The organism is Lentzea alba, assembly GCF_011067745.1.
Taxonomy (GTDB): domain Bacteria; phylum Actinomycetota; class Actinomycetes; order Mycobacteriales; family Pseudonocardiaceae; genus Lentzea; species Lentzea alba.
The window spans coordinates 115,343-173,013 of record NZ_JAAMPJ010000009.1; the positions used below are offsets into that span (position 1 = coordinate 115,343).

Genomic DNA, 57,671 nt, shown 5'->3' on the forward strand with positions numbered 1-57,671 from the left:
TGGACGCGCTCGCCAGACGGTGCGGCGTGAGCCGGTACTCGGTGCTGCTGGTGGCGCAGGCGATCGTGCTCGGCCGGTTCTCCGGAAGTGTCCGGGTGCCGGTCGCCGTTCCGCTGCACGGCCGGACTTCCGGTACCTACCGCGCCGTCGGCTACCACGTGTCGACCGTGGCGTTGCCGGTCGACCTGGGAGGCACCGTGCAGGAGGCCGTCGCGGAGACCGCGCGACGGTTGCGCGGTGCGCTCGCGCATCAGGCCGCCGGCTACCCGGAACTGGTGGCGAGGGGCGGTTCCGCGGTTCCGGTGCCGTCCGCCGCGCTGGTGCTCCAGCAGGACACTCCCGGTGCTCCCAAAGGACTTGCCGCCGCGTTGCTCGGCCACGGCACGGCTCGGATCGGTGCTGTCGGTGTGACGGCCACGGTCGCGCCGCCGTCGATCGGCCCGTTCGGACTCGCCACCCTGTTGGTGGCACACGGCAACACGCTCACCGGCCGGGTCGAGGCCGACCTGGCGGCGCACCCGGCGTGGCTCGCCGACCGGTTCGCGGACGCGTTCGCCGCCGCGGTCGACGCGATGACCGCCGACCCCTCCGCCGCGGTGGCGGAGCTGACGCTGACCGGTCCGGCCGGCCCGCGGTTCGGCGTCTCCCCTTTGCCGCCCAACACTTCCGGCGCTCTGCACGAACTCGTCCTGCGCGCGGCCGCACGTCATCCCGGCCGGATCGCGGTGCGGTCCCAGGACGGAAACCTCGGTTACGCCGAACTCGCCGCCAGGTCGGCCGCGGTGGCGGTGCGGTTGAAGGCCGCGGGAGTGCGGCCGGGTGACAGGGTCGCCGTGCTGCTGCCCCGCCGGCGCGACCTGATCGCCGTGCTGCTGGGCATCCTGCGGTACGGCTCCGCGTACGTCCCGCTCGACCCGTCCAGCCCACCGGCCAGGCTCGCCGAGATCGTGATGGACGCAGGCTGCGCGGCGGTCGCGGTGACCGGGCAGACCGCGGGTCAGCTGCGCGGCACCGGCATTCCCGCCCTCGTCGTGGACGAGCTGGGCGAGGCGGAGCACGAGGTTCCGCCCACCGGCCGGGACCAGGCGGCGTACGTCCTGTTCACCTCGGGGTCGACCGGGCGGCCCAAGGGCGTGGTGATCCCCCACGGTGCTGCCGCGAACCTCGTGCACTGGGCCGGCGAGGAGTTCACCGCGCCCGAGCTCGCCCGCGTGCTGGCGGTCACCCCGATCACGTTCGACCTGTCGATCTTCGAGATCTTCGTGCCGCTCGCCCATGGCGGCAGTGTGCGGTTGCTCGACGGCGTGCTCGACCTGGTCGACATCACCGACGAGCCCACGTTGCTGAACACCGTGCCGTCCGCGGTGGCGAGCCTGCTGGACAACGACGCCCTGCCGCGGAGCCTGCGCGTCGTGAACATGGCGGGCGAGCCGTTGCCCGCCGAGCTCGTGCGCACCGTGAAGCAACGGCTGCCGCACGCCCGCGTGCTCAACCTGTACGGCCCCAGCGAGACCACGACGTACTCGGCGTTCGCGGAGCTGGACGAGACCACCACCGATCCGGTCCCGATCGGCCGCCCGGTCGGCGGGACGAGCCTGCACGTCGTCGACGGCGACCTGCGCCCGGTCCCGGTCGGCGCGATCGGTGAGCTGCTGATCGGCGGTGCCGGGGTGGCGACCGGGTACGCGGGCAGGTCAGGGCTCACCGGCGCGCGGTTCCTCGCCGCGGCCGGCGGGCAGCGGGTCTACCGGACCGGCGACCTGGTCCGGTGGCGCCCGGACGGGCAGCTCGACTTCCTCGGCCGCAGTGACCACCAGGTCAAGGTGCGCGGGTTCCGCATCGAGCTCGGTGACGTCGAGCACGCGCTGCGCCGGGTGACCGACCTGCGTGACGTCGTGGTCGACGCGGCCGGCGAGACCCAGGACCGCAGACTGGTCGCGCACCTCGTGCCCGCCGGTCCGGTCGAGGGTGCGCAGGCGGACTGGCTGCAGGGCGTGCGGCACCGGTTGATGGCCGAACTGCCCGGATACATGGTGCCCGCGGAGTTCGCCGTGCACACCGAGCTGCCGCGCAACCGGCACGGCAAGGTCGACCGGCACGCCCTGCGGGTGGCACCGACCACCACACTCGCACGCGGCGAGCGGGTCGGTCCCCGCACCCCGACCGAACGCAGGGTGGCGCGACTGTGGACCGTCCTGCTCGGTGAGTCCGAGGTCGGTGTCACCGACGACTTCCTGGAGCTGGGCGGCCATTCGCTGATGCTGGCGAGGCTCGCGGGACTGCTGGCCGACGAGTTCGCGGTGCGCGTCGTGCTGGCCGAGCTGTGGGAGAGCAGAACCGTGGCCGCGCAGGCGGAACTCGTCGAGCGACTGGCTGAGCTCCCCGCCGTCGCCGCCGGTCCGCGCCGCGTCGACCGCGCGCGCTTCACCGCAGAGCCCTGATACGAGCCCTGATTCGAGCAACGAGGAGCATCGCCGATGCTGCGGTTCCCCGCTTCCCCCGGCCAGGAACGACTGTGGTTCCTCGGCCAGATCGCCCCGGCGTCCACCGCCGCCTACACCCTCGCACTGCGGATCGAGCTCGACGGGGTGCTCAACGTCGTGGCGCTGCAGTCCGCGCTCAACGCGGTCGTCACGCGGCACGAGGTGCTGCGGACCGGCCTGCACGGCGCGGACGACGGTGTGGTGCAACAGGTCTCGCCCGGCCTGACCGTGGCACTGCGGCTGATCGACGTCAGCCGCGAGGCGCGGCCGCTGCTCGAAGCCGACCGCGTCAGCGCGCAGGAGGTGCGGCGTGGCTGGGACCTGACGCAGCCGCCGCTGATGCGCGCGGTGCTCGTCAGGACCGCGCAGGAGCAGCACGTGCTGGTCATGAGCGTGCACCACGCAGTGTGCGACGGGCTGTCGTTGCTGCTGTTGCTGGAGGAGATCTTCGACGGCTACCAGCGGATCACCGACGGGCGCCAGCTCCGGCGTGACCCTGACGAGCTCCAGTTCGCGGACTACGTGCTGTGGCAACGAGATCAGGACCGCACGGAGCTGCGGGCGCAGTGGGCACAACGCCTGCGCGGGGCCCCGATGGTGCTCGAACTGCCGACCGACGCCCGCCGCCCGCCCCGCCAGTCGTTCACGGGCGCACGGCACGACGTCGTGATCGACGCCGACCTGGCCGACCGGGTGCGGGTGTACGCGGCCCGCCACGGCGTGTCGGCCTCCTCCGTGGTGCTCACAGCCTTTCTGGTGGTGCTCAACAGGTGCAGCGGCGCCGACGACCTGCTCGTCGGCCTGCCCGTCGCGAACCGCGACCAGCCGGAACTCGCCGGCGTCATCGGGTACCTGGCGAACCTCTGCGTGTTCCGCGGCGACCTGCGCCAGCCGGCGACGCTCGGTGAGCTGGTCGGCCGCGTACACGCGGACCTGGTGGAGACGGTGAAGCACAGCGGCCTTCCGCTCGGCGAGCTGATGGACGCCGTCGCACCACCGCGTCTGGTCGACCGCAATCCGCTGTTCCAGGTCATGTTCGGCTTCCAGCAGGACGTGCGGCGCTCGCTGCGCCTGCCGGGTCTCGACGTGCGGATGCGGGAGCTGCACAACGGCACCGCGAAGGTCGACCTCTCGCTGTTCCTGTTCGAGGAACGGGCCGGCGCGATCACCGGTTTCCTGGAGTACTCGACGCCGGCGTTCGAGGCGGCGGGTGCCCGGCAGATCGCCACCATGCTCGTCCAGGTGCTGCGGTTCACCCTCGACGCGCCGGGCCTCGACGTCAGCACGTTCGAGCTCTCGTCCAGCGGCCTGCTGCCGCTGCCCGGTGACGGCGGTCCGGCGCCTGCCGATCAGCACCCGGTGGCGACGCGGATCAAGCACCTCGCCGCCCGGACGCCTGATGCTCCCGCGGTGCTCGACGACACCGGAACCGCGCTGGACTACGCGACGCTCGACGCCCGTGCCACCGCCGCGGCCGCACTGTTGCAACGCAACGGTGTCCAGCCGGGCGACCACGTGGTGGTGCTGCTGGAGCGGACGGTGGCCGCGGTGGTCGCCGCGCTCGCGTGCTGGCAGGCCGGAGCGGTGTTCGTGCCGCTCGACCCGTCCGGTCCCGCCGAGCGCCACGCGGATGTCGTCGACCGCGTCCGACCGGCGCTCACGATCGGTGTCGACCTCTCCGCCGCCGAGTTGCTGGCGGCCGAACCCGCCTCTCCGGTGACGGTGCTGCGCGGTGCGGACTCCGTGGCGTACCTGATGTTCACGTCCGGTTCGACCGGAAGGCCCAAGGGCGTCGGCGTCACCCACCGCAACCTCGCGGTGTTCCTGTCCGCGTTGACCGACCTCGTCGGCCTGCGGCCAGGAGACCGGTTGCTGGCGCTGACGACGTTCGCGTTCGACATCTCCCTGCTGGAGCTCTTCGGCCCGTTGGCCGTCGGCGCGACCACCGTGATCGCGGGCGAGGAGGTGCAGCGCGACCCCCTGGTGCTCGCGGCCCGGCTGGACGACTCGATCACGATCGCCCAGGCGACACCGGTGACCTGGCGCCTCGCGCTGGACGCGGGCTGGCGGCCGCGCAGGTCGTTGCGCGTGCTGTGCGGCGGCGAGGCGATGCCGTCCGATCTCGCCGATGTGCTGTCCACGGAGGACAACCGGGTCTGGAACCTGTACGGCCCCACGGAGACCACGATCTGGTCGTGCGCCGCCGAGGTCACGGCCGGGCGGCCGGTGACGATCGGACGGCCGATCGCGGGCACCAGCGTCGCCGTGCTGGACCGCAACCTCGTGCCCGTTCCTGTCGGCACCGTGGGCGAACTGGTCATCGGCGGCGCCGGTGTCTCCACCGGCTACCTCGGCGACGCGGCCACCACCGCGCGGCGGTTCCTGCCCGATCCGGACCGGCCCGGCGAGCGCATGTACCGCACCGGCGACGTCGTGCGGTGGCGGACGGACGGCTCGCTGGAGTACATCGGCCGCTGCGACGAGCAGGTGAAGGTCCGCGGGCACCGCATCGAGCTGGGCGAGGTCGAGTCGGTGCTGCGCCGTGCGGAGGGAGTGCGCGACGCCGCCGCCGTCGTGCTGGGCGACGGCCCGACCGCACGCATCGCGGCCTACCTGGTCGCCGAATCCACAGTGGACGGATCGTGGGCGGGTGCCGTGCGCCGGCTGGCGAGCGCGTCGCTGCCCGCCGGTGCCGTGCCCGCCGAGTACCACGTGGTCGACGAGATTCCGCTGACCCCCAACAGGAAGGTCGACCGGCGCGCGCTGGCCCTGGTGAACAGCTCGCTGGCAGAGCCCGGCGACCACGTGCCGCCGCGCACCGCGGTCGAACGGGAGATCGCCGAGATCTGCGCCAAGCTCCTCGGCCGCGCCGATGTCGGCGTCACCGACAACATCTTCCTCATCGGCGGTCACTCGCTGCTGGTGGCCCAGCTGGTGCTGCGCGTCGAGCAGGAGCTCGGCGTGCGCGTGCCGATCGTGGAGATCTTCGTGGAACCGACGGTCGCCCGGATCGCCGCGACCGTGGCGCAGCTGCGGGGAGATCGTTCGCAGGCCGGTCTCGTGGACGACGAGCCGGGCTGGCAGTTCGAGGCGATCGACGTGACGCAGTCCTGACCTCCCCCACCCGCTCCCGACACCGAGGAGAAGCATGTCCGTCGCAGACGCCCCGACCTCGTTCCGCCGCCTGCTCCTCGCCGCCATGAACCAGCACGGCGCACTGCGGGCCGTGCCGCTGTCGGCGGCCCAGCGCAGGACGTGGATGCTGACCCGGATGTCCGGTTCCTACCGGCCGATCGTGGTCGGGCGCTACCGGGTGTCCGCCGCGGTGGCGCCGACCGACGTCCAGCTCCGGCTCGGCGCGCTGACCGCGGAGCACGAGTCGTTGCGCAGCGTTTTCGTCGAGCTGGGCGGCAAACCGGCGTGCCTGGTGCTGCCGTTGACGGACGTGCACGTGCGGGTGCTCGACGCTCCCGGCGATGCCGAGGTACGCGCGCTGGCCACCGCACCGTTCGCCACCCGGACCGGTCCGCTCGTGCGGGCGATCCTGATCCGGTTGCCGGACGGGCACACGGATCTGGTGTTGTCCGGCCACCGGCTGGTCGTGGACGCCACCGCGCTCGACCTGATCGCCACCGCGCTGCTCTGCGGGCCGCAGACACCCGCAGCCAACGGGACGCGGGCGCTCGCGATCGAGCAGGACCCCGATGCCGGGATGCAGCGGAAAGCACTGCGGCTGGGCGGACTGCTGGGCAGGCCGGCGGCGACCGAGGTGCGCGGGTACTGGCCGCGGCCACCGGTGCGCGGGCATCAGACCGAGTCCGTTCGGCTGTCGTGGCCCACCGCCGCGTTCGAGGAACTGACCGAGGCAGAGGCGCGTGCCCGGATCACCGCCGCGTGGCTCGCGTTGCTGCACCGCAGGCACGGCGGTGGCGCGGCCGCCGCGGGTGTGCATCTGGCGCGCAGGGACGACCGGCGGTCGATCGGGCCGTTGGACGACATGCGGGTGGTGCGGTGCGACATCGGGGACGCGACGACGTCCGGCGACCTGAGGGCCGCCGCGACGGGCGTGCTCGACGGTGACAGCGTGCCGTTCGCGCACCTGCTGGAGGTGTGCCCACCGCAGCGGGACGTCAGCCGCACGCCGTACGTGCAGACGTCGCTGCGGGTGCTGGACGCTCGCCTGCCACTGGCCAGGACCGCGGGGAGCCGGGTGTGCCGGGTGCCCAGCGAGGTTCCCGTCACCGAGCACGACCTCGAGCTCGTGGTGTTCCTGACCGGCGACGGTCTGCAGGTGCAGGCGGACTACGACAGCGACGTCCTCGACGGCGAGACCGTGCTGGATCTGGTGCGGTGTTTGCAGACGCTCGTCGAGGCCGACGACGACACCCCCGTCGGGCTGATCGACCTGGGCGGCGACGCCACCAGCGGAACCGGGGTGCGCACCGGCGTGCCGGAAGGATCACTGCCGGGAGCGATCCAGTCCGTTGTGGACACTTCACCGGACTCCGTCGCGCTGCGAGCGGGCCGGGTGGAGCTGACGTACGAGCAGCTGTGGCGGCGAGCGGGCCTCGTCGCGGGCGCCCTGCTGCGCCACGGTGTCCGGCCGGGCGATCGGGTGGCCGTGTGGTTGCCCCGCGGCCCGGAGGCCGTCGTGGCGCTGCTCGGCACGTGGCGAGCGGGTGCGGTGTACGTGCCGCTCGACGTGCACCACCCGGCAGAACGAATCCGGTGGCAACTCGAGGACTGCGGCGCGACCGTCGTCATCGCGGAACCGCACCGGCGCGCCGAGGTCACCACGACCGTGCTCGCGCTGGCCGACGTGGACCAGTCCGACGCCGAGGCCGAGCTGCCGGCACCGGCCGGAGACCACCCCGCCTACCTGATCTACACCTCCGGCAGCACCGGACGCCCGAAGGGAGTCGTGGTCCGCCACGGCAGCGTGCTCAACAACGTGGCCTGGCGTCAGCGCCGCTGGCCGCTCGCGCCGGCCGACCGCGTGCTGCACAACCACCCGTTCAGCTTCGACCCGTCGATCTGGGCGGTGTGCTGGTCACTGGTGAGCGGGGCGTGCATCGTGCTCGCGGGCAGCCACGAGCTGGACGATCCCGCCGCACTGCTGAAGTGCCTGTCCGGCAACGGGGTCACCGTCGTGGGCGGAGTGCCGTCGCTGCTGACGGCGCTCGTGCAGCACCCGCTCGCGGAGGTGTGCACCAAGGTCCGCCTGGTGCTCAGCGGCGGCGAGGCGCTCACCGACGCGCTGGTGAACCTGGTGCACGAGACCTGGTCCGCGACCGTGGTGAACCTGTACGGCCCGACCGAGGCGACGATCGACTCGCTGGGGTACGAGCTGCCGGCCCGGATCGGCGCGCGGGACACGCGGCCCGCACCGATCGGGCACCCGGTCGACAACACGGAGGTCCGGGTCGTCGACGCCGAGCTGCGGCCGCTGCCCGTCGGGGTACCCGGCGAGATCGTCGTCTCCGGCGCCGGGCTCGCCATCGGGTACCACGACCGGCCGGGCCTCACCGCGACGAGGTTCCTGCCCGACCCGTTCGGCACCGCGGGTTCCCGGCTCTACCGCACGGGAGACCTGGGCCGGTGGCTACCCGGCGGTGCCGTCCAGTTCCTCGGCCGTGCCGACCACCAGGTCAAGATTCGGGGCCACCGGGTGGAACTGGCCGAGGTCGAGTCGGTGCTGCGCGGATGCGCCGGGGTCGACGAGGCCGTGGTGCTCGCGCTGGACGCCTCCACCGAGGCCGCCCGGCTGGTGGCGGTCGTCGTGCCGGAACACCGAGCTCCGGACGAGCTGCGCGCGGAACTCTCGCGGAAACTGCCCGACTACCTCGTGCCGGATCGCGTCCAGCCGTTGCGCGAGCTGCCGTTGACCGGCAACGGCAAGATCGACCGGACAGCGCTGGAGGACCTGTTCGCCACCGCGGAGGCCGTCGACGAGGTGCGCACCGAACCGATCTCCGAACTGGAGCGGTCGGTCGCGGAGGCGTTCGCCCAGGTGCTGAAGCGCGCCCGCGTCGGCGTGCACGAGGACTTCTTCGTGCTCGGTGGCACCTCGATCATGCTCGCGAAGCTCGCGACCCTGCTGTCGACGCGGCACGACGTGGAGATCCCGCTGCACGAGTTCTTCGCGGTCCCGACGGCGGCCGCGGTCGCCGAGACCATCGAGCTCTACCGCGCGGAAGGACTCGCGGTCGTGCTCGGCAGGCAGCACGCGGCCACCCTGGAAGCGGACGCCACGCTGCCCGAGACGGTCCGGCCGGACGGGCTGCCGAAGGCCGACTGGGCGAACCCGCGCCGGGTGCTGCTCACCGGTGCCACCGGGTATCTCGGTCTGCACCTGCTGGAAGAGCTGCTGCGGCGCACCGACGCCGAGGTCGTCTGCCTCTGCCGCGGCGACGATCCCGAGCACGCGCTGCGGCGCATCCGGGAAGGCCTGGCGCTGTACGAGATCGAGGCCGAGTCCGAGCTGCACCGGGTCACCTGCGTGATCGGCGATCTCGGCGCGCCCCGGCTCGGCCTCACCGACGAGCAGTGGGACGACCTCGCCCGCACTACCGACGTGATCTACCACAACGGCGCGCTGGTCAACTTCGTCTACCCGTACTCGGCGCTGAAGGAACCGAACGTCGGTGGCACGCAACGGGTCCTGGAACTCGCCTGCACCACCCGGCTCAAGGCGGTCCACCACGTGTCGACGATCGACACGCTGCTGGCGACGCACACCCCGCGGCCGTTCATCGAGAACGACACCCCGCTGCGGTCCGCGGTCGGCGTGCCGGCCGGGTACACGGGCAGCAAGTGGGTGGCGGAGAAGGTCGTCGACGTGGCACGCCGGCGCGGCATCCCGGTGACGATCTTCCGGCCCGGCCTGATCCTCGGCCACACCCGCACCGGCGCCACCCAGACGATCGACTACCTCCTGGTGGCACTGCGCGGTTTCCTGCCCATGCACATCGTGCCGGACTACCCGCGGATCTTCGACATCGTGCCGGTGGACTACGTCGCGTCCGCGATCGTGCACATCTCCCGGCGGCCGGACGCGCTCGGCGGGTTCTTCCACCTGTTCAACCCGGATCCGGTGCCGCTGCGCACGTTCTGCGACTGGATCGCCGACTACGGCTACGACTTCGACGTCGTGCCGTTCGAGGAAGGCCGCCGCCGCGCGCTCCAGGTCGAGCCGGGTCACCCGCTCTACCCGCTGGTGCCGCTGATCCGCGACGCCGAGGTCGAACCGCACCGCGCGCTCGACCCCCGGTTCATGGACGAGCTGCAACCGGCCAACGAGTGCGCACGCACGCTCGAACTGTTGCAGGGCAGCGGGATCACCTGTCCGCCCACGTCACTCGCCGACGCCCACGCGGTGCTGGACTACCTGGTGCGCGTCGGCTTTCTGCCCCGACCGGAGGGAGTCCGATGATCCGCAGGAGGTCGCTGCTCGTGGCGAGCGCGACGACGGCGGCCGCGCTGACGACAGGTGGCTGGTCGCGCGGCCCGGACTGGGAGGCGTTGCGCCGGAGCCTCGCCGGTGACGTGGTGCTGCCGGGCGATCAGGACTACGACGTGGTGAGGTCTTTGCCGCTCAAGCAGTTCGACCACGTTCGCCCCCGCGGGCTGGTGCTGTGCGAGACGCCGGAGGACGTCGTCGAGTCACTGCGTTTCGCCCGCCGGTACGGGCTGCACGCGGTTCCGCGCAGTGGCGGCCACAGCTTCGGCGGCTACTCCACGACGCCCGGCGTGGTCATCGACGTGTCCCGGTTGAACGAGGTCGCGCTGCGCGGCGGCGTGGCCTCGGTCGGCGCGGGTGCCCAGCTGGTCGACGTGCACGACAAACTCAGCGCCCACAACACCTCGGTCGCCACCGGCTGGTGCCCGACCGTCGGCATGGGCGGTCTCACGCTGGGCGGCGGGCTGGGACTGGAAACCCGCAAGTACGGCGTCACCAGCGATCGCCTGCGCGCCGCGGAGATCGTGCTGGCCTCCGGTGAACGCCTGTGGTGCGACCAGGGCAACCACCGGGACCTCTTCTGGGCGCTGCGCGGTGGAGGCGGCGGCAACTTCGGCATCGTCACGAAGTTCGAGTTCGACCCTGTGCCGGCGGCCGAGACGACGAGCTACACGCTGACCTGGCCGTGGCGAGCAGCCGCCGCGGTGTTCGACGCGTGGCAGCGCTGGGCGCCGTTCGCACCGGACGAGCTGTCCGCGGTGCTGAGCTTCACCACCAACGACGCGGCGCCGGGCACCGAGCACACCGTCGTGGTCACCGGCAGCTGGCTCGGCGCGGCGCACGAGGTGGAGGAACTGCTGTCCACGCTCGTCGCGCGAGTGGGCGTGAGTCCGGCGACGCACTCCCTGGTCACCCTGCCGCACCGGCAGAGCATGATGCGCTGGTTCGGCTGCGAGAACCTGACCGTCCAGCAGTGCCACCGCGAAGGACCGTGGCCGGGCGGCACGATCCCGCGGTACGCGTTCGCCGCGGCGCGCGGCAACTTCTTCTCGCGGTTGCTGCCGGACCACGCCATCCGGCGCGTGCTGGCCGCGGTCGACGCGCAACGCGTGCGGGGGCATTCGCGCAGCATGGACATCCAGGCGCTCGGCGGCGCCTGCAACCGGGTCTCCCCGCACGCGACCGCGTTCCTGCACCGCGACAGCCTGTTCTACGCCGGATTCTCCGTCGTGATCGACCCGAACGTCACGGAGGAGGGCAGGCGGGCCGCGTACTCGTGGGCCGACGCCGCCTGGCGCACCGCCCGGCCGTACGCCAACGGGCACGTCTACCAGAACTACATCGACTCACGACTGCACAACTGGCAGCACGCCTACTACGGCACCAACTACCCCAGGCTGTCGGCGGTCAAGCGGCGGTACGACCCGAGCGGGTTCTTCCGGTTCGCGCAAAGCATCCGCTGACGAACGCCGAGGGCCCGTCCATGCGGCGGACGGGCCCTCGTACCGTTCGATCACTGGTTGGACGCACGCGCCATGTCGTTGTTCTCCACGGTCAGGACATAACCGCGCCCCCAGGCGGTCTGGATGACGAGCCCGAGAGGGGCGATCCGGCGGCGGATCCTCATGATGTGCAGGTCCAGAGCGTTCCTGCTGGCCGCACCCGGTTGGATCGACAGCCGGTCGCGCAACGTCTCGCGCGGCACCAGCACACCGAAGTTGAGCGTGAGCAGTTCGAGCAGATCGGCCTCCGTCGGAGAGACGGCCGCCGACTGTGCCCCGTAGTGGATTATCCCGCCGCGATCCACGCGCGGCGAGCAGTGGTCAACCGTCTTCGCCCGGAGCGCCTGCATCCGTGCGATCAGGTCGCTGTGCGTGATAGGCGCACGTATCCAGTCTTCCCTGATGTCCGTGCAGATCGGTGCCTGTGCCCCTCCTTCGACCACGAGCAGCCGCAACACCCCTAATTCGTGGTACTTCTCCCTCTTTTCGAATTCCGCAGGCCAGCGGACGAGCTTGACATCTTGTTCACCCTCCAGTAAGGCCACTGCTCCCCCCAGAAAGAAGATTCTTGTTCTTCCTTCAACTACTTCCTTCTCCAGCGTCCGCATCGGCGAGGACTCGATATTCTGGAAGCGCATTCGACGGTACCAAGACACAAACCACCGACTCAACGCGCCAACGGGTTACCGCACAGAAGGATCAGATCGTTCGGTAACAGAGGCTTAGAACTTTTTGATCACGACGTTTAGAGGGTGATCCACTTTCAGGGCTCAAAGTCGGCTCAGGTCGACGCTCTGCCGGATGTTGCCGCTGACCTCCGGCGGAGGGATCCGCGCACCCGCCGGAGCGAGCACGACGGGCAAACCGTTGCCGGGCACCAGCGACACCCTCATCACCCGGTCGACCGCCGTGCCGGGCACCAGGGTCGGCCGGAACCGCTGGAGCAGCACGGCCAGCACGACCTTCATCTCCAGCATCGCGAAGTGCCGGCCGACGCAGTTGTGCGCGCCGGCACCGAACGGCAGGTACTCGTAGGCCGACGGGCTCGGCCCCTCCCAGCGGCTCGGGTCGAACCGCAGCGGCCGGGGGAACCGCTCCGGGTCGCGATGCGTGACGTACGGGCTGAGGAAGACCATCGTCTTCTCCGGCAGCGCCACGCCGCCCAGCTCGGTCTCCCCGGCCGTGTAGCGCAGCAGCATCGGCGCGGGCGGCAGCAGCCGCATCGTCTCCTTGAGCACGGCGTCGAGCAGCGGCAGCCGGTCGAGCGCCGCCTCGTCGGGCGCCGCACCGCCGAGCACGGACAGCTCGTCACGCAGGTCCGCGAGCACCTGCGGGTGCTGGTCGAGCAGGAAGAGAGCCCAGGTCAGCGTGGCCGTGCTGCTGTCGTGGCAGAACGCCGTGTAGGCCTCGCTGACCAGCTCGTCGTCGCTGAGCGCCGCACCGTCGTCGTCCCGCGCGGCGATCATGGTCGACAGCATGTCGGTCCGGTCGTGCGCGGTCGGCCTGCGCTCCGCGATCAGCCCGCGCAGCACCGTCTCGATCTCCTCGCACGTGCGCAGCGCCGTGCGCATCGTCGTGCCCGGCAGGTCGAACGGGAACATCAGGGTCATCGGGGACGCGGCGACCGCGAGCAGCCTGCCGATCAGCCCCTGCAGCCGGTCGACCTCGTCGGGTGCCTCGATGTCGAACACGCTGCGCATAGCGATCAGCAGGACGATCCTGGCCAGCCGCTGGTCGATCGGCAGCGTGTCGCCCACGCGCAACGACCCGAGCTCGCGCTCGACGACCTCCTGCACCGCCCGCCGGTGCGAGAGCACCCGGCGCGGGGTGAACGTCGGCTGCATCAGCCTGCGGTGCCGCCGGTGCCGGTCGCCGTTGAGCCGCAGCAACCCGTTGGTGAGCAGGTGGAACGAGCTGCCCTCCGGGATCTTGACCTCGCGGAACGCGTCGGCGACGAACACGTCCGGCTCGGTGAACACCGCGCGTTGAGGTTCCGCGCCGAACGCGAACACGTGCCGCGGCCGTGCGGGCTGCCAGGTGCTCACCTCGCCGTAGGTCCGGTACTGCCGCATGAAGTACTCGGCGGGATCGCGCAACATGCGCAGGCCACGCGCTCTCCAGCCCCCCGCCAGATGCGGCCCCGGACCCGGTAAGCGCAGATCGGTGCGCGTGTCGCCGGACGTCTTCATCGCATCCTCCCCTGATCGCGTGGATATGCGATGTTACGAGCGGGCCGAGTCCCCTCCAGCTTTCCCGGACAGTCTCCTAAAAGGAACGAACGGCCGATCCTTTGCCCATTCCGCCGATTTCCCTTCAGTCCTTGGAAAGACCCGCCACGATTGCGCCGCGCGGTTCGTAATGTCACGGCCAGTCGAGCCGAACACCTCTGGAGAGGGCGATGACCGCTTACCTGACGCATGTCGCCGATGTCCCCTTTCCGCTCGGCCGCCCTGAGAACCTTCCCACGCGTCGCGCCGAGCTCGTGCGGTACCGCGGGATTGCGGCGGCCGGGTCCGCCGCGCTGAACCACGAAAGCGCCGAGGAGCTGCTGGAATCCGTTCGCGCGACCCGGTCGAGGCTGGCCGTGCCGGTCGGTGCCGAGATCTCCGGCGACCCCGCCGAGTCGGAGGCCAACCGGGACAACGACCTCGCGTTCGGGATCGTGCGCACCGACGGAGACGCGGGCGCACTGCTGGTGAACGCGGCGCTGGCGGCCCTCGCCGGGGTGCTCGACCTGGCGGTGCGGCGGGGCGTCGGCGTCCCGCACTCGTCGTGGACCGACCTCGTCGCGGGCTTCCGCACGTTGTTCGACTGGTTCGCCGGCGTGGAGCGCGGCGCCGCGAACGTCCCGCCGGTGACGACCAGGCAGGCACCGGAACCGCTGGACGCGTTGCGCCGCTGGGTGCGCGGCCACCACGTGTTCATGGTGTTCGCCGAGGCCTGCGCCGTCGCACACGCCTGCGTGCGGACGTGCGCGGAGGACGACGACCTGGAGGGTGCGAGGACCGCGGCGACGGCCGCGACCAGGCTGATGATCGCGTCCAGGGCGGCGTTGCAGTTCGCCGGTGACGTCGACCAGCTGGAGTACCGCGAGGAGATCCGGCCGACGCTGATGCCCCCGATCGCACCGCCCAAGATGAGCGGCCTGCACTGGCGCGACCACGAGGCGCTGGTGGACCAGATGGCGGCGGCACGCGACGGCTGGGCGTGGCTCGCCGCACGTGATCCCCAGCCGCTGCACGACTTCCGGGTCGCGCTCGACGAGACCTACCTGGCGCACCAGGGGGTGTGCGAGCACTTCGTCGGACCGGACTCGCCGAGCCTGCTGGCCACCGCGCGGTCGTCGCGGCCCGCCGTCGGAGTGCTGCGCCAGTTCCAGACGCTGCGCGCGGAACTGCTGCCGGAGGAGGCGCGGTGACCGAGTTCTCCGTCGAGCGTGCTTTCGAGCACCTGCACGGCATCGCCACCGAACCCCACCCCGCCGGCTCCGCGGCGAACGACCGCGTCCGCGGGTACCTCGTCGAGCAGCTGACCGAGCTGGGCCTGGAGGTGCAGGTCCAGGACAGCGTGGGCGTCGGGGTCAGCACACCCACGCCGTACGGGCCGAGGTACCTGGGTGCCGGCCGCGTGCAGAACATCGTCGCCAGGCTGGCGGGCAGCGAACCCGGCCGTGCCATCGCGTTGATGTCGCACTACGACTCCGTGGCGCAGGGGCCCGGCGCCAACGACGCGGGCGTGCCGGTGTGCGCGATCCTCGAATCCGTCCGGGTGCTGAGCGAGCGCACCCGGCGGCGCGACCTGGTCGTCGTCTTCACCGACGGCGAGGAATGCGGACTCCTCGGCGCGCGGGCGTTCTTCGCCGAACACCCGCTGGCGAGCACGATCGACGTGGTGCTGAACCTCGAAGCACGCGGCGATCGCGGACCGTTGCTGATGTTCGAGACGACACCGGGCAACGGGCCGGTGATCAAGGCGCTGTCCAGGGCGAACCGGCCGGTGGTGACGAGCTCGCTCTTCTACGAGGTCTACCGGCGGCTGCCGAACGCGACGGACTTCTCCGTCAGCAAGGAACACGGCGTGCCGGGGCTGAACTTCGCGCACATCGGCGGGTTCGTGCACTACCACGGTCCGCTCGACGACATCGCGTCCGTCGACCGCCGGGTCCTGCGGGAACACGGAGAGCTGGTGCTGGGGCTGGTCCGCGAGCTCGACGGCGTGGCGGCACGGCAACTGCTCGGCGGTGACGACGTCTTCTTCTCCCTGTTCGGCAAGGTCGTGCGGTACCCCGTGACGGCGGCTGTGCCACTGGCCGTCGCCGCGGGAACAGCCTGGCTCGCCGTCACTTCCGGACGGCGTGCGGGCCTGCTGAAGGGACTCGGCGCGCTGGCGGGCAGGCTGGCCGCCGGTGGCGCCGGGGCGACCGCTCTCGCGTGGGCGCTCGGCAGGCTCAGCCCGGAGTTCCGCCGCAGCGGCGACTTCTACCGGTCGGACGACGTGTTCGGCGCGTTGGTCGCGTTCTCGGCGGCGGGCAGTCTGCTCGGCGGGGATCCCGGCCGGCGGGTGCTGGCGGCGAGTGCGCCACTGGCGCTGGCCTCCGGTGTGGTGGCGGCGAAACTCGCGGGTGGCAGCTACCTCACCGTCTGGCCGTTGCTCGGCGCCACCGCCTCGATCGCCACGTCCGGGAGCAGCTCCGCCGTCGTGCGCCGACTCGGTGGTGCCGCGTCGGCCGTGTCCGGTGCGGTGCTGCTGGGACCGTTGTCCCGCCTGCTGTTCCAGGGCCTCACACCGCGGATGTCCGGCACGTCGGCGGTGGTGCTGCAGCTGCTCGGCGAACTGGCCGCGCCCGCGGCCGGCGCGTTGCCGGCGAAAGCCAGGAAACGGCTGGCGATCGGTGCCGCGCTGACCGGTGCGGCTTTCGTGGCACGGGCGGCACTGGCTCGGCGCGGTGAACGCCAGCCGGAGCCGGAAACGTTGAGCTACCTGCTCGACGCGGACACCGGCACGGCGCGGTGGCTCAGCAGCGATGCCGGGCCGACGTCGTGGACCAGGCGGGTGCTCGGCGAACGACCGGAGCGCGGCACGCTGCCCGCGTACTTCCCCGGCTGGACCAGGGAGTTCCTGCACGCATCCGCTCCCGTGCTCGACCTGCCCGCCCCGCAGGTGCGGGTGTTGTCCGAGGAGGTCGTCGACGAGACGCGCGGCATCCGCCGGGTCAGTCTGGAGGTCAGGTCCCGGCGCGGGGCCCGGCAGATGTCGATCTCCGCACCGGATGGCGGCGTGCACCGCTGGGCCGTCGACGGCCGTGCCGTCACCGCGGAGCAGGCCGGCGTCGGTCGGCACGGGCAGGTGTGGGAGCTGTGGCTGCACGCGCTGCCGGACAAGGGTTTCCGGCTCGACCTCGATCTCCCGGCCCAGCCGGTGCCGGTCCGTGTCGCGGACCGCTCGGACGGACTGACCGGTGAGCTGCAGGACCGGCTGCGCGACGGCGGGCCGGAACCCGCCGGCCGCGGCTGGGCGCCCGCTTTGGACGTGGACTCATGGGGGAACGCGACCTTCACCCTCCTCCGGCTGGAGCTGTGACGGTGCGCGCCGCGTGAAGAGAAGGGACTGAGGTGTTGACAACTTTCGTCGGCGACGACGACTCCGTGCCGTGTCAGGTCGTGATCAACAAGGCTGGCCAGTACTCGATCTGGCCGCCGCAGCGACCTGTACCGGACGGCTGGGAACCCGTCGGCTTCGAGGGAAGCCGCGGCGACTGCATCGCCTACATCGACGAGGTGTGGGCCGACCCCACCGCGATCGCAGCCAGCGGCACGTGAACGCGCGCGCCATCCACCAGAACGCGACACCCGCCAAGACAAGGAGAACCGTGCGATGACGTCGACGGTCGACCGCCCCACCACCACCGCCGCCCCTCAGCTGCCGCTCGACATGGACGGGCTGACGTGGATCCTCTTCGGACACGCGGCGTTCCAGTACCTCAACGCCGCGTCCGAGCTCAACCTGTTCGAGACACTGCGCGACCGCGAGCTGACCAGCGACGAGATCCGGGCCGAACTCGGGCTCGCCCAGCGCGCGAACGACGTGCTGCTGCTCGGCTGCACCTCGCTCGGCCTGCTCAGCAAGTCCGACGGCCGCTACCGGTTGTCCGGCGTGCTGGCCGAGCTGATCACCACGGACGACTGGCAGCGGTTCAAGGACACCGTCGCCTTCGAGCAGTACGTCGTCTACGAGGGTCAGCTGGACTTCACCGAGTCGTTGCGCGCCAACACGAACGTCGGCCTGCGCCGGGTGCGCGGCAGCGGCCGCGACCTGTACCACAGGTTCGCCGAGAACCCGCACATGGAGCAGGTCTTCTACCGGTACATGAAGTCGTGGTCCGAGCTCGCGAACCGGCACCTCGTGGCGGAGCTCGACCTGAGCGGCACCACGAAGCTGCTCGACTGCGGTGGCGGTGACGCCGTGAACGCGATCGAGCTGGCGGCGGCGAACCCCGAGCTGCACGTCACGGTGTTCGAGATCCCGGCGTCCAAGGCGATCGCGGAGAAGAAGATCGCCGAGGCGGGACTGAGCGACCGCGTGTCGGTGCTCGACGGCGACATGTTCGCCGACCCGTTCCCGGAAGGCTTCGAGTGCGTGCTCTTCGCGCACCAGTTCGTGATCTGGACACCCGAGGAGAACACGGCCCTGCTGCGCAAGGCGTACGACGTGCTGCCGGAGGGCGGCCGGGTCGTGATCTTCAACTCGATGTCGAACGACGAGGGTGACGGCCCCGTGATGGCGGCACTGGACAGCGTCTACTTCGCGTCCATCCCGTCGGAGGGCGGCATGATCTATCCCTGGTCGACGCACGAGAAGTCCTTGCGCGACGCGGGGTTCCGCTCCGTGCAACGCATCGACTGCGCCGGCTGGACTCCGCACGGAATCATCATCGGCACCAAGTGATCCCGTGCGCCCGGTCCGTCCGCACCTCACTCCCCCCGGCGGACGGACCGGGTTTCCACTTCGCCTGAGCTTGGGAGCGACCATGCTGCCGAACGACGTCCGCCCGCACGCCACCCGCATCCGCGAACTGCTCTACGGGCATCTGGTGTCCAGGGCGATCTGCGTCGTCGCCCAGCTCGGTGTGCCGGACGTGCTCGCCGCGAAACCCCTGCCGGTCGAGGAGATCGCCACACGCGTAGGCGCCCATGCGCCGTCGTTGCGCCGCCTGGTGCGCTCACTCACCTGCTTCGGCATCTTCACCGAACCCGAGCCCGGCCTGGTGGCGCTGACCCCGCTGGGCGCGACGTTGCGCGACGACGTGCCGGCCACAGCGCGCCCGACCGCGTTGCTGCTGGCCGGCGAGATCGGCGCCACCTGGGCCGAACTGGCCGACACGATCCGCACCGGTGAACCCTCGTTCGACCTGATCCACGGCGGCTCGCTGTTCGACTACCTGGAGCGCAAGCCCGAGGTGCGCACCACGTTCGACCGCTCGCAGGCAGAGGGGCTCGCGCTGGAGCTGGACGAACTGATCAGCCGCGTGGACTTCACCACCCCGAAGTCCATAGTGGACGTCGGCGGCTCGGACGGCGCGATGTTGCTGCGCCTGCTCGAAGACGCCGCCCCCCAGGCCCGCGGCACGGTGTTCGACCTGCCGGGCACCGCCGCACTGGCCTGGCAGCGCATCGCCGAACACGGCCTGTCCGAACGCTGCGAGGTGCGGTCCGGCGACTTCTTCGAGTTCGTTCCGGACGACGGCGATCTCTACCTCGTCTCACACATCCTGCACGACTGGAACGACACCGACGCCGTGCGGCTGCTGCGGACCTGCCGCGCCCACATGCCTTCCACCGCCCAGCTGATGGTCGTCGACCTGCTCCTCGACGGCGGCCAGACCCCCGCGCTGATGGACCTGTACATGCTGTCGCTGTTCGGCGGCGACGGCGGCCGTGAACGCACGGCCGAGGAGTTCCTGCACCTGCTGGAGCGGGCCGGGTTCACCGGCGCGGTCGTCCGCAGGTTGCCCAGCGGGATGGGCGTCATCACCGCGAGCCCGGCCGGCTCCCCGTGACGGTGTGCAGTGAACCGTCGCGGAGCTCTCCGGCCGCGGTCATCCGTGTGCTGTGCCGACTGCCGTGAGCGGCAGCCGCAGCCGCAGCTGGAAGCCACCGTCGGGCATGGGTCCGGTGTGGAGTTTCCCGCCCAGCAGTGTGGCGCGCTCCTGCAGTCCGACGAGCCCGTGCTGCGCGCTGGGCAGGGCGAGGTTCGGCCGGGTGGGCCGGGTGTTGGTGACGGTGACGGTGAGGTCGGTGTCGTCGTGGCTGATCTCGATGCTCGCGCTGGCGCCGGGGGCGTGCTTGCGCACGTTGGTGAGCGCTTCCTGGATGGTGCGGTAGATGGCCCGTTGCACGGGTGGTTCGAGCCCTTCCGGCGCGGTGCCGACCAGCCGGGCGTCGATCGCGCTGTTGCCGATCAGGCGTTCGAGATCGGTCAGCGTCGGCTGCGGGGTGAGCTCGGTCGCCGGGGTGCCCGAGGCGCGCAGCAGGTTGACCATGTGGCGCAGCTCGTCGAGCGTGTTCACCGACAGCTGGCGCACGTTCCCGGCTGCCTGCTTGGCGTTCGGGTCCCGGGTGCTGACCATGAGCGCACTTGCCTGCACCGCGATCAGGCTCACCTGGTGGGAGACGACGTCGTGCATTTCGCGGGCGAGCTGGTTGCGTTCGCGAGCGAGGATCGCCTCGGCGTCGAGTCTGCGCTCGTGCTCCCGTGCTTCCTTGACCTCTTCCAGCCGCAGGGCCAGCTCGCGCCGGGACTGCAGGAACTGGCCGAGGAGGATCGGCGCGAGCGCGGTCATCGTGGAGTAGATGACGCCGAGCAGCGTGTGGAAATCCCAGATCGACGGGGCGAACTCCGACATCGGGAAGACGAAGCCGGCCGCGGCGAGGAGCCCGCACCCCGCGAGCAGCCGCGAGTCGCGATAGCGGCTGGAGACCACGTAGAGCGCGACGATCGCCGGAACTATCGTGCCGGGGAACAGCACCGCCGGCAGGGTCGCCAGGAAGGCCGGCAGCGGCCGGCGCTCGCGCAGCAGGAGGGCGAGCACGGCGATCGCGATCGTGACGAGCCCGTGCGGTTCGTCCTCGGCGATCGTGGTCAGCACTCCCTCCGCCACGACGACCGCGAGCACCGCGGCGTCGACGAACCGGCTGGACGGACGGGAGCTCATACCGGCTCCCCGCTGCCGTCGAGCAGACCGGCCCGCTGCGCGACGAGGGCCGCCTGCACCCTGCTGCCCACGCGGAGTTTGGTGAGGATGGCGCTTACATGGTCCTTCACGGTGCCGACGCTGACGTGGATCCGGGCGCCGATGTCGGTGTTGGACAGCCCCTCGGCGATCAGCACGAGCACCGTGCGTTCGCGTTCGGTCAGCAGCTCGACCTGCTCGGTGGCTGCCGAGCCCGCGCCGGAACCGAGGTAGCCGTCGACGACCGTGCGGGTGACCTTGGGTGAGAGCACCACACCGCCGCTGACGAGTGTGCGCACCATCTGCGCGAGTTGCTCGGGTCCGGTGTCCTTGAGGATGAACCCGCCCGCACCCGACCGCAGGGCCATGGCGATGTACTCGTCCGAGTCGAACGTCGTCAGCATCGCCACGACCGGCGGCGGCTTGAGACCCCGCAGCTGACGCAGGATCGTCAGGCCGTCCACGTCCGGCATCCGGATGTCCAGCAGCACGAGGTCGGGCTTGTGCAGACTGATCTCGCGCACCGCCTGCGCTCCAGTGGGCGTCGCCACGACCTCGATGTCTCCAGCCGCCTGGAGGATGAGGCGGAAACCGGTCCGCACGAGCTCCTCGTCGTCCACGACGACCACCCGGATCATGTCACGCTCCTTTGTGGATCCTGCACGCGTGCAGTCTCGCCGAGACCGGCACGGCGGCGCCATCCGGGAACCGGCGGGTCGGGCCTGGCCGACCGGCAGGTTCTGACCAGCCGGTCGGCCGGGGCTCAGCGGATGTGCTTCGCCGGCTTGGTGGCAAGGTTGAGCAGGTACTCCAGCGGTCCCTTGCGGAAGAAGCGGGACCAGATGAAGGCGAACACCATGGCGCCGAAGATGAACATGAGCACCGGCGTCCAGGACGTCTGGGACTCGGACCCGGCGGTCACACCGGTCGCGGACGCACCGGAGGCTCCGGACATCTGCGACGACAGCAGGAAGTGTCCGACGTAGGCGGTCAGGGACATGGTGCCCACGGCGATGATCGGTGCGGCCAGGCGCTGCAGCAGCGGCAGGCGATCGATGGCCATCATCGCGAGCACGATCACGGTGATCGCGACGCCGATGCAGCCGATGACGTCGAACGGCATTCCGCTGTGCGGTCCCGAGGTCAGCAGTGACCAGGCCGATCCGGTGGTGCCGGATGGCGGTGCCATGCCACCGATGGCGTCGGACTGTGCCAGGTCACCGGCGGGACCGAAGTCCTTCGGTCCCTTGCCCGTACCCGAGCCGCCGGGGCCCCTGACGCTCTGCATCTCCGCGGCTTCCCGGACGCCGTCGATCAGCTGTGCCAGCAGCCAGGAGGTGCCGTAGGCGAACACGGCGAGAGCGGGACCGAACACGGCCAGCCGCTTCCGCACGATGCCGGAGGACACGTCCAGCCGGCCCAGCGCCATGCCGGCGACGATGAACGCCATCCAGGGAATCGCGGGATAGAAGCCGGTGAGCACGAGGTCCAGCAGTCCCGCGCCGCCGAGTTGGGCGAGCGGGTCGTAGGCCTTCACGGCAGCCCCGACGGGCTCGGTGATCAGGGACTTGAGGCCGAAGGCCAGCAGCGGCCCGACAACGGCGATCCCGGCCGCGATGATCGCGAGCGTCCTCGCGCTCAGCCGCAGCAATGGCATGGCCAGCAGGAAGAAGAGCCCGTAGGAAGCGAGGATCACCACGTCGCCGTAGAACGTGATCATCACGGTGCCCAGGACGAGCAGGACCACGGCCCTGATCGCGATCCGGGCCTTCGCCTGCCGCCCGGCCACACCGGTCTTCGGCTCGAGGCGGCCGGCGATCAGCATCAGCGAGAACCCGGCGAGCGTGGCGAACAGGGCCGACGAACGGCCCTCCGTCAGGTGCCGCACCCAGGCGCCGATGCCGCTCGCGTTGGTCGCCGAGGGGCCGAGGTGCACGACGTACATGCCGAACACGGCCAGCGCGCGGGCCAGGTCCACGCCGACCAAGCGCCCCAGCGACGGGCCGGGCTCCGCCGGCGCGGCGGGCTCTGTCGGCGTTCGGGCTCCGGGAGGCGATGTCTCCGGCGCAGCTGAGGTGTCCTGCGGTGGTGGCATCTGTGTCATGCAACAACTTTGGCGGTGCGGTGGGTGGCGGGGCCATCCGTCAGGTCGGGGTGCCGACCCCGCCACCCGGCCGGACGTTTCCGGCCGATCGGCTCGGTCCACTGTGGCCGTTCAGGAGCGGCCGAGCATCCTGGCGGCGAGGCGGAAACCCTGTCGTGGGGTGACGTGAGGCAGGTAGGCACGGCTGACCGCGTTCGCGATGCGGGGCAGCGCGGCCGCGTCCGGACAGGCCATGTACATCGGCCGGTAGACCGGCTGGAACTTCGCCTTGAACGCGAACAGCGAGCGAAACCCGTAGACCGGTTCCATCACCTGTCCGGTGACGTCCAGCACCCGCTGCAGCAGCCGAGGACGTTCACCCCGGTCCAGCCGGGCCAGCGGTGCGCCGGACAGACTCAGGAACCGGGCGCCCTCGTTCTTCAGTTCCAGTGCGGCCGAGGCGATCAGGAACTCCATCGTGCCGCGGAAACCGTTGGCACGGCGGCGCATGAAGTCGAGGGTGTAGCCGATGACCGCGCCGTCGGAGTACACCGGCAGCCAGCTCGTGACGCCGTGCACGGTGCGGTCGGCGTCGATCGCGAGCAGGCACCGCACGCCGTCACCGGTGAGCTCCTCGAGGCCGCCGAGCGTGAAGCCCATCTCGGGCAGACCCTTGTCCGCCACCCATTCCGAGGAGATCGACCGGATCTGGTCGGTGATCGCGAACGGCGCGTCGGCGTAGGTGCACCACTCGGCGGTGATGCCTTCCTTGGCCGCCTTGTTCAACGCGGTGCGCACGTCCTGCCACTTCTTGCCAGCGCGAGCACACCGGCGACCGTTGCGGTGACGGGGATCGGCCCGTTGATCAGCGACAGGTCCATGGAAGTGGTCTGCCTTCTCAGCAGGGAGGTGCGTGAGAGGCGTCCCGAGGGGAAATGACGCCTGTCACGCGGGTCTCGTCGAGCGGCTGAGTCATCCCTCGTCGTCGCCGAAGAACTCGTCGGCCATGCTGCTGATCGCCATGCCGCCGAGCACGCCGCCCGCGGCACCGGCCGCACCGGCGGCGAGCATGCCGCCCATGCCCGCCCCGCGCCGTTGACCGTGCTGGTCGTGGTCGTCGTGGTCGAAGCCGCGGCGACCGTACCCGGGCTGACCGCCGTACCCGGGCTGTCCGCCGTAGCCCGCCTGTCCGCTGAAGGCGGGGTTGTGGCCGTTCTGGCCGCCGAACGCCGGGTTGTGAGCGGCACCGCCGAACGCGGGGTTCGGCTGGCCGCGTTCGGCGACCTGCGCGAGCCAGCCGCTGATGGCCGCGGCCCAGTCGGTGACCTGCGCCTCCTGGTGGGAGAGCCGAAGGTGGCCGGACGTGTCACCGCCCGACGAGAACCCGCCGCGGCGCCGGTCGGCCTCCAGGATCACGTGCAGCTCGTGCGCGGTGGCCACGAAGGTCAGCTCGACCTGGTTGACCCTGCCCGCGAACCGGGCCGGCGGGAAGAACTCGAGCTCCTGGTAGAAGCCCAGCTCGTGCGGCACACCGGGCAGGCGGCCGGCCTCGACGTCGGCGCCGCGGAACGAGAACCCGAGCTGACCGAACGCGTCCAGGACCTTGTTCTGCGAGGGCAGCGGTCCGACCAGCACCGGGTCGAGGTCGCCCTTGTCGGGGGCGCCCGCGACGAGCAGCTCGGTGCGCACGCCCACGCTCAGCCCCGGCAGGGCGGCACCGCCGACCGCGGTGATCGGCGTCTCCCACGGCACCGGCAGCTGGAACGGGATCGAGACCAGCTGCCCCGCGGGCACCCGCAGCCCCTGCTGCACGACCATCCGGAAGAACTCCGCGACGTCGCCGTGCTCGTCATCGCCGCCGAAACCGCCGAAACCGCGGAAACCGCCGCGCTCGGTCTCGACCTGGGTGACGAGGGACAGCACGACCTGGCCGATCTCGGCGTCCGAGCCGCCGCCCTGGATGCGGACCTGTCCGGTGATGGTCTGGCCGGGCACGGCGTGCGGCGAGTCGAGCACGGTGTCGACGGACGGCCCACCGATGCCGAAGGCGCTCAGCATCCGATTGAACATGACGAAGTCTCCTCTTTGGACGGATGAAATCAGTTCTGGTGCAACGTTGTTCAGGCGTTGGAGAGTCGTGTGCCCGCACGACCCCGCCGGTCGGCCGGGCAGGCGGAGTGGCACCGGGGCAGGTTGCGCGGTGGGCGTCGTCGAGGGGGTGGGGCGACGCCCACCGCGCGGGCTCGGGTTCGGCTGGACGTGCGTCAGCGGCTCAACGAAGTCGTTCGAGAAGACACTCTCTTTTCGCTGCAACGTCTTCCCGGAATGCCATGACACAAGTGTCGCGGATTTCGGCTAGGTGTCCCAGCTGCCGGGCGTCTGGAGCGACCCCGCCACCCGGCTGGAGCTGACTCCGCCGGGTGACCGGGTTCCACAAAGGACCTCGACGGCGCACGGGGAAAGTCGGGTGTGCCGAGCACCCGAACCATGTGACCCTGGCGACGTGCTGCTGAAATTGACGGGGTCGAGTTGTTCGGGCAAGTCCACGCTCGCCTTTGCCGTGGCCGACCGGCTCCGGGACGTCGTCGTCCACGACTTCGACGAGGTCGGTGTGCCGCGGGACCCCGACCACCATTGGCGCCACCGCATGACCGAGCTGTGGGTGCGCCGCGCACTCGAGTACCAGGAACGCGGACTGGACCTGTTGCTGACCGGACAATCCCCACTGGGTGAGGTCCTGGCGGTCCCCTCCGCACCGAAGGTGGACGGGATCGCGCTCTGTCTGGTCGACGTAGCCGACGAGATCCGTCGCGCCCGGCTCGCCTACCGCGACTCCGGCCGGTGGGACGCCTCGGCGGTCGACGCCTTCCTCGGCTGGGCCGCCTGGCATCGCGGACATGCCCGAGATCCTCGGCACCGCCCCGAGGCCATCACCAACGGCAGCGCCCCGGACATGGTCTGGCACCGCTGGATCGACTGGACCGCCGACGATCCCCGGTGGAGCACCCACACCCTCGACACCACCGACGAGCCCATCTCCCGGTCTGTCGACAAGATCGAACAGTGGGTGGTCGAACAGCGCGCCGCACACCGATCCGGCCGGCTTCCCCTGACACTCGGCTGGGTCGGTCGAACACACTCCGGATGACGCCGGCTTCAGCCCACAGCGCACGGCCGGCTTTGTGAAAGCTTGCGTTTCATCGATCCGCTGATGGCGCGTGTTCAGGTGGGACAACCGCGGGATTGGGGGCAGCGAGATGACGGTGGAGATCGTTGTGCACCTCAGCGGTCACCACGCCGGCGCCGTCGGCCACTACCAGCACGCCCTCGAGCTCCTCCGCGACCTCGGCCACAGCTACCACACCGCCGACACCCTCGACAGGCTCGGCCAGTCGCTCGCCACCCTCGGTCGGCACGAGCAGGCGCGGGAGGCGTTGCGGGAAGCACTGGGGCTGTACCGGGCACAGCAGCGGGTGGAGGAGATGACCCGCGCCCAGGAACAGCTCGACGCTCTCGGATGAGACCGCCAACTGCTGTTTTACTATGCCACTAGTAAACCAGCAAAGGGGCTGCCGTGTTCGTCTTCCGGCTCGACACCCACTCCGGCGTGCCGCCGTACCTGCAACTCGTCCAGCAGGCCCGCCAGGCGGTGCTGCTGGGCTTTCTCCAACCCGGCGACCGTCTCCCGCTCATCCGCGAGGTGGTCGAGGAGCTGGCGATCAATCCGAACACCGTCGCCAAGGCCTACCGGCAGATGGAGCAGGAGAACCTGGTCACCGGCCGGCCCGGCCAGGGCACGTTCGTCAACGAACAGCAGTCGGCCGTGATGTCGGCAGCGACGTACACGTCGCTGCGCCGCGGCCTGGTGACCTGGTTGCGCCGCGCCTACGAGGCCGGCCTCGACGAGCAGGCGGTCGACGCGCTTTTCGCTTCCGTCCACCAGCAGACGAGGAACGAGGGCGTGGCGTGACAGCGACGGAGTTCGCGCTGCGCACCGACGGCGTGGGCAAGCGGTACCGGAAGGGCTGGGCGCTGCGCGACTGCACCCTGGCCCTGCCGGCGGGCGGCGTGATCGCCCTGGTCGGACCGAACGGCGCGGGAAAGACCACACTGCTGCGCCTGGTCGTCGGGTTGCTGGCACCGAGCACCGGCACGGTGGAGGTCCTCGGCCACGACGTCACCGCCAGCACCCCGCACACCCTGTCCCGGATCGGGTTCCTGGCCCAGGACCACCCGCTGTACAAGCGCTTCACCGTCGCCGAGATGCTCCGCTTCGGCCGGGCCTGCAACCTGCGGTTCGACCAGGGGCTGGCCGAGCGCCGGCTGGCGAAGCTGGACATCCCGCTCGACCGCAGGGCCGGCACGCTCTCCGGCGGGCAGCAGGCCCAGGTCGCGCTGGCGCTGGCCCTGGCGAAGCGGCCGGACCTGCTCGTCCTCGACGAGCCGGTGGCGAGCCTCGACCCGCTGGCCCGGCACGAGTTCCTGCAGGTCCTCATGGGCGCGGTGGCCGAAGGCGGGGTGACCGTCCTGTTCTCCTCCCACGTCGTGCACGAGCTGGAGCGCGTCTGCGACCACCTGGTCGTGCTCAACCGCGGCCGGGTCACGCTCACCGGTGACATCGACACCCTCCTCACCGAGCACCGGCTGCTCGTCGGCCCGCGCACGGCCACCGACCTCGACCGGGCCGGCACCGTCGTGGAGGCCGTCCACAGCGACCGGCACACGACCCTGCTGGTACGCGACGGCGCGATCCCCACCGCGCCGGGGTGGCAGGCCCAGCCGATCTCGTTGGAGGATCTGGTGCTGGCGTACCTGCGCCGGCCGTCCGAGCCGGGCGCCGCGGTCACGTCGGAGGTGGCGGCATGGCGTGGTTGATCTGGCGCCAGCACCGGACCGAGGTCTGCGTCCTGGGTTTGCTCGTCGGCCTGTTCGGCATCGCCCTGCTCGTGCTCGGGACGCAGGCCCACGACCTGTTCCCCGGCGGTCCCGCCCGGTGTGCGGGAGCGGCCGGTGCCGACGAGGCCTGCACGGCCTCCTTCCGACGGCTCGACGAGCAGTACGGGTTCGTCGAGAACCTCCTGGCGGCCTTCTACCTGGTCCCCGTCGTCATCGGCGCGTTCCTCGGTGCGCCGCTGCTCGCGCGTGAACTGGAGGACGGCACCTGGCAGCTCGCCTGGACGCAGGCCGTGCCGCGGATGCGCTGGCTGGCGGTCAAGCTCGCGGCACTGGCCGGCGTCACCGTCGCGCTCACCGGGATCTTCACCGCGGTGCTCACCTGGTTCCGTCAGCCGTTCGACGCGTGGGAAGGGCGGTTCCAGTACGACGCCTTCGACCTGGAGGGACTTGTTCCGGTGGCGTACGCGCTGTTCGCGTTCGGCGTCGCCACCGCCGCGGGGGCGATCCTGCGGCGCAGCCTGCCCGCGTTCGGCGTCGCGTTCGGGGCGTTCCTCGCCGCCCGGATGCTGGTGGCGCTGCTGGCCCGTCCCGCGTACGCCACGCCGCTCACCACCACGGAGCCGATCTCCGTCGGCGGCGCCAAGGACCGGTCCGTGGCCGGCTTCGCTGACTGGACGATCGAACACGGCTACGCGGATGCCACCGGCCGCAGACTGAGCGCGACCGAGTACTACGACCTGGAGGACGCCGCCGACCGGGCCGGCACCAACCTCAACCAGTTCCTGCACGCGCGGGGCATCCAGCAGTTCGGGGTCTACCACCCGGCCGACCGGTTCTGGACGTTCCAGTTCATCGAGGCGGCCCTGTTCGTCGCCGTCGCGGCGGTCCTGATCGGTGTGGTCGTGTGGCGGGTACGGCGCCGCCTGATCTAATGGCCGGGGTCGACTAATTCGACGATTCACGACTGAATTCGACGACCGAATTCGAACGGGCTTCAGATCTCACCGCCTGTGCGCTAGGCTAATTCTGGGAGCGCTCCCAGACCGTTGGAGCAGCGGCTTCCGCCTGCCGGTATCCACTGCACAGGTCAGAGCTTGCAATTCGGCCAACAATTTCCGCGACATGACTCCGAAACCGTTTCCGGGCGAATTCCCCACCAGCGCGGCGGCGGACTGGACATCACGTGCACAAGGGAGTGCTGATGTTGGGAAGAGCCAGGAAACGAGGCACCGCGCTCGCCGCTCTGGGCGTCACCGTGGCCACGGCGTGCACAGTCCTGACCGCAGCGGCGGGTCTGCCGACCGGTGAGGCGAACGCGGCGGCCGCGTTCGCGTGCAAGGTCGACTACTCGGCCAACGACTGGGGCAGTGGTTTCGGCGCCAACGTGACCATCTCCAACCTCAGCGGGTCGGCGGCCAGCGGCTGGACGCTGACGTACTCGTACGCCGGAAACCAGACCCTGCAACAGGGCTGGAGTGGCGTGTGGTCCCAGTCCGGCAAGCAGATCACGGTGACCAACGCCAGCTGGAACGCCACCATCCCCGCGGGCGGCAGCGTGAGCGCGGGGGCGAACTTCTCCTACAGCGGCAGCAACGCCAAGCCAGCGGACTTCGCGGTCAACGGCGCCACCTGCACCGGCACCAACCCGCCGACGACCACGACGACGACCACCACGACGGGCAACCCGCCGGTCGGTGGTCCGGCGCCGGCGCTGCGCGTCTCCGGGAACAAACTCGTCACCGCCGCCGGGGAGACCTACCGGCTGCTCGGCGTCAACCGCGCCAGCGGCGAGTTCGCCTGCGTGCAGGGCAAGGGCATGTGGGACAGCGGCCCGGTGGACAAGGCGTCGGTGGACGCGATGAAGGCCTGGAACATCCGCGCGGTGCGCATCCCGCTGAACGAGGACTGCTGGCTCGGCCTGTCCGGCTCGCCCAGCGGCGCCGCCTACCAGCAGGCGGTCAAGGACTACGTGAACGTTCTGGTGGCGGGGGGCGTCAACCCGATCCTGGACCTGCATTGGACGCACGGGCAGTACACCGGCAACATCTCGGCCTGCTCGGACGTGAACGCGACCTGTCAGAAGCCGATGCCGAGCATGCAGCACACGCCGACGTTCTGGACGCAGGTGGCCACCGCGTTCAAGGGCAACAACGCAGTCGTCTTCGACCTGTTCAACGAGCCCTGGCCGGACGCGTCCAACAACTGGTCGGACATGGCGGCGGCGTGGCGGTGCCTGCGCGACGGCGGCACGTGCACCGGTATCGAGTACCAGGTGGCGGGCATGCAGGACCTGCTCGACGCGGTCCGCGCGACCGGAGCCACGAACGTGGTGATGACCGGCGGACTGACGTGGACCAACGACCTCAGCCAGTGGCTGGCCTACAAACCCAACGACCCGACCGGCAACCTGATGGCGTCGTGGCACTCCTACAACTTCAACGGCTGCGTGACGGTGTCGTGCTGGGACAGCCAGATCGGCGCGGTCGCCGCGCAGGTGCCGGTGCACGCCGGTGAGATCGGCCAGGACACCTGTGCCCACGACTACATCGACCAGGTGATGACCTGGCTCGACTCGCGCCGGCTCGGCTACACCGCCTGGACCTGGAACCCGTGGGGTTGCAGCGGCGGCAACGTGTTGATCGAGGACTACAACGGCACGCCGACCAAGACCTTCGGCGAGGGCTTCCGCGCCCACCTGCTCACCGTCACACCGTAACCATTCGGAGGCACAGCTGCCGACAGCGCGAGTGGTTCTGCCAGGCGGGACTCCGGCGTACGCTTGACGCCGGAGTTCGTCGGCTGCCCGTCTCTTCTGGTGTGGAGCTGCAGGTGCGACATCGCCGAGCATGAGAGACCTGTGCTGCCGGGTACTCGGTCACGGTCGCGTGAGGGCGGTCTGCCCGCCGAGGTCACCACTTTCGTGGACCGCAAACACGAAGTCGCTGAGGCCAGGCGGCTGTTGGGGGCCGCCCGGTTGCTGACCCTGACCGGGCTGGGCGGGATCGGCAAGAGCCGGCTGGCGGTGCGGGTCGCGGCTGGAGTGCGGCGGGCGTTCACCGACGGGGTGTGGCTGGTCGAACTGGCCGCCCTCGCGGACGGGACGCTGCTGGAGCAGACGGTCGCCGACACCGTTGGCCTGCAGGACCAGTCCGCACGCTCACCGCTGGCGGCCGTGGTGAGCTACCTGCGCGACAAGCGGTTGCTGCTGGTGCTGGACAACTGCGAGCACCTGGCAGACCGATGTGCCGCGATGGCGGCCACCCTGCTCTCGGCGGCGCCAGGACTGCGGATCCTGGCCACCAGCCGGCAGGCCCTGGGCACGGCGGGTGAGCAACTGCTGGAGGTGCCACCGCTGCCTGTACCGGGTTCTGCACGCCCGCCACGTCCGCAGGAGCCGCACGGGCATGCGGCCGTTCGCCTGTTCGTGGAGCGCGCAAGGCTTGTGCTGCCCGGTTTCGAGGCCACCGAGGACAACCACGCCGTGCTGGCCGGGATCTGCCGGCGGCTCGACGGGTTGCCGTTGGCCATCGAACTGGCCGCGGCACGGCTGCGGGCGCTGACGCCCGAGCAGATCCTGCAGCGGCTGGACGACCGGTTTCGGCTGCTGCGGGCGGACTCCTGGACGGGACCAGCCCGCCATCAGACCCTGCGGGCCGTGGTCGACTGGAGCTACGAGCTGTGCTCGCCGGCGGAACAGATGGCCTGGGCCAGGATGTCGGTGTTCGCCGGCGGGTTCGACCTGGACGCGGCGGAAGCGGTCTGCGCGGGGGACGGCATCGGCCGTGACGCGATGCTCGATCTCGTGGCCGGTCTGCTGGACAAGTCGATCCTGATCCGCGAGGACCACGGTCCCACGGCCCGGTACCGGATGCTGGACACCATCGCCCACTACGGACGGGAGGTTCTCCAGGAGTCCGGGATGGCGGCGGTGTTGCGCAGGCGGCACCGGGACCACTACCTCGATCTCGCCGAGCGCGGCGACGCCGAGTGGTTCGGCCCCACGCAGCTGCAGGTCGTCGCCCGCACCCGGCCCGAGCACGCCAACCTGCGCCTAGCTCTGGAGTTCTGCCTCAGCACGCCCGGCGAGTCCCAGGCAGGGCTGCGACTGGCCGCCGCCCTGTACTTCTACTGGTACTGCGGTTTTCTGGCTGAGGGACGTCATTGGCTGAACCGAGCACTGGCACAGGACACCGAGCCGACCCGGACACGAGCCACCGCCTTGCGGATCAACTGCTACCTCGCCATGGCGCAAGGAGACCTCACCGCGGGCGCGGCGATGGTGCGGGAGTACCGGGACTGGGCGCAGTCACAAGGCGACGAAACGGCTTTGGCCTACGCCTTGCACATCCAGGCGGGCATCGCGCAGTTCAACGACGACCTCCAGCGCGGCCTCGCGTTGTCGGAGGACGCCGTGTCGCGGTTCGCCGCCCTGGGCGAGCTGACCTCCATCGTGATCATGGCGTGTGCCAACCAGGTGGTGCCGGCCGTGTTCGGAGGAGGCGACCTGACCCGCGCTGTTGCCCGCACGGAGCACGCCCGCGCGCTCTGCGAAGAGCACGGCGAGCAATGGGCACGTGCCCACACGCTCATCGCGCTGTCCCTCGCCGCGTGGAAGCAGGGAGAGATGGCACGGGCGAGAACGTACGCGCAGGAGGGCCTTCGGGTCATGCACGCCTTTGAAGACATCTTCGGCACGGCGACCTTGGTCGAACGGCTGGCCTGGATCGCCGCGGCAGCAGGTGAGAGCGAGCGGGCAGCAGTGCTGCTCGGCGCGGCCGGCACCCTGTGGCCCCTGGTCGGCGCACAGCCCATGTGCGGGTCCAAGCCCCACCTAGCCGTGCACGACGACTGCGAGCGGCAGATCCGCCATTCCCTCGGCGATCACGACTTTCAGATCGCGTTCGGCCGTGGCGCCGCCTTGGACGCCGGCCAGGCCGTCGCCTACGCGCTGGGAGAAGAGGAGGAGCCGGCTGTCCGCACTTCGGCCGGTTCCGGGAGAACACCGTTGACCCGCAGGGAACAGCAGGTCGCGGAACTGATCGCGCAGGGGTTGTCCAACAAGGAGATCGCCGCCCGGCTGGTGATCTCCCAGCGCACCGCCGAAGGCCATGTGGAACGCATTCTGGCCAAGCTCGGGTTCTCCTCACGCACGCAGCTCGCCACCTGGATCGTCCGGCGGGAGAAGGACCAAACCACTTTAGACAATCTGTGAGCTTCGCTGCGGCCTGCGGCTTCGCCATGCGCCCCAGCGCGGATCACAGCGAGGTCAGCAAGCGCTTGGTCTCGACTGCGCGTGGTCAGCGTTTGGCGAACTGCGCTTTGCCGGGCTGGTCGACGCGCTCGCGGATCGCGATACCCGTGTCGGTGAGGGTCTGCCCGTAGATGTCCGTGATCCGGATGTCGGCCCCGCAGCCGGCGCCCGACTGCGAGACGAAGTAGTTGTACTCCAACCTCGGCAGCGCCATCCAGCCGGACGCGGCACGGACCTCCAGTTTCGCGACCGGGTTGCGGTGGTTGCGCACCTGGATCCCGCACCACCACTGCGACGATCCCTCCTTGTAGCGGTAACTCACCGGACCGCTGACGTCCGGGCTGAGGAGCCGCCAGGAGATCGGCACCCGCCCGGCCACGGGGTTCGCGATCTTGGCGAACGCGGCCTGGCTCAGGTCCACATCGCCCTGCGCGCACTCCGGGCACCGGTCGACGATCTTCACGGTGACCTCGCCGAGCGGCCCGGTGACGCGGAGATACGCGCCGCACATCGCGGAGTTGCCGTAGTCCGTGTGGTTCAGCGCCGCGATGCCCGTGTCACTGGTGGCGTCGTAGGAACAGTTGCCGACACCCGTTGCGCCGTAGAACGTTCCTTCTCCGCGGTAGGTGACGCCCGGTACGACAGCCGCGTTCGCCGGCGTGACCGTGAGCACCAGACAGCAGATCATCATCAACGCCATGACCGACGGTCGCCGCATGACCTCGATGGTCCCAGCCGCACGGCGGAACGCAGCCACCGAACAGTCCAACCCATCACTGTCCACATCGGACGGTGTCGATCTGCACAAAGGACGTTGAGCAGCGGGATTCGATCCGTTCGACAACGCTGGTGTCGAACTGGGCCTCCGCCCCGGAACTCGTGCGCCGCGGCGGAGGCCGTCGTGCTCGTCAACTCGTCGTGCTGACGATCCGATCGTCACCGGCGAGCGGGCTGCCGCGCCCGTCACGGTTCGACGTCGAGAACCACAGCGTGCCGTCCGGCGCCGAAGCGACCGCGCGCAACCGGCCGTAGGTGCCGGAGAACAACGCCTGCGGCTGGCCGACGCCGCCGTTGGCGTTGACCGGGATCTTCCACAGTCGCTGGCCGCGCAGCGCCGCCATGTAGAGATTGCCCTGGTGGAAGGCCAAGCCGCTGGGCGAAGCCGTTGCGGTGGACCACGTCAGCAGCGGGTCGACGAACCGGGGGTTGTTGCACGCACCTTCGCAGGTCGGCCAGCCGTAGTTGCCGCCAGGCTGAATGCGGTTCAGCTCGTCGAGCCGGTTCTGCCCGAGCTCGGCGGCGTACATCCGCCCCTGGGCGTCCCAGGCCAGGCCCTGCACGTTGCGGTGGCCCAGGCTGTAGACCAGTGACGAGGTCGGGTTGCCCGGTGCGGGCCTGCCGTCCATCGTCATGCGCAGGACCTTGCCGCCCAATGAGCTCGGGTTCTGCGCGTTGGCGGTGTTGCCCGCGTCGCCGGTGCCCGCGTAGAGCAGTCCGTCCGGGCCGAACGACAACCCGCCGCCGTTGTGGATCGACTGGCCGCGCGGGATGCTGGTCACGATCGGCGCAGGTGTCTCGCCGATGCGGAACCTGGCGATTCGATTGTCCGAAGTGGACGTGTAGTAGACGAAAACGTACCGGTCGGTGGCGTAGTTCGGCGAGACGGCGATGCCCAGCAGGCCACCCTCGCCCTGCGCCGAGACACCAGGGATGCGAGCGACCTCGCGGGTCGTCCCGTTGCTGATGGACAGCACGCGGGCCGAGTTGCGTTCGGTCACCAACGCCGAGCGATCCGGCAGGAAAGCGATGTCCCACGGTACGACCAGGTTCGTCGCCACGTCACGCTCGACAGCGGCGGCGGTCCCCGGTGTCAGCGACAGCCCCATGGCCGCAGCCGCTCCGAGCAGCAGAACTCGATGGAATCTCATGCATGCCTCCATGACCTCGTTGACGCGATGTCGGCGGCGGCGGCAGCAGCGCGAGACCTCGATTCCATGTAAGCACGGTGAGAGCGTGTCCAACACCGTCAGCCGTAGGATCCCGGCCGGAGTGTCGCAGTGGTGCGTTGGCGCTAATCGCGTTGGTGTTGGGTCGCGGCAACATGGCTCGGTACATCTGGCGGTGCGCGGGCGGGTCGGGCAGTGGCTGTGCGGCTGAGGCGGCGCAGGACTGCAGGAGGTAGCCGGTGCCGAGGCGCTGGTGCGACGGCAGGCTGAGCGTGAGGTCGCCGGAGAACTCTGCGGCCCCGTCTCCGTCCGCCACACCGGCAGCGGGCTCGTACCGACGGCCCATCTGGGCTGATCATCCGCGTTGTCGGCGGGCACGCGAGACAGCCCAGTGGCGCAGGCGCTCGGTGATCTCGGCTTCGTAGCCGTTTTGGGTGGGCTGGTAATAGGTCTCGCGGTCCATGCCACCGGGGAAGTAGTCGGCGCCGGAGAAACCGTCGGCGGTGTCGGGGTCGTACTGGTAGTCCTTGCCGTAGCCGAGGTCCTTCATCAGCCGGGTCGGGGCGTTGAGGATGTGGGCGGGCGGCATGAGCGAGCCGGTGCGTCGGGCGGCGCGATGTGCCGCGTCGAAACCGCGGTAGACGGCGATGGATTTCGGGGCGGTGGCGAGATAGACGACTGCCTGGGCGATCGCCAACTCTCCCTCGGGGGAGCCGAGTCGCTCGTAGACGTCCCAGGCGGCGAGCGTCTGCTGGACGGCGTGCGGGTCGGCCATGCCGATGTCCTCGGTTGCGAAGCGGACCAGTCTTCGGGCCACGTACAGCGGGTCCTCGCCGCCGTCGAGCATGCGGGCGAGCCAGTACAGGGCCGCGTCCGGGTCCGAGCCGCGCATCGACTTGTGCAGCGCGGAGATCAGGTTGTAGTGGCTTTCCTGCGCCTTGTCGTACAGCGGGGCGCGCTGCTGGATGTGGTGGGCGAGCGCGGTGGTGTCCAGGGGTGTCTGGGTATCCGGGAGGGCCTGGAGCTGTTCGGCCATGTTCAGGAGGTAGCGGCCGTCGCCGTCGGCCATGGCGATCAGTGCTCGGCGGGCGTCGTCGTCCAGGGGCAGGCGGTGGCCGGTGAGCTGCTCGGCGCGGGTGAGCAGTGTGGACAGCGCGGCTTCGTCGAGGCGTTTGAGCACGAGGACCTGGGTGCGGGACAGGAGGGCGCCGTTGAGTTCGAAGCTCGGGTTCTCGGTGGTGGCGCCGATCAGGACGATCGTGCCGTCCTCGACGTAGGGGAGGAAGCTGTCCTGCTGGGCGCGGTTGAAGCGGTGGATCTCGTCGACGAACAGCAGGGTGCCCTGACCGACATGACGCCGTTTTTGGGCGGCGGCGAAGACCTTCCGCAGATCGGCCACGCCGGAGAAGGTGGCCGACACCGATTCGAAGGTCAGGTTGCTGCCGGCCGCGAGGAGCCGGGCGATGGTCGTTTTCCCGACACCGGGTGGTCCCCACAGGACGGCCGAGCCGAGGCGCTGCTGGGCGACCATGCGGCCCAGCGGGGCGTCCGGGGCCAGGAGGTGGTCCTGCCCGACGACGTCGTCCAGCCGCCGGGGGCGCAGGCGGTCGGCCAGCGGCCGGGCGGGTTCCTCGTCGAAGAGCGGCAGGGTCGGTTCGATCGGTTCCATCGGACTCTCGGATCGGAGGCGGGACGTGTGCGGCCAGCGTTGCACGGGACCCTGACAAAAGAGGGCTCAGCCGCTGCCGTGGGTGCGCGGATCGACGGGCTCGTCCTCGGCAGGGTCGATCCGTTCATGGGCTCATCCTCTCCCTGAGAACAGACCCAACCGGCAGTAGGCTGCGGACACGTGATGGTCAACAAGCGACACCTCAAGCCGGGCGAACCGGCCGCGGTTCCGCTGTACGGTTTCCAGCCCCCGGTCAGCACTCCGTACGGCCTTGAGGTGCGCACCGTCGAGGACTTCTTCGCCGAGCACGACGACTGGCCGTGGAACCCGCCCCGTCCGGGCCGCGCCACCTTCCACTACCTGATCCTGGTCACCGAGGGCGAGCTGCGGCACGACGTCGACCACGTCACGCGGACGATCGCGCCCGGCCAGTGGCTGTGGGTGCGTCCCGGACACAGTCAGTGCTGGCATCCGCCCGGTGCCGTCCGCGGCCCGTTCATCCTGTTCGAGCCGGACGTGCTGACGCCCGGCACCGCCCGCCTCCTGGCCCCGCTCACCGCGCACGAGGCCCCCGCCGTGCTGAGCCCGCACCCCGATGACGTCGACTGGCTCCAGCAGACGGCACTCCAGCTCCTGGACGAACACCGGGCACTCGGGCGCCGCCCTCTCGACGTCCACCACGCGCTGCGCCGCAGCCTGCTCGAATCGCTGCTGTTGCGCCTCGCCAACGCCCCCGGCGTCACGCCCTCCGACACGACAGCGGGCACGGGCCGTCGTGACACCTACGGACGGTCCGTGGACGCCCTCGAGCTGCACTTCCGCGAACTGCGCCGAGCCGCGGACTACGCCGAACTCCTCGGCTGCTCGGTCCGCACCCTCAGCCGCGCCGCCCAGGACGCCACCGGCCACGGGGTGCGTGAGCTGATCAACGAACGGCGGCTGCTCGAAGCCCGGCGCCTGCTGGGAGGCGCCCGGTGGGACGCCCGGACGGTGGCCGCTCACCTCGGCTTCACCGATCCCGCGAACTTCGGCCGCTTCTTCCGCGACCGCACCGGTCTCACCCCCGCCGACTTCGCGGCAGGGTCTCAGTCGACTGCCTCACCAGCTCTCGGGTGAGAACGGCTGGACAGCCACCCGTTGGTGCGGAGTAATGAGGTGATCCGGCTCAGCGCCTCGGGAGCATTCCTTGTCCGACACCGACACCGACACCGATTCCGGCTCCGGCTCCGGCTCCCCCACCAGACTCGATCGCCGCGGCTACCGGCGGGTCGTCGCGGCCGCGACCGTGGGCACCCTCGTCGAGGTCTACGACCTGCTCGTCTACGGCTACTTCGCCGGCATCCTCGCCGAGCAGTTCTTCCCGCGCCAGGATCCGACGGCGGCGTTGCTGTCCACGTTCGCCGTCCTGGCTCTCGGCTCGGTCGTCCGCCCTCTCGGAGCGATCCTCTTCGGGCACATCGGAGACCGGCTGGGACGGCGGACGGCACTGGTCGCCTCGGTGTTGCTGATGAGCGGCAGCACCATGGCGTTCGGCCTGCTGCCGACGTACCACTCCGTCGGCATCCTGGCTCCGGTGCTGCTGCTGGTGTGCCGGGTGTTGCAGGGCCTGTCGGCGAGCGGGGAGCTCACCGGAGCGAACGTGCTGGTGCTGGAGCACGCTCCGCGGGATCGGCGAGGCCGGGCGGTGGCGATGGTCAACGTCGCGGGCAATCTGGGGGCCTTCACCGCGGCGGCGGTCGGGTTCGGCCTCGCCAGGCTGCTGGAGCCGGAGCAGCTGGCCGCCTGGGGCTGGCGAGTGGCCTTCCTCATCGCCGGGCTCATCGGGCTGGTCGGGTTGTACGTGCGCACCCGCGTGCTGGAAAGCCCGGAGTTCGTCGCGCTCGGCGACGCGCCCAGACGTGGCCGAGCGCCGTTCGTGCGGACGCTGCGCTCGGCCAAGCGCCGGCTGCTGGTGGTCACCGTCTGGACGGCGGCCTCGTCGCTCGGCGGTTTCATGCTGGTCGGCTTCCTCCCCACCTATCTCATGCGGGAGGGCCGGATGTCACCGGCCGACGCGTTCGCCGCCAACGGTCTCTCGATCATCGTGCTGGGCCTGTCCACGATGCTGGGCGGATATCTCGTCGATCGCTTTCCGGTGCGCCGCGTGGCGATCGGCGTCGTCATCGGTGCCGCGCTCACCTCGGTGCCCGCGTTCCTGCTCATCGTGCGGTCAGGCAGCTTCGCCGGTGCCGTGGCCGGGCAGAGCCTGTGGGCGCTGTTCCTGGGCGCCAGCGGGATGCTGGGCGCGGTCCTGAGCGTGGTGTTGTTCCCGGTGCCCATTCGTTTCACGGGCACCGCCCTGGCGAGCAACCTCGCGGTGGCGTTGATCGGCAGCAGCGCTCCGTACGTGTCAGCGTCCCTGATCGCCGCCACCGGCAGTCCGCTGTCGCCCGCGATCTACGTGCTGGTCGTGTCGGCAGGAGCCCTGTTCGCCGCGATCTTCGGACTGTCGGCGGGAGTACGCCTCTCCCGTGGACCTGGGGATGTGCGGACGGCAGAATCGTCGTGAAGCCGCACACCTGACGTCAGGGGGTCGTGCCAGCCGTGGATCGGGTCCACGTCGGCGGTCTTCCCGCCGAGCTGACCAGCTTCGTCGGACGACGGCGTGACGTGGGGGCCGTGAAGCGGCTTTTGGGTGAGGGCCGGCTGGTGACGTTGACCGGGGTCGGTGGCACCGGGAAGACGCGGCTGGCCCTGCGGGTGGCGACGGAGCTGCGACGAGCGCTGCCGGACGGCGTGTGGTTCGTCGACCTGACCCAGCCGCACGGGTCGGATCTGCTCACCATGGAGGTGCAGGACCCGAACGTGCTGGCCTACCTGGTGGGGTCCGCGCTCGGGTTGCGGGAACAGTCGGCCAGGCCGCCGCTCGAACTGCTGGCCGACCAGCTCGCCGACCGGCACCTGCTGCTCCTCCTGGACAACTGCGAGCAGCTGATCCCGGCCTGCGCCATCATGGCCGACACGCTGCTCCGGTCGTGCCCGAAGCTGCGGATCCTGGCCACCAGCCGGGAACGGCTGTGCATCGCGGGCGAACTGACCTACGAGGTACCGCCGCTACCGGCGCCGGAGCCGGAGCCGGAGCGGCGTCCAAGCCTCAAGGAGCTCAGTCTCAACGAGTCGGTGTCGCTGTTTTCCGCCCGCGCCGACGTCGCCGGACCCGGCTTCCAGCTCACCGAGCAGAACAGCCTGGCGGTGGTCGGGATCTGTCACCGGCTGGACGGGCTGCCGCTGGCGATCGAGCTGGCCGCCGCCCGCATCCGGGTGCTGACGCCCGAGCAGATCCTGGAGCGGCTGGACAACCGTTTCGCACTGCTCAGCCGCGGCCTGCGCACCTCCCCACCACGACAGCAGACGCTGCGGGCCTGCGTGGCCTGGTCCTTCGACCTGTGCTCCAAGCCGGAGCGGCGGCTGTGGGAACGCCTGTCGGTGTTCAGCGGCGGGTTCGGGCTGGACGCGGTCGAAGGCGTCTGCGCGGACGAGATCCTGCCGGTCGACTCCCTGCTCGACCTCGTCACCGGCCTGGTGGACAAGTCGATCGTCACCTTCGTCGACCAGGGCGAGGTCGCGCGCTACCGGATGCTGGAGACCATCCGCGAGTTCGGGCAGGAGGAACTGGAACGGCGTGGTGAGGAAGCCGCGCTCCGCCACCGGCACGCTGCCTGGTACCTGAACCGCGCCGGTGTCGCGGAACAGAAGTGGTTCGGCCCGGACCAGGAAAAGTGGTGCCGGTGGTCGAGGACCGAACACGGCAACCTGCGGATGGCGTTCGACTTCTGCCTCAGCACACCGGATGGCCGGCCACAGGCGTTGCGCCTGGCCGGAACCCTGTGGTTCTACTGGCTGGTCTTCGGTCTGGTGCTGGAGGGCCGTGACTGGCTGCGGCGGGCACTCGAGGTCAACCCCGCGAACACCGCGGACAGGGCTGTGGCGCTGTGGATCGACGGTCACCTCGCCAGCGTGCAGGGCGATCTCGACGCGGCGACCGCACGACTGGAGGCGGCCTTCGACCTCGCCCGGGACGTGGGCGACGAGATGACCCAGGCACGCGCGATCAAACGACTCGGCGCGGTGGCGATGCACCGCGGTGACTACCAGCGGGCCACCGCGTTTCTGGAAGACGCCCTCGCCCGGTTCAGCGCCCTCGGCGAGGAGGGCGCCGGCACCGTCCACGCACGGATCGCACTCGCGATGAACTGCTACCTGCAAGGCGATCACCCCGCTGCCGCACGACAAGCCGAGCAGATCCTCGCCCTCTGCCGGCCACGAGGTGATCGCTACCTGTTGGCGCACGGGCTGAACGTCCTCGCCAGGGTCGAGTTCGCCCTGGGCGACCTCGACTCCGCCGCGGCCTGGGCCCGGGAAGCCCTCGGTCTGCGGCGCAGCCTGCCCGACGCGATGACGCTGGTCTTCTCGCTCGACCTGCTCACCGAGATCACCGCCGCCATCGGCGACTACGAACGCGCGGCCACGCTCATCGGGGCGGCGCGCAACAGGTGGCAGACGTTCACGACGTCGGTACGTCGGTGGAAGGTCATCGCCGAGCCTCGCCGGAAGTGGGAAACCCGGATCCGCGAAGTGCTCGGCGACGCAGCCTTCGAAGCCGCCGTCCGCCGCGGCGCCGAGTTCACCACCGGCGACATGATCTCCTACGCCCTGGGCGAGGAAGTCCAGCCCGCACCCGACGCCGATCGCCCTGAGCCGGACGTGCGGCTGACCCGCCGGGAGGCCCAGATCGCCGATCTCGTCGCACAGGGCCTGTCCAACAAGCAGATCGCCGCCAAGCTGGTGATCAGTCAGCGCACCGCGGAGGGTCACGTCGAACGGATCATGCAGAAGCTGGGAGCCACTTCACGCACCCAGATCGCCCGGTGGCTGCACGACCGATGACCTGACGCCGTGTGTCCGATGTGGACGCCGCAGGTCGGTCAGCGACCCAGGTGGGCTTGCAGGAGGTTGGGGTCCTTCGCGGTGAGGTAGGCGGCGCTGGGCACGTGGACGGTGCGGCCGCGCACCGCGATCGAGGTCGGACCCTGGAGCCCGTCGGCACCGGTCAGGACCACGGTGTGGGTGCCGTCGGGCTTGACCAGCGCGACCTGGTTGGCGGTGTGCAGTGCGGCGATGATCTCGTTGCCCCTGCCGGTGAAGGCGAAGTCGTCGACTCCGGTCAGCCCGGTGGCCGTGACCTGGGCGGGACCCGCGTTGCCGTTGGCGCGCACCGGAATGCGCAGGAGGGTGCCCCGGTCGAGGTTGGTCACCCACACCGCACCGTCGCGGAACTTGAGACCGTTCGCGCCGAGGAAGCCGGCCGGTGCGAGCTCTCCGTCGGACGACCAGACGGCAGCGGCGCCGGCACCGGTGGTGGGCACCCGCCAGACCACACCCGTGGAGTCCGCGACGTAGAGCGTGCGGGTGCGCTGGTCCAGTGCCAGCCCGTTCGGCAGGCTGGTGGCGGGCAGAGGTGCGATGCGCCGCGGTGTGCCGCCGGGACTGAGGCTCCAGACACCGGTCAGGTCGGCGGTTCCGGTGGCGTACAAGAAGAACAGCGTGCCGTCGGGCGCCCGGTCGATGCCGACGGTGAGCGGAAAGCCCAAAGCGGGTGTGTTGACTCCGCCGTCCGCGGGCGCGGGCAGCGTGGCCAGGACGCGAATCACGCCGGTCGGCGAGATCTCGGCGATCTGCCGCGCCTTGGCGAAAGCCACGTGGGCGGATCCGTCCGGTGACAGCACGATGCTCTCCGGCGTCTGGCCCTTGGCCAGGTCGAAGTGCTGGACGATGCGCGCTCCGCAGAGCGGGAACGAGACGGCCGACGCCGGCGTGGCGCCGACCGCGACGAGGGAACCCGCGGCCAAGACCGCAGCTACGAACGTGTGCCTGACAGAGTTCACGGAGATGCTTTCCTCACTGTTTTCGGGCATGCGGCAGCGCGGTGGAGGTGCGCGGCCGTGCGAAAGGGGGGTGACGGGTGGATCAGCCGATGCTGAGCAGGTTTGCCGACGAGGCCGACGTGCTCGGCGCGATGGCTTGGGCGAGCAGGGAAAGCGTGGTGTGTGAAGGCGAACCCGCTGGTGCGGTGGCGACCACGATGCTGGGCCCCGGTCCGTTGCTCAGGGTCTGTTGCGTGACGGTCAGCGAACCGACCAGGGGATGCCGCATCTCGTAGTCGGCCGTGGTGCAGGCTTTGACGCGGTGGTCGGCCCACATCGAGGCGAACTCGGCGCTCTTCGCGCTCAGCTGCCCCACCAGTTCGTGCAGCGCGGCGTCGTCCGGATGCTGCCCGGCCATCAGGCGCAGATTTCCCACCACTGCCTTGGCCTTGCTCGGCCAGTCCACGTACAGCTCACGGGTGTGCGGGTCCAGGAACACCAGTCGGGCCATGTTCGGACGTCGTGCCGCCTGCAGTGCGCCGAAGTCCAGATGGCCCGCGAACAGCGCGTGCCCTTGCCTGTTCCAGGCGAGTACGTCGCTGCGGCGGCCCAGCACGATCGCCGGGACACCAGCCAGCGCGTCGAGCAGCTGTCCGGTCGCCTCCGACACGCGCTCGGGTGCCGAGCGACGCGCCCGGCGAGCCTGTTTCGCCGGGCCTGCCAGGGCGTGCAGGTGCTGCCGTTCAGCCTCGTCCAGTTGCAGGGCGGTGGCGAGCGCGTCCAGCACCTCGGTCGAGGCGCTCGTCGAATGCCCTTGTTCGAGCCTGGTGTAGTAGGAGCAGCTGACACCGGCCAGGCGCGCCAGCTCCTCCCGTCGCAGACCTGGCACCCGCCGCCGCTCACCGTAGGTCGGTACGCCGACGTCCTCGGGACGAAGCTGCGAGCGCCGCGTCTTCAGGAAGTCCCCCAGTCCCGCAGTCATGGAACGAGTATGTGCCGGATCCGAACGCGTTACCTGTCCCAGCCAGGGATACGCAGAGCAGGGAATGGTGCGCACGCGGGGACGGCGATTGAACTGGGCCCTGCCGGAGAAGAGCCGAACAAAGGATCACCATGAGCACCAACACCGATCTGCACGACTTCACCTTCACGCGTCGTGCCTGGGTCGATGCCACACCTGCCGACCTCTACCGCCTCGTCAGCGATGTGTCCTCGATCAGCCGGTGGAGTCCGAACGCGAGCGACATCGTCTTCGACGAGGGTTCCGGCCCCGAGATCGGCGCGTGGTTCAGCGGCCGCAACCGCAGGGACGGCAAGGAGTGGACGACGCGCTCGCAGGTGGTGAAAGCCGAACCGGGTGCGGCGTTCGCCTTCGTCGTCGGCGGAGCGGAGAACGGCATCGTCGAGTGGAGCTGGACGTTCCGCCCTCAGGGCCGCGGCTCCGTGGCGGAGCAGTCGTGGCGGTTGCTCCGCCTGGACCCGGTCCTCGGCAGCACTCGGGCGGAGGTGGACGAGCTGCGCGAGTACATGGCGGCGAGCGCTGAAACCACGCTCATCCAGCTCGCCGAATGGATCACGACCAACCGGTCGGCTTGAGCACGGCGGTGGGCGCGGTGTCACGTTCACCGCTCTCAGGACGACCTAGGAGAGGTGACCCCTGGGGAGAAAGGTCGGCGTCGATGAGTCAGGCCGGTACGGACTTGCACGAGCTCAGCGGTGAGGGCACGCCGTCGGTGACGGACGTCGACCGGATCGCGGCGCACGCCGACCCCGTCGTCCGCAACCTGCAGATCACCCATTGCTACCACCGGTTGTCACGGGCGCTGGCCTCCCACACCGGCGGGGCCGCGAACTGGTGCACCTTCGCGGTGTGGGCGTCCAAGCAGGTGGGGCAGACGATTCGGCAGGAGGACGTGGCGCGCACGGTCGAGCGCCTGCTGAAGTCCTCACCCGAGGTGGCTGCCGGGGTCGACCTGGTGGCGCAAGGTCTGAAAAAGGCCGTGCCACCCGAGCTGGTGCGCCGGGCCGTGGTGACGACCGCACGGCTCGACGACGTGAGTGCCGCGTCGGCACGGGGGAACCTCAAGGTCTTCGAGGAGATCGCGCGGGAGTTCGCGCGTTTCCTCGCCGAGGTCGCCGACGATCCGTCCAGCGCCGAGCGGATCGCCGAGTTCTGCGACGCGTTGCGGCCCGGTGAGCCGCCCGAGGGGCAGCGCTACCTCCGGCAGGCCTTCACCCGGTACCACCGTGCGATGACCACCCACGACCCGAAGCAGCGGGCCGAACTGCTGCTGCTGGCGAACATCGAGATCGGCCTGCACGAGCAGACTCGGCTGCAGCCGGAGATCGCCGCCGCGCTGGAGGCACCGGTGGTCGACCCCGGCGAACTCGAACGCCGCCTGCTCGACCTGCTCCTGCCGGGCAACCGGGTGGTCAGGTGGGTGCGCCGGACGTTGCTGACCGTGCTCGGCAGACGGGGCGCCGTGCGGGCCGCCAGTGAGCGGCTGGCGAGCCAGGCGCGTGTGCTGGTTCGCCGGGCGGTCACCAAGCACCTGATGACCCTCGCGCTGCCGGGCGGTGAGCTGCTCGACCTGAGTGACGATCTGCCCGCGACGTTTCCTCCGCTGCTCGCGAAGCTGTCCGACCGTGAACTGCTGGCGATGCTCGACATCATCGACCCGACGGCGGACAGCCTGCTCGGCACGGCCGCCCGTGACTGGGCCGATCTGCCGGACCGCATGCACTACATCGCGGACATGTTCCGTTGCCACGCCCTGCGCGGTGATCTGCTCGACCCGCCGTTCACCGCGGAGCAGGTCGAGGCTCTGACCGCCGGACGCCGGCCTGGCGGAGCGCTCTGAGCCGCACCGGGAACCGGATCACGACTTCGGGCAACAGGAAGCATGACCACGTCAAAACCTCCTCGGCGCGGCGAGCCGCCGCCTGAGATCTCGGACGAGGACCTGCTCACCGAGTCGCTGGCCACGCCGGAACGGTTCGCGACGATCTTCGACCGGTACGCCCCGGTCGTGCACGGGTACCTGTCCCGGCGGGTCGGCGTGCTGGCGGACGACCTGGTGAGCGAGACCTTCCTGCTGGCGTTCCGCGGCCGGACCGGCTACGTGCCCGGCCGCGCGCCGGTGCGGGCGTGGCTGTTCGGCATCGCCACCAACCTCGTGCGCCGGCACGCCCGCGACGAGGAGCGGCGGTACCGGGCGTTCGGCCGCGCGGCCGGGCACGTCGAGGCCACGACCGAACTCGGTGAGGTGGCCGGCCGCGTGGATGCCCAGGCGCTGCGCGACGAGTTGGCCGAAGCACTGGCCGCGCTGACCGACGAGGACCGCGACGTGCTGCTGCTGTGGACCTACGCGCAGCTGTCCTACGCCGAGATCGCCGTCGCGCTGGACATCCCGGTCGGCACCGTCCGATCCCGGCTGCACCGCGGCCGCGGCAAGGTTCGCGACCGCCTCAGCGACCTCTGGCTGACCACCGAGGAGACAGCATGAACGAGTTCACCATGATCCGGGAGCACGGCCCGGAGCCGACCCCGCTGTCCGCCGACGTGCTGGCCAAGGCCCGCGCCGACCTGCTGGCCGAGATCCACGCCGCCACACCCGCCACGACCAGCCGGCCGGTGCACCTCCGTCGCCGCACGGTGGTCGTCGCCGCCGCGGCTGTCGCGGTCGCCGTCGTCACCGGGGTCATCGCGACCGGCGGCACCGACACGCCGATTCCCACCTACGAGGCACCAGTGCTGATCAAGTTCGACATGCCGGCCCTGCCGCCAGAGCTGAACCCGGTCCCGGACGGCGTGACCGCGCCGGGCTTCACCGCGGAACCCGGATGGCTCGCCGCGGTCTACAGCGACGCTGACAAGAAACCCGGCGAGGAGATGAGCGCCATCTCCGTCATCGTCTCCTCGAACCGGCGGAGCAGCGACGGTGCCCGGACGACGTACGCCGGCAAGCCGGCCGTGCTCGAGAAGGTCGACCAGAAAGAACCCGCGTTCCGCCAGGTGGCCCTCACCTGGGAACGGTCACCCGGCCAGTGGATCAAACTCACCGGTACCGGCCGCTACGCCGACGAGCACACGGTCCGCTCGCTGGCCGACACCCTGGTCGACACGGACAAGCGGTTGAGCCTGGACATCAACGTCGCCCCGGCCGGGTGGGAGCTCTACGCCTTCAAGGGCGCCGCCCCGGACGGCGCGGGAGCGGTCACCTCGCTGCGAGACCCGAACAACCCGAACCGGACCATCCACGTGAGCACCATGCTCGGGCTCGTGCCGAACTACGGGCAGGCCGTCGAAGGCGGGCCCCGGGACACCATCGGTGTGTCCGTCAACGGCCGGCAGGGCGACCTCGTCCAGATCCCCGGAAAGCAGTGGATGCTGCAGGCTCCCCTGCCCGACGGCAGAGCCTTCCAGCTCCAGGTCCCCGCCGACTTCACCCAGCAGCAGGTGATCGAACTGGCCGAAGGCGTCAGCTGACCCCGACTCCCGTGGCCGTCCACACCGGACGGTCACGGCGAGCGCGGTGCTCTCACCTGGCCGCGTCGTAACGCTGCCGCGCCTCCATCACGTCCGGCATCTGCGACTCGACGTCCTGGATGAGGCCGAGCAGCAGTTCCGCGGTGTGCCGGCCGCGGTCGGTCAGGCTGTACTCCACCTTGGGCGGGATCGTCGGCTGTGCCTCGCGGTGGACGAACCCGTCCCGCTCCAGCGCCTGCAGCGTCTGCGCGAGCATCTTCTCGCTCACCCCGTCGACCCGGCGGCGCAGCTGGTTGAACCGGAACGTGCCCTCGTGCAGGGCCACCATCGCCAGCGTGCCCCACTTGCCGGTCAGGTGTTCCAGCGTCGAGCGGGACGGACAGCGCTGCGCGAACACGTCGAACAGGAACTTGTCGTGCTCGTCCGCGGGTCTCGTCACATCGCTCACACCTCCCATACTACCCATTCCGCCGCACGATCCAAGAGACGGTACTCACTCAGGGGTTGCACTTTCTAAAAGTTTGTACAAACCTAGTGCCAGTACAGACACGAAGGAGAACCTCGATGATCGTCGTCACCGGTGCCACCGGACACCTCGGCCGCCTGGTCGTGGAAGCACTCGCACGCAAGGTCCCGGCGGAGGAGATCGTGGCCGCGGTGCGGACGCCCGAGAAGGCCGCTGACCTGGCCGCGCTCGGTGTGCAGGTGCGCGTCGCGGACTACGACCAGCCGTCCACGCTGGCCGAGGCGTTCGCGGGCGCGGAGAAGCTGCTGCTGGTCTCCAGCAGCGAGGTCGGCCAACGTGTTCCCCAGCACACCGCCGCCGTGGAGGCCGCCAAGGCCGCCGGCGTGGCGCACATCGTCTACACCAGCGTCCTGAGCGCCGACACCACCGCGATCGTCCTGGCTCCGGAGCACAAGGCCACCGAAGAGGTCATCCGCGACTCGGGCATCCCGTTCACGTTCCTGCGCAACGGCTGGTACACCGAGAACTACGAGCAGGCCGTCGCCCAGGCGCTGGCGACCGGCGCCATCCTCGGCAGCGCGGGTGAGGGCAAGCTCGGCGGTGTGCCGCGCGCCGACTACGCCGGTGCCGCGGTCGAGGTGCTCACCGGCACCGGCCACGAGAACAAGGTCTACGAGCTCGCCGCGGACGAGGCGTGGAGCTACGCCGACTTCGCCGAGGCGATCGCCCGGATCTCCGGCAAGCCGGTCGCCTACCAGAACGTGCCCGCGGAGCAGCACCGGAGCATCCTGCTGGGCGCGGGCCTGCCCGAGTTCGTCGCGGACATGCTCGTGGACGCCGACCGCGCGATCGCCGACGGTGAGCTGGCCTCCGACAGCGGCGACCTGCGCACGCTGCTCGGCCGTCCCACCACCAGCCTGGACGACGCGGTCACTTCGCTGCTCAAGAACCTGGGCTGACCGTCGTGGCCACGAACAAGATCAACGTCATCCTCGGCGTGCTGGCCACGATCGTGCTGGCCTCCGCGGTCAACACCGCCGTGTCCTTCGCCGCTCAGGAACTCGGCGCCTCGGCCGAGGTGATCCAGGGCCTCGCGCCCCAGGCCTACGTGTTCCTCACCGCGATCGGCGTGGTGGTGGCCGCCGTGGCGTGGGCCTTGATCCGCCGCAGGGCCGCCCGGCCGAACGCCGTGCTGCGCAAGGTGGTGCCGATCGTGGTCGCCGTGTCGCTGGTGCCCGACCTGCTGCTGTTCGGCATGCCCGGCGCGAGCCCGGTCGGCGTGATCGCCCTGATGCTGATGCACGTCGTGGTGGCCGCGGTCGCGGTGCCGATCTTCCGCAAGGTGTTGCCGTTGCCCGCGGACAGGTCCCAGGACGCGACCGTCCGAGCCTGATCAAGCCTCGAAGGGGGTCTTCGTTCCGCTACTGCGGAGCGAAGACCCCCTTCTGCTCGATCAGGCGCCGGGAGCCAGGTACAGCAGGCGGTTCGGCGAACCCGAGCCGGCGCTGGTCACCTTGCCCGTGGTGGCACCGGAGGTCAGGGCGCTCGCGACCTGGGCGGGCGTCGCCGACGGGTTGTTCTGCAGGTAACGGGCGATCGCGCCGACCACGTGCGGGGTGGCCATCGACGTGCCGCTGATGGTGTTCGTCGCGGTGTCGCTGGTGCTCCAGGAGGACGTGATCGACGAGCCGGGCGCGAAGATGTCCAGCACCGAACCGAAGTTCGAGTAGCTGGCGCGCGCGTCCGTGTTGGTGGTAGCGCCAACGGTGATCGCGGCGGCCACCCTGGCCGGGGAGGTGCTCGACGCGTTGACGTTGCTGTTGCCCGCCGCCACCGCGTAGGTCACGCCCGCGGCGATGGAGCGGTTGACGGCGGCGTCGATCGTGGTCGAAGCGCCACCGCCCAGGCTCATGTTCGCCACCGCGGGCTTGATCGCGTTCGCGGTGACCCAGTCGATGCCGGCGACGACACCGGCGGTCGTGCCGCTGCCCGCGTTGTCGAGCACGCGGACGCCGTACACGGTGGCGGCCTTGGCGACGCCGAAGGTGCTGCCCGCGATGGTGCCCGCCACGTGCGTGCCGTGACCGTTGCCGTCCTGCGCGACCGCGTCGTTGTCGACGAAGTCGTAGCCGTTCTTCGCCCGGCCGCCGAAGGTGGAGTGGCTGATCCGCACGCCGGTGTCGATCACGTAGACGTTCACGCCGCTACCGGTCGAGGTGTAGTTGTAGGAGCTGCTCAGCGGCAGCGACGCCTGGTCGATCCGGTCCAGTCCCCACGACGGCGGGTTGGTCTGGGTGGTGTCGGTGTGGAAGACCTGGTCCTGTTCGACGTACTCGACCGCGGGGTCAGCCGCGAGGCGCTTGGCCTGCCGCTCGGACAGCTTCACCGTGAAGCCGCGCAGTGCGCTGCCGAAGACGCGGTCGACCCCGCCGCCGTTGCGGGCCGCCACGGCATTCGCGGTGGCTTCGGTGGCGTGCACCGAGGCAGGAGTGTCCTTCAGCTTGACGACGTAGCTGTTCGGAACCTTTTCCGCGGCGTCGGCGGAACGGATCTCGCCCTCCGCGGCGTGCGCGGGCACGACCAGGATGGAAAGGGCGACGGTGCTGGTCATCCCGAGCCCGGCCAGGAACCGGACGTTTCGTGACTTTTGCATGTGTGTTTCCGTTCTCGAACAGTGACGAGACGCGCCCCAGGAGGTTTTCGCAGGGTAGGGCGCATCTGCCACGTGTTCGTCCTCGCCCCAGAGGCACAGTGCCCTGGGTTCGTGCAGAGCGTAAGTATCCGGTTCCCCGAAAGGAAAGGAATGAAATTTGCCAGTTTCAGCAGATGTCAAAACATCGCTGACGTGCTTCTTCTCGCCATTCGGACACGCCGACCGGCATTCTGTGAATTTGCTGTGAGCGACCTATGTCGGAATTGTCACTCGCCGCATTACCGCGAGGCCGGCCCGAAGAACGTGTGCAGGTCCTTGGTGGTCGAGATGATCTCACCGGCGCTGGACGCCCAGGAGGGGTTCTGGTGGGTGATGTCGACGACCTTGAACTGCCCGGTGAGGACTGCAGCAGTCGGGCACTGTTCTTGTTGGTACGCCTGGTCATTCGCAACTCGGTCATGGCGGTGACGATCATCGACCTCCCTGACACGGGACAGTCACCGCGCTGACGCCACCTGCTCGGTGGCACGAGATCGAGGTCAGGCCGTCGAGGAACCCGTTCTCCACCAACGCTCGACGGCCTGGACGAGCTCCTCGCCGATGCGGTCGAGGAACTCGGCACCCTCGGTCAGCCGGGCGCCGGCCGGAGTGGCGGGGCCGAGGATCGTCGCGGTGCGGCGGGCGCTCGCGGCCAGTTCGACGTTGCGCTGGGCAGTCGCCAGCAGCGACCGGTACCACATGTCGTCGCCCAGGACGTACCGCTCGCGACGGCCGGAGGAGTCGCGCTCTCTCCGGATGAGACCTTGCGATTCCAGGAATCCCACCGCTTTCGACACCGACGCCGGGCTGACCCGCAACCGCCGCACCAGCTCGGCGACGGTCAAGCTGCCGGAGTCGGTGACGTAAAGGGCGGCGAACACACTGGACGCCATCTGAGGCAGGCCAGTGTGCGCCAGCATGGTGGTGAGTTCCTCGAAGGCGTCGGCCACCGCCTCAGGGGTGCGCCCCTGCGGATCCGCCGGCGCCGGGCGCGCGGAGGAGTTCTTGGGGCGACGCGCGCGCCGCACGGAAGCCCGCTGCGCCTCCCCCGGCCGGTAGTCGGCGGGTCCGCCGTTGCGCGCCACTTCGCGGGTGACCGTCGAGGTGGGCCGGCCCAGGCGCCTGGCGATCTCGGTGTACCCGTGCCCGGCAGCGAGTCCGGCTGCGATGCGCTGCCGGTCCTGCGGGGTCAACCTGCCCTGGGTCATGGACGCTCAACTCTCCTGCGGCTCGTGCGCAGAGGCTATTCGCACACAGGAGTCATCGCAACGCCGACTGTTGCATTCATCGTCACGGCCAACGCACGAATCGCATGCATACGACCAGCTCATATGCACTATCAGCGCTATCTAGATCGTTGACCGTTTCGTAAACGCTACCTACTTTTCGCAGGAAGTGAAGATCCGCATCCGAACAGGACACGAGCTGACATGACAACCGATCCCGTCCCGACCGGCCGTTCACTGGCTCCCGATCTCGCGCGCGGCCTGATGCTGTTGCTCATCGCGCTGGCGCATGCGCCGGGATTTCTGAGCTCCTGGCGGTCCGGGATGCCGTTGCTCGACGACGTCACGCTGTTCGTCAAGTCGCTGGTCGCCGACAACCAGGCGCGCGCGATGTTCGTGTTCCTGTTCGGCTACGGCCTGGGGCAACTCGCTCACCGGCACCACGCCCGCGGCGGCGACTGGCCGGGGCTGCGCGGGCTGTTGCGGCGCCGCAGCGTCTGGCTCGTCCTCATCGGGTTCGCGCACACCGTTCTGCTCGTACCGATCGACATCGTCTCCATCTACGGCCTCGCCCTGCTGCTGTTCACCCCGCTGGTGCGCGCCACGGACAAGACGCTCACCTGGACCGCCGCGTGCACGTTGGTGCCCGCGACGCTGCTGCTCGCCTGGCAGAGCGTGAACGCCCAACTCGGCCTCGAAGCCGGTGCACCGGTCACCTTCGCCGCGTTCATGGAACCCAGCTACGGCGCGCACGTGCTCGCCAACGTGACCAAGCCCGCGCAGGCGCTGCTGGGTGTCGTCATGGTGCTGCCCGGAATGCTGCTGGGGATCCGGGCCGCCCGCCGCCAGTTCCTGGACCGCCCTGCCGAGCACCGCACGACGTTGCGCCGCGCCGCCGTCGGACTGCTCGCCCTGGCGGTGCTCGGCCGGCTGCCCGCCGCGCTGCTGGCCGCCGGGGTGTGGCACAGCAACGCGATCGGCGTGCAGTGGGCAGTCGCCGTCGCGCACGACCTGACCGGGTTCGCGGGCGGCATCGGCCTGGCCGCGGCCGTCGGTCTGGCCGCCGCCCGCATCGGGGACAGGCCTGGACCGGTGACCACCGCTCTGGCCGCGCTGGGCCAGCGGTCTCTGACGTTCTACCTGTTCCAGTCCGTCGTGTGGCTGGCTTTGTTCTACCCGTTCACCCTCAACCTGAGCGACAACGTGAGTTTGGCCGGTAGCTACGGCATCGCCGCGGTGGTGTTCATCGTCTCGGTGCTGCTCGCCGAGTGGATGCGCCGCACCGGGCAGCGCGGACCCATGGAGGTCCTGCTGCGCCGGATGTCGTACCCGCGCGCCACCGCTCAGCCGGCCGCGTAGCCCTTCGTGGCGACGAGTTCGCGCACGGCCTGCGCGACGGCCGGGGAGTCGTTGCGCAGGATCTTGCTGTGGTTGCTCGGGACCTTCGCGCTCAACTGGACGTTGGGGTTGGCCGCGAGCACCTCGTCGAGCACCTTGCGGCCCTGTTCCATCTCCCCCGCCCGTGAACGGTCTTTCACAGCTGGAAGCGGTAGCCCATGCCGGGCTCGGTGATCAGGTGCTTGGGGTGCGCGGGATCGTGCTCCAGCTTGCGGCGCAACTGGGCCAGGTACACGCGCAGGTACTGGGTTTCGTTGACGTGCATCGGTCCCCACACCTCCTGCAGGAGCTGCTTCTGCGACACCAGACGGCCGGGATGGCGGGCGAGGATCTCCAGCAGTCCCCATTCCGTGGGCGTCAGGTGCACTTCGCGGTCCTCGCGGTGCACTCGCTTGTCCGCGAGGTCGACGGTGAAGGTCGACGTCCGCACGATCGGCTCGTCCACCACCTGCGTGGTCTTCCTGCGGACGGCGGCGCGCAGTCGCGCCAGCAACTCGTCCATGCCGAACGGTTTGGTCACGTAGTCGTCGGCGCCCGCGTCCAGCGCCTCCACCTTGGTCGAGGAGTCGGTGCGCGCGGACAGCACGATGATCGGCATCGACGACCAGCCGCGCAGGCCGGCGATGACGTCCACACCGTCGATGTCCGGCAGACCGAGGTCGAGGACCACCACGTCGGGTTTGCCTTCCACGGCCACGCTCAGTGCGGTCTTCCCGTCGAACGCGGTCAGCACGTCGTAGCCGCGGGCGCTGAGGTTGATCCGCAGTGCCCGGACGATCTGCGGCTCGTCGTCTACGACCAATACCGAAGTCATGCCCACGTCTCCTTGTGCGCGGGCAACGAGCCAGCCGCTTCTAGAGAAATGATGACTGTAAGGCCGCCGCCTGGCGTGTCCTCCGCGCTGATCTCACCGCCCATGGCTTCCGTGAATCCCTTGGCGACGCTCAACCCCAGGCCCACACCAGGTGTCGCGTCACGATCGCCCAGCCGCTGGAACGGCGTGAAGATCCGGTCCACCACCTTCTTGTGCAGACCGGGCCCGTGGTCGACGATCCGCAACTCGACGTGGTCACCGTGGGCGCTGGCGCGTACGGCGATCTCCGGTTCGTCGAGAGCGACGTGCCCGTCTCCGTCCACATCGACGCACCGTCGTGGCGACAATCGGCCGTGCCGCAAGGCGTTGTCGATGACGTTGGCCACCACGCGTTCGAGCAACCCGACATCGGCTCGCACGGGTGGCAGGTCCTCGTCGACGCTGACGGAGATCGTGTTGCGCTCGTCGACGCCGGACAACGCCCTGGCCACGACCTCGTAGTAGCCGACCGGGCGGATGATCGGTTCGACCGAGCCGGTCGCGAGGCGGGACGAGTCCAGCAGGTTGTCCACCAGGCCGTTGAGCCGGTCGGCGGACTCCTCAACAGTGGCCATCAGTTCTGCGGTGTCCTCTTCGGACAGTTTCAGCTCGGCGTCGCGCAGGCTGCCGATCGCGGCCTTGATGGACGTCAACGGGGTGCGCAGGTCGTGTCCCACCGCGGAGAGCAGGGCGGTGCGCAGTTCGGTCGTCTCGACCTTCCGTTGCGCGTCCAGGGTTTCCGCGGCCATGCGTTGTTGCCGCAACGCCATCAGCGCCTGGCCCGCGGCAGCCTCCAGCACCCGCTGGTCGCTCGCCGGCAGGGTGCGCCCGCGCAACGCCAGGTGGATGTCGGACGTGACGGCCACGTCGGCGTCCGCTTCGTCCGGCTCGTCACACGGCCGGGGGCCGACGCAGGACACGCGTTCCCAGCCGCCGCCCCGGCGCTCCAGCAGCGCCACCGACTCCAGGCCGAAGTTCTCCCTGATCTTCTCCAGCAACCGCGCCAGCGGATACGGGCTGGTCAGCACCGTGCGCGAGTAGGAGGCGAGCAGCGCGGCCTCGGTGCGGGCGCGGGCACCCTGCTCCCCCAGGCGTGCCGCGCGGTCCACCACCAACGCGACGATCATCGCCACGATCACCATGGCCGCCAAGGTGATCACGTTCTCCGGCGTGTTCACCGCGAGGCTGTGGTACGGCTCGGTGAAGTAGAAGTTCAGCAGCCCGGCGCCGAGGAAGGCCGAGACCAGCGCCGGGCCGAGGCCGCCGATCAGCGCCACGACACAGGTGGCGAGCAGGAATCCCACCAGATCGGTGGAGTAGGCGATGTCGTCGCGCCAGAACAGGCCCAGGACGGTGACGACCGCGGGCAGCACCGCCGACGCCGCCCAGCCCGCGAGCAGCCGGGCGCGGCCGAGCGCGTTGCGGCCGATCTTCCAGCGCAGGCCGCGGCGTGCGGCGTCGTGGGTGACCATGTGCACGTCGATCGGGCCCGAGTCGTGGATCACCGCGGCCCCGATGCCCTCGTCGAGCGCCCGCGCCAACCGGGAACGTCGTGACGTGCCGAGCACGAGCTGGGTGGCGTTGACACCGCGCGCGAACTCCAGCAACGCGGTCGGCACGTCGTCACCGACGACCGAGTGGAACGTCGCGCCGAGGTCCTCGGCGATCTTGCGGCACTTCGCCACGACCTCGGGTGACGCACCGGTGAGCCCGTCGCCCCGCATCACGTGCACCACCAGGAGTTCCGCGCCCGCGCGCAGAGCGATCCGCCGGGCGCGACGGATGAGCGTCTCGCTCTCCGGCCCGCCGGTGATCGCGGCGACGACCCGTTCGCGGGTCTCCCAGGTGTCGGTGATCCGCTGGTCGTGCCGGTAGCGCTGCAAGGCGACGTCGACCTGGTCGGCGACCCACAGCAACGCCAGTTCGCGCAGCGCCGTCAGGTTGCCGACCCGGAAGTAGTTGCCCAGCGCGGCATCGATCTTGTGTGCCGCGTAGACGTTGCCGTGCGCCAGGCGGCGCCTGAGCGCTTCCGGGGTGATGTCGACGAGCTCGACCTGTTCCGCACGGCGGACCACCTCGTCCGGCACAGTCTCCCGTTGCGTGACACCGGTGATCCGTTCCACCACGTCGTTGAGCGACTCGAGGTGCTGGACGTTGACCGTGGACAGGACGTCGATGCCGGCGTCGAGCAGTTCCTCGACGTCCTGCCAGCGCTTCTCGTTGCGCGAGCCGGGCACGTTGGTGTGCGCGAGCTCGTCGACCACCGCGACCTCGGGCGCGCGGGCCAGCAGGGCGTCGACGTCCATCTCGGTGAACTCGACGCCACGATGGTGAATCTCGTTGCGGGGCAGTATCTCCAGGCCATCGAGCAGCGTCTGGGTCTTCTGCCGTCCATGCGTCTCGACGAGGCCGACGACCACGTCGGTACCGCGTTCCCGGCGCCGGTGAGCCTCGCCGAGCACGGCGAAGGTCTTGCCGACCCCGGGAGCGGCACCGAGGTAGATGCGCAGCTCGCCGCGGCGCTTCTCAGCCGGCGTCGATGGCACGGTTCAACGCCGTCACGTTCACGGTCCTGGTGAACGTGCCGCCGGTGTTGGCGGCGACCAGTTCCCGCACCTTCTCCACGGACAGCCCGGACGCCCGCGCGACCCGCGGCACCTGGATCGCCGCGTACTCGGGGCTGATGTGCGGATCGACGCCGGACGCCGACGCGGTGACCGCGTCCTGCGGCACCTGGTCCTCCGACACGCCTTCGCGTTGTGCCACAGCCGTGCGGCGCTCGGCGACGACCTTGTCGTAGTCCTCGTTCAGCTCGCCCTTGTTCGAGCCGCCCGACGCGGGCAGCGTCGCCGCGGACGGGCGTGGCTGGAAGTACCTGTCGCCCTCGCGAACGACCGCCACCAGCGTGGTGTCGGTGGCCTCGGCGTTGCCGTGCAGGCCGGGGAGGCGGGACACGCCCCACACCGCCATCGGGTACAGCACGCCGCAGATCACCGTCAGGGCCAGCAGGATCCGCAGGCCCGCCCACGACTGCTTCGCAAAGTTGTCCATGTCAGTCGATCCCGGGGATGAGTCGCACGAGCAGGTCGATCAGCCAGATCCCGGCGAACGGCGTCACGATGCCGCCGAGGCCGTAGATCAGCAGGTTGCGCCGCAGCAACGCCGAAGCGCTGGACGGCCGGTACCGAACACCCTTCAAAGCCAACGGGATCAGCGCCACGATGATCAGCGCGTTGAAGATCACCGCCGACAGGATCGCCGACTGCGGTGTCGCCAGGCGCATGATGTTGAGCTGCCCCAGCGCGGGGTAGATCGCCGCGAACATCGCGGGCAGGATCGCGAAGTACTTCGCCAGGTCGTTGGCGACGCTGAAGGTCGTGAGCGCGCCACGGGTGATCAGCAGTTGCTTGCCGATCTCCACGATCTCGATGAGCTTGGTCGGGTCCGAGTCGAGGTCGACCATGTTGCCGGCCTCCTTCGCGGCCGACGTGCCGGTGTTCATCGCGACACCCACGTCCGACTGCGCCAACGCGGGCGCGTCGTTCGTGCCGTCACCGGTCATCGCGACCAGCCGCCCGCCCTCCTGTTCCTTGCGGATCAGTGCCATCTTGTCCTCGGGCTTGGCCTCGGCGAGGAAGTCGTCGACGCCCGCCTCGGCCGCGATCGCCTTGGCGGTCAACGGGTTGTCGCCTGTGACCATGACCGTGCGGATGCCCATCGCGCGCAGCTCGGCGAAGCGCGCCTTCATGCCGGGCTTCACGACGTCGGACAGTCGGATGACACCCAGCACCTCGTCGTTCTCGGCGACGACGAGCGGCGTGCCGCCGTCCTCGCTGATCTTGTCGACGATCGCCTGAACCTCGCCGGAGGTGGTGAACGCACTGGCGGCGCCCTTGCGGATGCTGCGGCCGTTCAGATCGATGCCGCTCATCCTGGTCTGCGCCGTGAACGACACGAACTCGCCGACCTTCTCCGCGTCCGTCGGTTCAGCCGACAGGCCGTACTTCTCGACGCACAGCTCGACGACGCTGCGGCCTTCAGGCGTGCCGTCGGCGAGGCTGGACAGACGGCAGGCCTCGGCCAGCACACGTTCGTCGGTGCCGTTGGCCGCGATGAACTCGGTCGC

Annotated in this window: 46 protein-coding genes and 1 pseudogene (2 of these 47 running past the window's edge); 27 read left to right on the forward strand and 20 right to left on the reverse strand. The window is 70.2% G+C overall.

Features of this window, described 5'->3' with window-relative positions; genetic code table 11:
• The 4 genes in view from G7043_RS30000 to G7043_RS30015 are tightly spaced (at most 36 nt apart) and all read left to right on the forward strand, a layout consistent with a single transcriptional unit that may run on beyond the window.
• Positions 1-2,441 carry the 3' portion of a non-ribosomal peptide synthetase gene (locus tag G7043_RS30000; RefSeq protein ID WP_166051296.1) on the forward strand. It extends 634 nt beyond the left edge of the window, so 2,441 of the gene's 3,075 nt are visible here — the last part of the coding sequence; the start codon falls outside the window, past its left edge; it ends in the stop codon at positions 2,439-2,441.
• Positions 2,442-2,477: 36 nt separating this feature from the next.
• Positions 2,478-5,597, forward strand: coding sequence for a non-ribosomal peptide synthetase (locus G7043_RS30005; protein WP_166051297.1), 3,120 nt, complete (start codon positions 2,478-2,480; stop codon positions 5,595-5,597).
• Positions 5,598-5,631: 34 nt separating this feature from the next.
• Positions 5,632-9,915, forward strand: coding sequence for a non-ribosomal peptide synthetase (locus G7043_RS30010; protein ID WP_166051298.1), 4,284 nt, complete (start codon positions 5,632-5,634; stop codon positions 9,913-9,915).
• Positions 9,912-11,405, forward strand: a complete 1,494-nt coding sequence (locus G7043_RS30015; protein ID WP_166051299.1) for an FAD-binding oxidoreductase — start codon at positions 9,912-9,914, stop codon at positions 11,403-11,405. The genes G7043_RS30010 and G7043_RS30015 overlap by 4 nt, the downstream gene beginning before the upstream one ends.
• A 50-nt stretch (positions 11,406-11,455) precedes the next feature.
• On the opposite strand, the gene G7043_RS30020 is transcribed toward G7043_RS30015, so the two are convergent.
• Both G7043_RS30020 and G7043_RS30025 read right to left on the reverse strand, forming a co-directional pair.
• The gene (locus G7043_RS30020) at positions 11,456-12,082 is read right to left on the reverse strand and encodes a winged helix-turn-helix domain-containing protein (RefSeq protein ID WP_242642824.1); all 627 of its coding nucleotides are present in this window, start codon (positions 12,080-12,082) and stop codon (positions 11,456-11,458) included.
• 132 nt (positions 12,083-12,214) lie between these two features.
• Positions 12,215-13,633 (reverse strand): cytochrome P450, encoded by a 1,419-nt coding sequence (locus G7043_RS30025; RefSeq protein ID WP_166051300.1) that lies wholly within the window; start codon positions 13,631-13,633, stop codon positions 12,215-12,217.
• 209 nt (positions 13,634-13,842) lie between these two features.
• Here G7043_RS30025 and G7043_RS30030 point away from each other — a divergent pair, with 209 nt between their 5' ends.
• The 5 genes from G7043_RS30030 (at position 13,843) to G7043_RS30050 (ending at position 19,500) form a co-directional block, all read left to right on the forward strand.
• Positions 13,843-14,862, forward strand: a complete 1,020-nt coding sequence (locus G7043_RS30030) for a hypothetical protein (protein ID WP_166051301.1) — start codon at positions 13,843-13,845, stop codon at positions 14,860-14,862.
• On the forward strand, positions 14,859-17,024 hold the full coding sequence (locus tag G7043_RS30035; protein WP_166051304.1) for a M28 family peptidase: 2,166 nt from the start codon (positions 14,859-14,861) through the stop codon (positions 17,022-17,024). Before G7043_RS30030 ends, G7043_RS30035 begins: the two co-directional genes overlap by 4 nt.
• Positions 17,025-17,056: 32 nt before the next feature.
• Positions 17,057-17,263 (forward strand): MbtH family protein, encoded by a 207-nt coding sequence (locus G7043_RS30040; RefSeq protein ID WP_313888152.1) that lies wholly within the window; start codon positions 17,057-17,059, stop codon positions 17,261-17,263.
• 55 nt (positions 17,264-17,318) lie between these two features.
• Positions 17,319-18,389, forward strand: a complete 1,071-nt coding sequence (locus G7043_RS30045) for a methyltransferase (RefSeq protein WP_166051306.1) — start codon at positions 17,319-17,321, stop codon at positions 18,387-18,389.
• 82 nt (positions 18,390-18,471) lie between these two features.
• The gene (locus G7043_RS30050; protein WP_166051308.1) at positions 18,472-19,500 is read left to right on the forward strand and encodes a methyltransferase; all 1,029 of its coding nucleotides are present in this window, start codon (positions 18,472-18,474) and stop codon (positions 19,498-19,500) included.
• Between the two features lie 39 nt (positions 19,501-19,539).
• On the opposite strand, the gene G7043_RS30055 is transcribed toward G7043_RS30050, so the two are convergent.
• From G7043_RS30055 to G7043_RS30075, 5 genes and pseudogenes are all read right to left on the reverse strand, one after another.
• Complete coding sequence (locus G7043_RS30055; RefSeq protein WP_166051310.1) at positions 19,540-20,655, reverse strand: sensor histidine kinase; 1,116 nt, start codon at positions 20,653-20,655, stop codon at positions 19,540-19,542.
• Positions 20,652-21,311 (reverse strand): response regulator, encoded by a 660-nt coding sequence (locus tag G7043_RS30060; protein ID WP_166051312.1) that lies wholly within the window; start codon positions 21,309-21,311, stop codon positions 20,652-20,654. Before G7043_RS30060 ends, G7043_RS30055 begins: the two co-directional genes overlap by 4 nt.
• A gap of 125 nt (positions 21,312-21,436) precedes the next feature.
• Entirely contained in the window at positions 21,437-22,777 is a 1,341-nt protein-coding gene (locus G7043_RS30065) for a DUF418 domain-containing protein (RefSeq protein ID WP_207311930.1), read from the reverse strand.
• Between the two features lie 111 nt (positions 22,778-22,888).
• Positions 22,889-23,563: pseudogene (locus G7043_RS30070) on the reverse strand (bifunctional lysylphosphatidylglycerol flippase/synthetase MprF); the annotation flags it as partial.
• A 165-nt stretch (positions 23,564-23,728) separates the two neighbouring features.
• A complete protein-coding gene (locus tag G7043_RS30075; RefSeq protein WP_166051316.1) occupies positions 23,729-24,826 on the reverse strand; it encodes a sporulation protein in 1,098 nt (365 codons plus the stop codon).
• 433 nt (positions 24,827-25,259) lie between these two features.
• On the opposite strand from G7043_RS30075, the gene G7043_RS30080 reads away from it, so the two are divergent.
• From G7043_RS30080 to G7043_RS30110, 7 genes are all read left to right on the forward strand, one after another.
• Positions 25,260-25,904, forward strand: coding sequence for a hypothetical protein (locus G7043_RS30080; protein ID WP_166051318.1), 645 nt, complete (start codon positions 25,260-25,262; stop codon positions 25,902-25,904).
• Positions 25,905-26,019: 115 nt separating this feature from the next.
• Entirely contained in the window at positions 26,020-26,277 is a 258-nt protein-coding gene (locus G7043_RS30085; protein WP_166051320.1) for a tetratricopeptide repeat protein, read from the forward strand.
• 53 nt (positions 26,278-26,330) lie between these two features.
• Positions 26,331-26,726, forward strand: a complete 396-nt coding sequence (locus G7043_RS30090) for a GntR family transcriptional regulator (protein ID WP_166051322.1) — start codon at positions 26,331-26,333, stop codon at positions 26,724-26,726.
• On the forward strand, positions 26,723-27,631 hold the full coding sequence (locus tag G7043_RS30095) for an ABC transporter ATP-binding protein (RefSeq protein ID WP_166051324.1): 909 nt from the start codon (positions 26,723-26,725) through the stop codon (positions 27,629-27,631). Before G7043_RS30090 ends, G7043_RS30095 begins: the two co-directional genes overlap by 4 nt.
• Complete coding sequence (locus G7043_RS30100) at positions 27,619-28,584, forward strand: ABC transporter permease subunit (RefSeq protein WP_166051326.1); 966 nt, start codon at positions 27,619-27,621, stop codon at positions 28,582-28,584. The genes G7043_RS30095 and G7043_RS30100 overlap by 13 nt, the downstream gene beginning before the upstream one ends.
• A 269-nt stretch (positions 28,585-28,853) precedes the next feature.
• Positions 28,854-30,368, forward strand: a complete 1,515-nt coding sequence (locus G7043_RS30105) for a cellulase family glycosylhydrolase (protein ID WP_166051329.1) — start codon at positions 28,854-28,856, stop codon at positions 30,366-30,368.
• Between the two features lie 204 nt (positions 30,369-30,572).
• On the forward strand, positions 30,573-32,864 hold the full coding sequence (locus tag G7043_RS30110) for an ATP-binding protein (RefSeq protein WP_166051331.1): 2,292 nt from the start codon (positions 30,573-30,575) through the stop codon (positions 32,862-32,864).
• An 85-nt stretch (positions 32,865-32,949) separates the two neighbouring features.
• On the opposite strand, the gene G7043_RS30115 is transcribed toward G7043_RS30110, so the two are convergent.
• From G7043_RS30115 to G7043_RS30125, 3 genes are all read right to left on the reverse strand, one after another.
• Positions 32,950-33,621 carry an expansin EXLX1 family cellulose-binding protein gene (locus tag G7043_RS30115; RefSeq protein WP_207311931.1) on the reverse strand — a complete coding sequence of 224 codons (672 nt, stop codon included), beginning with the start codon at positions 33,619-33,621 and terminating at the stop codon, positions 32,950-32,952.
• 190 nt (positions 33,622-33,811) lie between these two features.
• Entirely contained in the window at positions 33,812-34,831 is a 1,020-nt protein-coding gene (locus G7043_RS30120; RefSeq protein ID WP_207311932.1) for a PQQ-dependent sugar dehydrogenase, read from the reverse strand.
• 373 nt (positions 34,832-35,204) lie between these two features.
• Entirely contained in the window at positions 35,205-36,518 is a 1,314-nt protein-coding gene (locus G7043_RS30125; RefSeq protein WP_166051335.1) for a replication-associated recombination protein A, read from the reverse strand.
• A gap of 183 nt (positions 36,519-36,701) precedes the next feature.
• Here G7043_RS30125 and G7043_RS30130 point away from each other — a divergent pair, with 183 nt between their 5' ends.
• The 3 genes from G7043_RS30130 to G7043_RS50040 all read left to right on the forward strand — a co-directional run bounded on the left by G7043_RS30130 (position 36,702) and on the right by G7043_RS50040 (position 41,444).
• Positions 36,702-37,634: a helix-turn-helix domain-containing protein gene (locus G7043_RS30130; RefSeq protein WP_166051337.1), complete on the forward strand. Its 933-nt coding sequence runs from the start codon at positions 36,702-36,704 to the stop codon at positions 37,632-37,634.
• A 70-nt stretch (positions 37,635-37,704) separates the two neighbouring features.
• A complete protein-coding gene (locus G7043_RS30135; RefSeq protein ID WP_166051338.1) occupies positions 37,705-39,066 on the forward strand; it encodes an MFS transporter in 1,362 nt (453 codons plus the stop codon).
• A gap of 35 nt (positions 39,067-39,101) precedes the next feature.
• A complete protein-coding gene (locus G7043_RS50040) occupies positions 39,102-41,444 on the forward strand; it encodes an ATP-binding protein (protein WP_166051340.1) in 2,343 nt (780 codons plus the stop codon).
• A 38-nt stretch (positions 41,445-41,482) separates the two neighbouring features.
• Here the strand turns inward: G7043_RS50040 and G7043_RS30145 are convergent, their stop codons facing one another.
• Complete coding sequence (locus tag G7043_RS30145; RefSeq protein ID WP_242642826.1) at positions 41,483-42,406, reverse strand: hypothetical protein; 924 nt, start codon at positions 42,404-42,406, stop codon at positions 41,483-41,485.
• A gap of 118 nt (positions 42,407-42,524) precedes the next feature.
• A complete protein-coding gene (locus G7043_RS30150; RefSeq protein WP_166051343.1) occupies positions 42,525-43,403 on the reverse strand; it encodes a helix-turn-helix transcriptional regulator in 879 nt (292 codons plus the stop codon).
• 131 nt (positions 43,404-43,534) lie between these two features.
• On the opposite strand from G7043_RS30150, the gene G7043_RS30155 reads away from it, so the two are divergent.
• The 4 genes from G7043_RS30155 to G7043_RS30170 all read left to right on the forward strand — a co-directional run bounded on the left by G7043_RS30155 (position 43,535) and on the right by G7043_RS30170 (position 46,910).
• Positions 43,535-44,017, forward strand: a complete 483-nt coding sequence (locus tag G7043_RS30155; protein ID WP_166051344.1) for an SRPBCC family protein — start codon at positions 43,535-43,537, stop codon at positions 44,015-44,017.
• An 83-nt stretch (positions 44,018-44,100) separates the two neighbouring features.
• Positions 44,101-45,282: a hypothetical protein gene (locus G7043_RS30160; protein WP_166051345.1), complete on the forward strand. Its 1,182-nt coding sequence runs from the start codon at positions 44,101-44,103 to the stop codon at positions 45,280-45,282.
• 42 nt (positions 45,283-45,324) lie between these two features.
• Complete coding sequence (locus tag G7043_RS30165; protein WP_166051346.1) at positions 45,325-45,927, forward strand: RNA polymerase sigma factor; 603 nt, start codon at positions 45,325-45,327, stop codon at positions 45,925-45,927.
• On the forward strand, positions 45,924-46,910 hold the full coding sequence (locus G7043_RS30170) for a hypothetical protein (protein ID WP_166051348.1): 987 nt from the start codon (positions 45,924-45,926) through the stop codon (positions 46,908-46,910). The genes G7043_RS30165 and G7043_RS30170 overlap by 4 nt, the downstream gene beginning before the upstream one ends.
• Before the next feature lie 52 nt (positions 46,911-46,962).
• On the opposite strand, the gene G7043_RS30175 is transcribed toward G7043_RS30170, so the two are convergent.
• Positions 46,963-47,367 (reverse strand): winged helix-turn-helix transcriptional regulator, encoded by a 405-nt coding sequence (locus G7043_RS30175; RefSeq protein WP_166051817.1) that lies wholly within the window; start codon positions 47,365-47,367, stop codon positions 46,963-46,965.
• Between the two features lie 107 nt (positions 47,368-47,474).
• Between G7043_RS30175 and G7043_RS30180 the strand changes: the two genes are divergently transcribed.
• On the forward strand, positions 47,475-48,335 hold the full coding sequence (locus G7043_RS30180; protein ID WP_166051349.1) for an SDR family oxidoreductase: 861 nt from the start codon (positions 47,475-47,477) through the stop codon (positions 48,333-48,335).
• Between the two features lie 5 nt (positions 48,336-48,340).
• Positions 48,341-48,769: a DUF6069 family protein gene (locus G7043_RS30185; RefSeq protein ID WP_207311934.1), complete on the forward strand. Its 429-nt coding sequence runs from the start codon at positions 48,341-48,343 to the stop codon at positions 48,767-48,769.
• 60 nt (positions 48,770-48,829) lie between these two features.
• Here G7043_RS30185 and G7043_RS30190 read toward each other — a convergent pair whose 3' ends face one another.
• Positions 48,830-50,029, reverse strand: a complete 1,200-nt coding sequence (locus G7043_RS30190) for a S8 family peptidase (protein ID WP_166051350.1) — start codon at positions 50,027-50,029, stop codon at positions 48,830-48,832.
• A gap of 365 nt (positions 50,030-50,394) precedes the next feature.
• Here G7043_RS30190 and G7043_RS30195 point away from each other — a divergent pair, with 365 nt between their 5' ends.
• Positions 50,395-50,538 carry a hypothetical protein gene (locus tag G7043_RS30195; protein WP_166051352.1) on the forward strand — a complete coding sequence of 48 codons (144 nt, stop codon included), beginning with the start codon at positions 50,395-50,397 and terminating at the stop codon, positions 50,536-50,538.
• A 30-nt stretch (positions 50,539-50,568) separates the two neighbouring features.
• On the opposite strand, the gene G7043_RS30200 is transcribed toward G7043_RS30195, so the two are convergent.
• Positions 50,569-51,276, reverse strand: a complete 708-nt coding sequence (locus G7043_RS30200) for a GbsR/MarR family transcriptional regulator (protein ID WP_166051354.1) — start codon at positions 51,274-51,276, stop codon at positions 50,569-50,571.
• A 222-nt stretch (positions 51,277-51,498) separates the two neighbouring features.
• On the opposite strand from G7043_RS30200, the gene G7043_RS30205 reads away from it, so the two are divergent.
• Positions 51,499-52,653 (forward strand): DUF418 domain-containing protein, encoded by a 1,155-nt coding sequence (locus tag G7043_RS30205; RefSeq protein WP_166051356.1) that lies wholly within the window; start codon positions 51,499-51,501, stop codon positions 52,651-52,653.
• Here G7043_RS30205 and G7043_RS30210 read toward each other — a convergent pair.
• The 5 genes in view from G7043_RS30210 to kdpB are tightly spaced (at most 1 nt apart) and all read right to left on the reverse strand, a layout consistent with a single transcriptional unit that may run on beyond the window.
• Positions 52,638-52,832 (reverse strand): hypothetical protein, encoded by a 195-nt coding sequence (locus G7043_RS30210; RefSeq protein ID WP_166051358.1) that lies wholly within the window; start codon positions 52,830-52,832, stop codon positions 52,638-52,640. The genes G7043_RS30205 and G7043_RS30210 overlap by 16 nt on opposite strands.
• A complete protein-coding gene (locus G7043_RS30215; protein WP_166051360.1) occupies positions 52,829-53,506 on the reverse strand; it encodes a response regulator in 678 nt (225 codons plus the stop codon). Before G7043_RS30215 ends, G7043_RS30210 begins: the two co-directional genes overlap by 4 nt.
• A complete protein-coding gene (locus G7043_RS30220; RefSeq protein ID WP_166051362.1) occupies positions 53,503-56,091 on the reverse strand; it encodes a sensor histidine kinase in 2,589 nt (862 codons plus the stop codon). The genes G7043_RS30215 and G7043_RS30220 overlap by 4 nt, the downstream gene beginning before the upstream one ends.
• Entirely contained in the window at positions 56,072-56,596 is a 525-nt protein-coding gene (locus G7043_RS30225) for a potassium-transporting ATPase subunit C (protein ID WP_166051364.1), read from the reverse strand. Before G7043_RS30225 ends, G7043_RS30220 begins: the two co-directional genes overlap by 20 nt.
• A gap of 1 nt (position 56,597) precedes the next feature.
• On the reverse strand, positions 56,598-57,671 hold the 3' portion of the coding sequence (gene kdpB, locus G7043_RS30230; protein WP_166051366.1) for a potassium-transporting ATPase subunit KdpB. The gene runs 984 nt beyond the window's last position; 1,074 of the gene's 2,058 nt are visible here — the last part of the coding sequence; its start codon lies off the right edge, out of view; its stop codon occupies positions 56,598-56,600.

What these genes read in the sequence shown, in the direction of transcription:
- G7043_RS30215 (WP_166051360.1), bottom strand. Translation starts at nt 53,506, where the DNA reads ATGACTTCGGTATTGGTCGTAGACGACGAGCCGCAGATCGTCCGGGCA.
- G7043_RS30125 (WP_166051335.1), bottom strand. Translation starts at nt 36,518, where the DNA reads ATGGAACCGATCGAACCGACCCTGCCGCTCTTCGACGAGGAACCCGCC.
- G7043_RS30205 (WP_166051356.1), top strand. Translation starts at nt 51,499, where the DNA reads ATGACAACCGATCCCGTCCCGACCGGCCGTTCACTGGCTCCCGATCTC.
- G7043_RS30180 (WP_166051349.1), top strand. Translation starts at nt 47,475, where the DNA reads ATGATCGTCGTCACCGGTGCCACCGGACACCTCGGCCGCCTGGTCGTG.
- G7043_RS30150 (WP_166051343.1), bottom strand. Translation starts at nt 43,403, where the DNA reads ATGACTGCGGGACTGGGGGACTTCCTGAAGACGCGGCGCTCGCAGCTT.
- G7043_RS30175 (WP_166051817.1), bottom strand. Translation starts at nt 47,367, where the DNA reads ATGGGAGGTGTGAGCGATGTGACGAGACCCGCGGACGAGCACGACAAG.
- G7043_RS30050 (WP_166051308.1), top strand. Translation starts at nt 18,472, where the DNA reads ATGCTGCCGAACGACGTCCGCCCGCACGCCACCCGCATCCGCGAACTG.
- G7043_RS30055 (WP_166051310.1), bottom strand. Translation starts at nt 20,655, where the DNA reads ATGAGCTCCCGTCCGTCCAGCCGGTTCGTCGACGCCGCGGTGCTCGCG.
- G7043_RS30115 (WP_207311931.1), bottom strand. Translation starts at nt 33,621, where the DNA reads ATGCGGCGACCGTCGGTCATGGCGTTGATGATGATCTGCTGTCTGGTG.
- G7043_RS30160 (WP_166051345.1), top strand. Translation starts at nt 44,101, where the DNA reads ATGAGTCAGGCCGGTACGGACTTGCACGAGCTCAGCGGTGAGGGCACG.
- G7043_RS30130 (WP_166051337.1), top strand. Translation starts at nt 36,702, where the DNA reads ATGGTCAACAAGCGACACCTCAAGCCGGGCGAACCGGCCGCGGTTCCG.
- G7043_RS30010 (WP_166051298.1), top strand. Translation starts at nt 5,632, where the DNA reads ATGTCCGTCGCAGACGCCCCGACCTCGTTCCGCCGCCTGCTCCTCGCC.
- G7043_RS30015 (WP_166051299.1), top strand. Translation starts at nt 9,912, where the DNA reads ATGATCCGCAGGAGGTCGCTGCTCGTGGCGAGCGCGACGACGGCGGCC.
- G7043_RS30005 (WP_166051297.1), top strand. Translation starts at nt 2,478, where the DNA reads ATGCTGCGGTTCCCCGCTTCCCCCGGCCAGGAACGACTGTGGTTCCTC.
- G7043_RS30105 (WP_166051329.1), top strand. Translation starts at nt 28,854, where the DNA reads ATGTTGGGAAGAGCCAGGAAACGAGGCACCGCGCTCGCCGCTCTGGGC.
- G7043_RS30225 (WP_166051364.1), bottom strand. Translation starts at nt 56,596, where the DNA reads ATGGACAACTTTGCGAAGCAGTCGTGGGCGGGCCTGCGGATCCTGCTG.
- G7043_RS30025 (WP_166051300.1), bottom strand. Translation starts at nt 13,633, where the DNA reads ATGAAGACGTCCGGCGACACGCGCACCGATCTGCGCTTACCGGGTCCG.
- G7043_RS30120 (WP_207311932.1), bottom strand. Translation starts at nt 34,831, where the DNA reads ATGAGATTCCATCGAGTTCTGCTGCTCGGAGCGGCTGCGGCCATGGGG.
- G7043_RS30045 (WP_166051306.1), top strand. Translation starts at nt 17,319, where the DNA reads ATGACGTCGACGGTCGACCGCCCCACCACCACCGCCGCCCCTCAGCTG.
- G7043_RS30165 (WP_166051346.1), top strand. Translation starts at nt 45,325, where the DNA reads ATGACCACGTCAAAACCTCCTCGGCGCGGCGAGCCGCCGCCTGAGATC.
- G7043_RS30155 (WP_166051344.1), top strand. Translation starts at nt 43,535, where the DNA reads ATGAGCACCAACACCGATCTGCACGACTTCACCTTCACGCGTCGTGCC.
- G7043_RS30075 (WP_166051316.1), bottom strand. Translation starts at nt 24,826, where the DNA reads ATGTTCAATCGGATGCTGAGCGCCTTCGGCATCGGTGGGCCGTCCGTC.
- G7043_RS30100 (WP_166051326.1), top strand. Translation starts at nt 27,619, where the DNA reads ATGGCGTGGTTGATCTGGCGCCAGCACCGGACCGAGGTCTGCGTCCTG.
- G7043_RS30190 (WP_166051350.1), bottom strand. Translation starts at nt 50,029, where the DNA reads ATGCAAAAGTCACGAAACGTCCGGTTCCTGGCCGGGCTCGGGATGACC.
- G7043_RS30065 (WP_207311930.1), bottom strand. Translation starts at nt 22,777, where the DNA reads ATGACACAGATGCCACCACCGCAGGACACCTCAGCTGCGCCGGAGACA.
- G7043_RS30170 (WP_166051348.1), top strand. Translation starts at nt 45,924, where the DNA reads ATGAACGAGTTCACCATGATCCGGGAGCACGGCCCGGAGCCGACCCCG.
- G7043_RS30030 (WP_166051301.1), top strand. Translation starts at nt 13,843, where the DNA reads ATGACCGCTTACCTGACGCATGTCGCCGATGTCCCCTTTCCGCTCGGC.
- G7043_RS30020 (WP_242642824.1), bottom strand. Translation starts at nt 12,082, where the DNA reads ATGCGCTTCCAGAATATCGAGTCCTCGCCGATGCGGACGCTGGAGAAG.
- G7043_RS30200 (WP_166051354.1), bottom strand. Translation starts at nt 51,276, where the DNA reads ATGACCCAGGGCAGGTTGACCCCGCAGGACCGGCAGCGCATCGCAGCC.
- G7043_RS30060 (WP_166051312.1), bottom strand. Translation starts at nt 21,311, where the DNA reads ATGATCCGGGTGGTCGTCGTGGACGACGAGGAGCTCGTGCGGACCGGT.